Origin of the sequence: Larkinella sp. VNQ87 (assembly GCF_049445795.1) — a bacterium.
Classification (GTDB): domain Bacteria; phylum Bacteroidota; class Bacteroidia; order Cytophagales; family Spirosomataceae; genus Larkinella.
On sequence record NZ_JBMSDT010000001.1, the window covers coordinates 346,030 to 402,320 of the forward strand.

General features: G+C 54.1%; 55 protein-coding genes, 3 tRNA genes and 1 pseudogene (1 of these 59 running past the window's edge). 39 read left to right on the top strand and 20 right to left on the bottom strand.

Annotated elements, in window-relative coordinates; translation table 11 throughout:
- Positions 1-135, bottom strand: partial view of a tetratricopeptide repeat protein gene (locus ACO2Q8_RS01430; RefSeq protein ID WP_423342989.1) — the start only. The gene continues 573 nt to the left of window position 1, outside the view; 135 of the gene's 708 nt are visible here — the first part of the coding sequence; the start codon lies at positions 133-135; the stop codon falls past the left edge of the window.
- A 57-nt stretch (positions 136-192) separates the two neighbouring features.
- A complete protein-coding gene (locus ACO2Q8_RS01435) occupies positions 193-1,155 on the bottom strand; it encodes a VWA domain-containing protein (protein ID WP_423342990.1) in 963 nt (320 codons plus the stop codon).
- Positions 1,156-1,362: 207 nt separating this feature from the next.
- On the opposite strand from ACO2Q8_RS01435, the gene ACO2Q8_RS01440 reads away from it, so the two are divergent.
- Together ACO2Q8_RS01440 and ACO2Q8_RS01445 are read left to right on the top strand one after the other, a co-directional pair.
- A tRNA-Ser gene (locus ACO2Q8_RS01440) sits at positions 1,363-1,450 on the top strand.
- A gap of 69 nt (positions 1,451-1,519) precedes the next feature.
- Positions 1,520-1,593: transfer RNA gene (locus ACO2Q8_RS01445), tRNA-Pro, on the top strand.
- 179 nt (positions 1,594-1,772) lie between these two features.
- On the opposite strand, the gene ACO2Q8_RS01450 is transcribed toward ACO2Q8_RS01445, so the two are convergent.
- The 3 genes from ACO2Q8_RS01450 to ACO2Q8_RS01460 all read right to left on the bottom strand — a co-directional run bounded on the left by ACO2Q8_RS01450 (position 1,773) and on the right by ACO2Q8_RS01460 (position 3,665).
- The gene (locus tag ACO2Q8_RS01450; protein ID WP_423342991.1) at positions 1,773-2,339 is read right to left on the bottom strand and encodes a DUF4256 domain-containing protein; all 567 of its coding nucleotides are present in this window, start codon (positions 2,337-2,339) and stop codon (positions 1,773-1,775) included.
- An 81-nt stretch (positions 2,340-2,420) separates the two neighbouring features.
- On the bottom strand, positions 2,421-2,579 hold the full coding sequence (locus ACO2Q8_RS01455; RefSeq protein WP_423342992.1) for an NAD(P)-binding domain-containing protein: 159 nt from the start codon (positions 2,577-2,579) through the stop codon (positions 2,421-2,423).
- Between the two features lie 273 nt (positions 2,580-2,852).
- Positions 2,853-3,665 carry a DUF2490 domain-containing protein gene (locus ACO2Q8_RS01460; protein ID WP_423342993.1) on the bottom strand — a complete coding sequence of 271 codons (813 nt, stop codon included), beginning with the start codon at positions 3,663-3,665 and terminating at the stop codon, positions 2,853-2,855.
- A 150-nt stretch (positions 3,666-3,815) separates the two neighbouring features.
- Between ACO2Q8_RS01460 and ACO2Q8_RS01465 the strand changes: the two genes are divergently transcribed.
- Complete coding sequence (locus ACO2Q8_RS01465; RefSeq protein ID WP_423342994.1) at positions 3,816-4,184, top strand: hypothetical protein; 369 nt, start codon at positions 3,816-3,818, stop codon at positions 4,182-4,184.
- A 102-nt stretch (positions 4,185-4,286) separates the two neighbouring features.
- On the opposite strand, the gene ACO2Q8_RS01470 is transcribed toward ACO2Q8_RS01465, so the two are convergent.
- On the bottom strand, positions 4,287-4,664 hold the full coding sequence (locus ACO2Q8_RS01470; protein WP_423342995.1) for a hypothetical protein: 378 nt from the start codon (positions 4,662-4,664) through the stop codon (positions 4,287-4,289).
- 190 nt (positions 4,665-4,854) lie between these two features.
- Here ACO2Q8_RS01470 and ACO2Q8_RS01475 point away from each other — a divergent pair, with 190 nt between their 5' ends.
- From ACO2Q8_RS01475 to ACO2Q8_RS01515, 9 genes are all read left to right on the top strand, one after another.
- Positions 4,855-5,043 (top strand): hypothetical protein, encoded by a 189-nt coding sequence (locus tag ACO2Q8_RS01475; RefSeq protein WP_423342996.1) that lies wholly within the window; start codon positions 4,855-4,857, stop codon positions 5,041-5,043.
- A 215-nt stretch (positions 5,044-5,258) separates the two neighbouring features.
- Positions 5,259-6,266 carry an FHA domain-containing protein gene (locus ACO2Q8_RS01480; RefSeq protein ID WP_423342997.1) on the top strand — a complete coding sequence of 336 codons (1,008 nt, stop codon included), beginning with the start codon at positions 5,259-5,261 and terminating at the stop codon, positions 6,264-6,266.
- Between the two features lie 161 nt (positions 6,267-6,427).
- Positions 6,428-7,855, top strand: a complete 1,428-nt coding sequence (locus ACO2Q8_RS01485; protein WP_423342998.1) for a PP2C family protein-serine/threonine phosphatase — start codon at positions 6,428-6,430, stop codon at positions 7,853-7,855.
- Positions 7,855-9,438: a serine/threonine protein kinase gene (locus tag ACO2Q8_RS01490; protein WP_423342999.1), complete on the top strand. Its 1,584-nt coding sequence runs from the start codon at positions 7,855-7,857 to the stop codon at positions 9,436-9,438. The genes ACO2Q8_RS01485 and ACO2Q8_RS01490 overlap by 1 nt, the downstream gene beginning before the upstream one ends.
- 4 nt (positions 9,439-9,442) lie before the next feature.
- The gene (locus tag ACO2Q8_RS01495) at positions 9,443-10,735 is read left to right on the top strand and encodes a serine/threonine-protein kinase (protein ID WP_423343000.1); all 1,293 of its coding nucleotides are present in this window, start codon (positions 9,443-9,445) and stop codon (positions 10,733-10,735) included.
- A 150-nt stretch (positions 10,736-10,885) separates the two neighbouring features.
- Positions 10,886-14,863: an FtsW/RodA/SpoVE family cell cycle protein gene (locus tag ACO2Q8_RS01500; RefSeq protein ID WP_423343001.1), complete on the top strand. Its 3,978-nt coding sequence runs from the start codon at positions 10,886-10,888 to the stop codon at positions 14,861-14,863.
- A 20-nt stretch (positions 14,864-14,883) separates the two neighbouring features.
- Complete coding sequence (locus ACO2Q8_RS01505; protein ID WP_423343002.1) at positions 14,884-15,774, top strand: FHA domain-containing protein; 891 nt, start codon at positions 14,884-14,886, stop codon at positions 15,772-15,774.
- A gap of 186 nt (positions 15,775-15,960) precedes the next feature.
- Positions 15,961-17,337, top strand: a complete 1,377-nt coding sequence (locus tag ACO2Q8_RS01510; protein WP_423343003.1) for a lectin-like domain-containing protein — start codon at positions 15,961-15,963, stop codon at positions 17,335-17,337.
- Between the two features lie 360 nt (positions 17,338-17,697).
- A complete protein-coding gene (locus ACO2Q8_RS01515; protein WP_423343004.1) occupies positions 17,698-21,258 on the top strand; it encodes a carboxypeptidase-like regulatory domain-containing protein in 3,561 nt (1,186 codons plus the stop codon).
- 57 nt (positions 21,259-21,315) lie between these two features.
- On the opposite strand, the gene ACO2Q8_RS01520 is transcribed toward ACO2Q8_RS01515, so the two are convergent.
- A complete protein-coding gene (locus ACO2Q8_RS01520; protein WP_423343005.1) occupies positions 21,316-22,578 on the bottom strand; it encodes a sensor histidine kinase in 1,263 nt (420 codons plus the stop codon).
- Positions 22,579-22,810: 232 nt separating this feature from the next.
- On the opposite strand from ACO2Q8_RS01520, the gene ACO2Q8_RS01525 reads away from it, so the two are divergent.
- Together ACO2Q8_RS01525 and ACO2Q8_RS01530 are read left to right on the top strand one after the other, a co-directional pair.
- Positions 22,811-23,332, top strand: coding sequence for a hypothetical protein (locus tag ACO2Q8_RS01525; protein ID WP_423343006.1), 522 nt, complete (start codon positions 22,811-22,813; stop codon positions 23,330-23,332).
- Positions 23,333-23,558: 226 nt separating this feature from the next.
- Complete coding sequence (locus ACO2Q8_RS01530) at positions 23,559-23,948, top strand: hypothetical protein (RefSeq protein ID WP_423343007.1); 390 nt, start codon at positions 23,559-23,561, stop codon at positions 23,946-23,948.
- Between the two features lie 98 nt (positions 23,949-24,046).
- Here the strand turns inward: ACO2Q8_RS01530 and ACO2Q8_RS01535 are convergent, their stop codons facing one another.
- Complete coding sequence (locus ACO2Q8_RS01535) at positions 24,047-24,859, bottom strand: ferritin-like domain-containing protein (RefSeq protein ID WP_423343008.1); 813 nt, start codon at positions 24,857-24,859, stop codon at positions 24,047-24,049.
- 12 nt (positions 24,860-24,871) lie between these two features.
- Entirely contained in the window at positions 24,872-25,636 is a 765-nt protein-coding gene (locus tag ACO2Q8_RS01540; protein WP_423343009.1) for a ferritin-like domain-containing protein, read from the bottom strand.
- Between the two features lie 336 nt (positions 25,637-25,972).
- Between ACO2Q8_RS01540 and ACO2Q8_RS01545 the strand changes: the two genes are divergently transcribed.
- From ACO2Q8_RS01545 to ACO2Q8_RS01600, 12 genes are all read left to right on the top strand, one after another.
- Complete coding sequence (locus ACO2Q8_RS01545; protein ID WP_423343010.1) at positions 25,973-26,635, top strand: DUF6766 family protein; 663 nt, start codon at positions 25,973-25,975, stop codon at positions 26,633-26,635.
- Positions 26,636-26,893: 258 nt separating this feature from the next.
- Positions 26,894-29,026: a S9 family peptidase gene (locus ACO2Q8_RS01550; protein WP_423343011.1), complete on the top strand. Its 2,133-nt coding sequence runs from the start codon at positions 26,894-26,896 to the stop codon at positions 29,024-29,026.
- 81 nt (positions 29,027-29,107) lie between these two features.
- The gene (locus ACO2Q8_RS01555; RefSeq protein WP_423343012.1) at positions 29,108-29,434 is read left to right on the top strand and encodes a DUF4377 domain-containing protein; all 327 of its coding nucleotides are present in this window, start codon (positions 29,108-29,110) and stop codon (positions 29,432-29,434) included.
- A 25-nt stretch (positions 29,435-29,459) separates the two neighbouring features.
- Positions 29,460-29,822 (top strand): type II toxin-antitoxin system VapB family antitoxin, encoded by a 363-nt coding sequence (locus ACO2Q8_RS01560; protein ID WP_423343013.1) that lies wholly within the window; start codon positions 29,460-29,462, stop codon positions 29,820-29,822.
- On the top strand, positions 29,815-30,096 hold the full coding sequence (locus ACO2Q8_RS01565) for a PIN domain-containing protein (RefSeq protein WP_423343014.1): 282 nt from the start codon (positions 29,815-29,817) through the stop codon (positions 30,094-30,096). The genes ACO2Q8_RS01560 and ACO2Q8_RS01565 overlap by 8 nt, the downstream gene beginning before the upstream one ends.
- A gap of 69 nt (positions 30,097-30,165) precedes the next feature.
- Positions 30,166-31,248, top strand: a complete 1,083-nt coding sequence (locus ACO2Q8_RS01570; RefSeq protein ID WP_423343015.1) for a Gfo/Idh/MocA family protein — start codon at positions 30,166-30,168, stop codon at positions 31,246-31,248.
- A 66-nt stretch (positions 31,249-31,314) separates the two neighbouring features.
- On the top strand, positions 31,315-31,824 hold the full coding sequence (locus tag ACO2Q8_RS01575; RefSeq protein ID WP_423343016.1) for a thioredoxin family protein: 510 nt from the start codon (positions 31,315-31,317) through the stop codon (positions 31,822-31,824).
- A 110-nt stretch (positions 31,825-31,934) separates the two neighbouring features.
- Positions 31,935-32,453, top strand: coding sequence for an SgcJ/EcaC family oxidoreductase (locus ACO2Q8_RS01580; RefSeq protein WP_423343017.1), 519 nt, complete (start codon positions 31,935-31,937; stop codon positions 32,451-32,453).
- 84 nt (positions 32,454-32,537) lie between these two features.
- Complete coding sequence (locus ACO2Q8_RS01585; RefSeq protein WP_423343018.1) at positions 32,538-32,999, top strand: hypothetical protein; 462 nt, start codon at positions 32,538-32,540, stop codon at positions 32,997-32,999.
- A 164-nt stretch (positions 33,000-33,163) separates the two neighbouring features.
- Positions 33,164-35,029, top strand: a complete 1,866-nt coding sequence (locus ACO2Q8_RS01590; RefSeq protein ID WP_423343019.1) for a glycoside hydrolase family 97 N-terminal domain-containing protein — start codon at positions 33,164-33,166, stop codon at positions 35,027-35,029.
- Between the two features lie 143 nt (positions 35,030-35,172).
- Positions 35,173-35,514, top strand: a complete 342-nt coding sequence (locus tag ACO2Q8_RS01595; RefSeq protein WP_423343020.1) for a thioredoxin family protein — start codon at positions 35,173-35,175, stop codon at positions 35,512-35,514.
- 172 nt (positions 35,515-35,686) lie between these two features.
- Positions 35,687-36,466 (top strand): CPBP family intramembrane glutamic endopeptidase, encoded by a 780-nt coding sequence (locus tag ACO2Q8_RS01600; protein ID WP_423343021.1) that lies wholly within the window; start codon positions 35,687-35,689, stop codon positions 36,464-36,466.
- Here the strand turns inward: ACO2Q8_RS01600 and ACO2Q8_RS01605 are convergent.
- The 6 genes from ACO2Q8_RS01605 to ACO2Q8_RS01630 form a co-directional block, all read right to left on the bottom strand.
- Positions 36,452-37,426: a 1-phosphofructokinase family hexose kinase gene (locus ACO2Q8_RS01605; RefSeq protein WP_423343022.1), complete on the bottom strand. Its 975-nt coding sequence runs from the start codon at positions 37,424-37,426 to the stop codon at positions 36,452-36,454. The two genes, ACO2Q8_RS01600 and ACO2Q8_RS01605, sit on opposite strands and share 15 nt — an antisense overlap.
- 112 nt (positions 37,427-37,538) lie before the next feature.
- Entirely contained in the window at positions 37,539-38,294 is a 756-nt protein-coding gene (locus ACO2Q8_RS01610) for an SDR family NAD(P)-dependent oxidoreductase (RefSeq protein WP_423343023.1), read from the bottom strand.
- A gap of 35 nt (positions 38,295-38,329) precedes the next feature.
- Complete coding sequence (locus ACO2Q8_RS01615; protein ID WP_423343024.1) at positions 38,330-39,157, bottom strand: universal stress protein; 828 nt, start codon at positions 39,155-39,157, stop codon at positions 38,330-38,332.
- Positions 39,158-39,648: 491 nt separating this feature from the next.
- On the bottom strand, positions 39,649-40,053 hold the full coding sequence (locus tag ACO2Q8_RS01620; protein WP_423343025.1) for a hypothetical protein: 405 nt from the start codon (positions 40,051-40,053) through the stop codon (positions 39,649-39,651).
- Complete coding sequence (locus ACO2Q8_RS01625; RefSeq protein WP_423343026.1) at positions 40,050-40,871, bottom strand: universal stress protein; 822 nt, start codon at positions 40,869-40,871, stop codon at positions 40,050-40,052. The genes ACO2Q8_RS01620 and ACO2Q8_RS01625 overlap by 4 nt, the downstream gene beginning before the upstream one ends.
- Before the next feature lie 69 nt (positions 40,872-40,940).
- Positions 40,941-41,186: a hypothetical protein gene (locus tag ACO2Q8_RS01630; RefSeq protein WP_423343027.1), complete on the bottom strand. Its 246-nt coding sequence runs from the start codon at positions 41,184-41,186 to the stop codon at positions 40,941-40,943.
- A 185-nt stretch (positions 41,187-41,371) separates the two neighbouring features.
- Here ACO2Q8_RS01630 and ACO2Q8_RS01635 point away from each other — a divergent pair, with 185 nt between their 5' ends.
- From ACO2Q8_RS01635 to ACO2Q8_RS01650, 4 genes are read left to right on the top strand one after another with little or no spacing between them, the layout of a single operon-like run.
- The gene (locus tag ACO2Q8_RS01635) at positions 41,372-41,827 is read left to right on the top strand and encodes a pyridoxamine 5'-phosphate oxidase family protein (protein ID WP_423343028.1); all 456 of its coding nucleotides are present in this window, start codon (positions 41,372-41,374) and stop codon (positions 41,825-41,827) included.
- 38 nt (positions 41,828-41,865) lie between these two features.
- The gene (locus tag ACO2Q8_RS01640; RefSeq protein ID WP_423343029.1) at positions 41,866-42,555 is read left to right on the top strand and encodes a hypothetical protein; all 690 of its coding nucleotides are present in this window, start codon (positions 41,866-41,868) and stop codon (positions 42,553-42,555) included.
- Positions 42,556-42,567: 12 nt separating this feature from the next.
- Entirely contained in the window at positions 42,568-43,098 is a 531-nt protein-coding gene (locus tag ACO2Q8_RS01645) for a hypothetical protein (protein WP_423343030.1), read from the top strand.
- A gap of 11 nt (positions 43,099-43,109) precedes the next feature.
- Complete coding sequence (locus ACO2Q8_RS01650) at positions 43,110-43,343, top strand: hypothetical protein (protein ID WP_423343031.1); 234 nt, start codon at positions 43,110-43,112, stop codon at positions 43,341-43,343.
- Positions 43,344-43,352: 9 nt separating this feature from the next.
- On the opposite strand, the gene ACO2Q8_RS01655 is transcribed toward ACO2Q8_RS01650, so the two are convergent.
- Positions 43,353-43,736 carry a winged helix-turn-helix transcriptional regulator gene (locus ACO2Q8_RS01655; RefSeq protein WP_423343032.1) on the bottom strand — a complete coding sequence of 128 codons (384 nt, stop codon included), beginning with the start codon at positions 43,734-43,736 and terminating at the stop codon, positions 43,353-43,355.
- A gap of 98 nt (positions 43,737-43,834) precedes the next feature.
- Here ACO2Q8_RS01655 and ACO2Q8_RS01660 point away from each other — a divergent pair, with 98 nt between their 5' ends.
- From ACO2Q8_RS01660 to ACO2Q8_RS01670, 3 genes are all read left to right on the top strand, one after another.
- A complete protein-coding gene (locus tag ACO2Q8_RS01660; protein WP_423343033.1) occupies positions 43,835-44,728 on the top strand; it encodes an NAD(P)H-binding protein in 894 nt (297 codons plus the stop codon).
- Positions 44,729-44,891: 163 nt separating this feature from the next.
- Positions 44,892-45,944 (top strand): sulfatase-like hydrolase/transferase, encoded by a 1,053-nt coding sequence (locus tag ACO2Q8_RS01665; protein WP_423343034.1) that lies wholly within the window; start codon positions 44,892-44,894, stop codon positions 45,942-45,944.
- Between the two features lie 18 nt (positions 45,945-45,962).
- A complete protein-coding gene (locus tag ACO2Q8_RS01670) occupies positions 45,963-47,408 on the top strand; it encodes an arylsulfatase (RefSeq protein WP_423343035.1) in 1,446 nt (481 codons plus the stop codon).
- Between the two features lie 11 nt (positions 47,409-47,419).
- Here ACO2Q8_RS01670 and tnpA read toward each other — a convergent pair whose 3' ends face one another.
- The gene (gene tnpA / locus ACO2Q8_RS01675) at positions 47,420-47,872 is read right to left on the bottom strand and encodes an IS200/IS605 family transposase (protein ID WP_423343036.1); all 453 of its coding nucleotides are present in this window, start codon (positions 47,870-47,872) and stop codon (positions 47,420-47,422) included.
- A 31-nt stretch (positions 47,873-47,903) separates the two neighbouring features.
- Between tnpA and ACO2Q8_RS01680 the strand changes: the two genes are divergently transcribed.
- Together ACO2Q8_RS01680 and ACO2Q8_RS01685 are read left to right on the top strand one after the other, a co-directional pair.
- Positions 47,904-50,135, top strand: a complete 2,232-nt coding sequence (locus ACO2Q8_RS01680; RefSeq protein WP_423343037.1) for an alpha-amylase family protein — start codon at positions 47,904-47,906, stop codon at positions 50,133-50,135.
- Between the two features lie 86 nt (positions 50,136-50,221).
- The gene (locus ACO2Q8_RS01685; protein ID WP_423343038.1) at positions 50,222-50,722 is read left to right on the top strand and encodes a DinB family protein; all 501 of its coding nucleotides are present in this window, start codon (positions 50,222-50,224) and stop codon (positions 50,720-50,722) included.
- Between the two features lie 152 nt (positions 50,723-50,874).
- On the opposite strand, the gene ACO2Q8_RS01690 is transcribed toward ACO2Q8_RS01685, so the two are convergent.
- A complete protein-coding gene (locus ACO2Q8_RS01690; RefSeq protein ID WP_423343039.1) occupies positions 50,875-52,017 on the bottom strand; it encodes a DEAD/DEAH box helicase in 1,143 nt (380 codons plus the stop codon).
- Between the two features lie 312 nt (positions 52,018-52,329).
- Here ACO2Q8_RS01690 and ACO2Q8_RS01695 point away from each other — a divergent pair.
- A tRNA-Arg gene (locus ACO2Q8_RS01695) sits at positions 52,330-52,403 on the top strand.
- Positions 52,404-52,489: 86 nt separating this feature from the next.
- Here the strand turns inward: ACO2Q8_RS01695 and ACO2Q8_RS01700 are convergent.
- Positions 52,490-53,263: a hypothetical protein gene (locus ACO2Q8_RS01700; RefSeq protein ID WP_423343040.1), complete on the bottom strand. Its 774-nt coding sequence runs from the start codon at positions 53,261-53,263 to the stop codon at positions 52,490-52,492.
- 119 nt (positions 53,264-53,382) lie between these two features.
- Here ACO2Q8_RS01700 and ACO2Q8_RS01705 point away from each other — a divergent pair, with 119 nt between their 5' ends.
- The 3 genes from ACO2Q8_RS01705 to ACO2Q8_RS01715 all read left to right on the top strand — a co-directional run bounded on the left by ACO2Q8_RS01705 (position 53,383) and on the right by ACO2Q8_RS01715 (position 55,629).
- A complete protein-coding gene (locus ACO2Q8_RS01705) occupies positions 53,383-53,910 on the top strand; it encodes a recombinase family protein (RefSeq protein ID WP_423343230.1) in 528 nt (175 codons plus the stop codon).
- Positions 53,911-54,018: 108 nt separating this feature from the next.
- A complete protein-coding gene (locus ACO2Q8_RS01710) occupies positions 54,019-55,050 on the top strand; it encodes an SDR family oxidoreductase (protein WP_423343041.1) in 1,032 nt (343 codons plus the stop codon).
- Positions 55,051-55,629: a Crp/Fnr family transcriptional regulator gene (locus tag ACO2Q8_RS01715; RefSeq protein ID WP_423343042.1), complete on the top strand. Its 579-nt coding sequence runs from the start codon at positions 55,051-55,053 to the stop codon at positions 55,627-55,629.
- A gap of 309 nt (positions 55,630-55,938) precedes the next feature.
- Here ACO2Q8_RS01715 and ACO2Q8_RS01720 read toward each other — a convergent pair.
- Positions 55,939-56,133 (bottom strand): annotated as a pseudogene (locus tag ACO2Q8_RS01720) (helix-turn-helix domain-containing protein); the annotation flags it as partial.
- Between the last annotated feature and the right edge of the window lie 158 nt (positions 56,134-56,291).

A 56,291-nucleotide genomic window follows, 5' to 3' on the forward strand; every position in this document is an offset into this window, starting at 1 on the left:
TTCGGCCGCCTTTTTATAATTACCAGTCTCATACGCCCGCAACCCTTCAATCCGGGCAACGTTGTCGTGCGAAATCTTTTGAAACGAGCGATTATCGTACAACCAGAGCAATACCGAAAGAATCAGGTAGGTCATGTTCAGGCTTCAAACGTCCGTAAAAATACGAACACTTTCAAATAACTGGAACGTCGGTTAGAGCTTAAACGTTCGGACGGTTACCAGCAGGTCAATGGCGATCAGGACCAGCGCGGCCAGCAGAAAGTAATAGTATTTATTTGTCGTAACCTGTAGTTTTCGCTGATCGACCAGGCGGTTTTCCAGGTTTTGAATGGCCGCCGTCAGCGGAGTCAGATCGGCCGACGACGACGCCAGTTCGAGGTACGCACCCCGTGTTTCCTGCACAAACTGACGCAGGTAATTCCGGTTCAGGTGGGTATAAATCACGTTGCCATCCCGATCGCGCAGGTTGCCGCGAGCCGTCGGGATGGTCGAGCCGTCTTCCGTGCCGACACCCACCACAAACGTCGAAACGCCGTAGCGCCGAATCTGGGCCGCCAGCGACGGATCGCACTCGCCAAAGTCCTCCCCGTCGGTCAGCAACACCAGCACCTTGGTTTGGCTGATATCCACCGACTCGGCCAGTTGTTTACGCAGCGCCAGCTCGACAGCGGAACAGAGGTTTGTACCCGATTCGGGCACCAGCCGGGTGGTCAGCGACTGAATGAACATCGCCAGTGCGCCCTGGTCGGAGGTAAGCGGAGCGTGCACGAACGCTTCCGTCGAGAAGACCAGCAAGCCGAAGCGGTTACCGGGCAGGGCCTCGACAAGCCGTTTGAGTTCGAATTTAACCTTTTCCAGGCGGGTCGGTGGGATATCGGGGGCATCCATCGATTTCGAAAGGTCTACGGCGATGTAAATATCCTTCCCTTCCGACACCAGTTCTTTTTCCACTACCCCGAATGAAGGACCGAGTAAGGCGATGAGCAGCAGGCTCAGGTAGGCGGTTCGTAAAAAAAATTTGGGGATGGTGGCCCAGGCCGTCGTTCCCAATAACCGGGCGACCCGGAACGTGCGGAAAAAGAAGTAGCCATACAGCAGCCCGAAAACCGCAAGGAACAGATACTCAGTTTGGGTCAGGCTGTAATTCCAGTTCATGCCAACCAATACGGCCACCGTTCGGCCCTGTACCGACGGACGCGGCCCTCGTTCATTTTGCTGCGAAAATAGAGGAAATGATCGGATACCGGACGGGAATCGCGAAAATGCGACGAAAGATTTTTAGAAAAAACCTTGGCGAAACGAACGGAATACCCCTATATTTGTGACCCCAACGACGAGAAGACCGTTCGGTGGGGTTCCTTTGGAGAGGTGCCTGAGTGGCCGAAAGGAGCAGTTTGCTAAACTGTCGTACCCCTAAAGGGTACCGCGGGTTCGAATCCCGCCCTCTCCGCAAAGGAGTTAAGAATTAAGAGTTGGCTGACGCATTCCACTGCGGAGTTTTTTAACTCTTAATTCTCTTCGGGGTGTAGCGTAGCCCGGTATCGCGCCTGGTTTGGGACCAGGAGGTCGTAGGTTCGAATCCTGCCACCCCGACTGCAAAAACCGCCTAAATCACCTGATTTGGGCGGTTTTTTTGTGCCCACCGGTATTTTTGGCAGTATTCAGTATTGGCGACAGATTTGCCCGCGAGTAGTCAGATTCAGGCTACAAGCGGGCGTAGTCAAGGTGGGTGCCGGAAGCATCACCAAACGATTGGCTTCCAGGTACGGTTTTCAAACCCGGAGCACTCCCCGAAATCCCCGGGCCGCGTAGTACGACTCGGCCCCGTTGTGATACACGAAGACATGGCCGTAGCGATAATCCCCAAAAAGAGCACCGCCGAGCTTTCGGATGTCGGCCGGGGTTTGGATCCAACTCGACGTTTTCGTGTCGAAAGTTCCGAGGGTCTGAATCGCCCGGTATTGCGCTTCCGTCAGCATCTCAATGCCCATGTCCCCGGCCATCTGCATGGCGCTATTAGCCGGTTTATTTTCTTTCCGGGCCTCCAGCGCTTCATGATCGTAACAAATGCTTCGGCGGCCCTTCGGGCTCTCCGCCGAACAATCATAAAAAAGAAATTCCCCCGTCCCGGTATCCAGGCCCACCACATCCGGTTCTCCGCCCGTTCGTTCCATTTCCTGCAGCGACCACAGCTTTTCAGCATTAGCTTCCAGCCGGACTTGCACGTCGGCCCATTCCAGACCGGGATGGCGGTTTCGGTTTTTCTCAAACCGGATTTCCAATGTGTAGAGTAGTTCGGCTCGTTGTTCGGTCGGCAACGTCTGCTGGGTTGGTTTCATGGTATTTCTCATTGATGCCTGATTGCTGCGGAACAAAGATGGCCAAAGTAACGGGATGAGTGCTTATTCGATTGTTTATTTTTATCCTGGCCCAAAGTCTTTGCCTATTTTGCCAGCCAGCTTAACCGACTTCTCCGAGAGCGGAAACCGGGCACCCACCAAAACTGTATGCCCGGCCTGAATGAACCGTTGGGCTAAGGCACCGCCCACATTTCCGGAGCCAATGACTGCAATGATCATGGATTGATTTTTGACGCTGTACGTTTGGGTTAAAATGAAGCAATACGATAACGCTCCCAGGACTACTAACCGGGTTTTTGGCAGCCTGAACCAAGGCCGAACGGGTGATCATTCCCCGAGGGCTTCGATAATTGCCCGGGCGGTTTCGGCCCCGCTAAAGTTCTGTTGTCCCGTAATCAGGTTGCCGTCCCGGATGGCAAACCCCCGCCAGAGTCCGGCCTGCACGTAGTTGGCTCCCAGCTTCCGAGGAAAAACCGCCTGAGCAGCCGATTTTCATTTTCCGGTAAAATCCAGATCCCAGCTTACATTCAGTCGAAAACCGTTATTGATTTCAAAAACCGGTTTTCCCGAGCGCGGTTCCGCTTCGGGGTGCTGGCTGATCTGGTTCAGGTAATTCAGTTCCAGCTTCAGATTATCCTGAATCTGGTAGCCCAGCCCGCCCGACAGCCGGTTTTGATTAAAAACGTTCAACCCCACATTACGTCCGAAGCTAATAAAAAGTTCATCGAAAAACGTCAGGTACACCTCGCCATCGTCAATGGTAGCACCGTTGAGCGGCACCTCCCCCGCCAACTGATACCGAACCCGGTTTTGGAACTCCCAGTCGACAATCCGGCGCGGGTTGTCCTCCGCCCCGACGCTCAGCCACCGCTGTTCGAGCCGAAACCGGTGGGTCAGGCCGACCCGCCCCACCTGATCACTGAGCTGGACATCTTCATACGCCCGGTGTTCGGAGGTCGGCACGCCCGCATCCGCCACCGGATACTCGCCGTAGGGAAAGGTAACAAAGTAGGTGTAGCCTGCGCTGACCGCCAGTTGGGCATTTCGTTCGTAAGTTACGCCCACCCGCGCCAGGGACTGCTGCCAGGTCCGGATGAAATTGATTCGGCGCCATTGATACTCGGTATGAATCGCCCAATGCTGGCTAATTTTGTGGTCGCCGTTATACACAAACCAGCCAATCCGATGGTGTTCCAGCACCCGATTCGACTGGGTCATGCCGGTATGCGCCACCAATAGGCTTACTAAAATCGACCAGCCGACTTTCCTCAGGCTGCTGCTGATTGGGGTTGCTTGTTTCTGCATTCCTGCCAGATTAAGAAAGGCTCTAAGGTTCAACCATTCGTTTCCCAATCGGGTTTTGGACCGTACCCTATTTTTTAGCGACTCAAGGCCGGTTTTTCGGGTTAATCCGGTACCGCTTCGGGTTTGGCAGGCGATTAAATGGGAACAACAATGAGGAGAATTGAATTTGGAGTGGCTATGCTTCTGATGGGAATAATGGGTTGCCAAACCGGCCTGCGTGATTTTGATCTGGCCAGCAAACAGTTTGAAGTTAGCTACAACGTCGATTCAACGCAGGGTCTGGACAGCGCCCGGCTGGCGGTTTTGGTTAACACAAAGGCGATCTACAGTTTTACGAAAGGCGGTGAGGGGATAGTTCATACCCAGTTGGGTATGGTTTCACGGGATACAATTTTTCAGTGGAAAGTTCAGGGTGATAGCCTGCTGATCAACCAGGATAAATATGCCGTTGAAAAGCAGGTCAAGGGATTTAAGCTCAAGTCGAACTCGGCAATGCTCATCCTCCGGCAGCAGCCCTGATGTGAGTGTATCAATGAGCTAATGGCTTTAGCGATACCGATTTTGTCCAACTACATGCCCTTCTTTTCCCGAAAAAACCCGGCCGTCAGGCCGGGTTGAAAGTTAACGATGGGTAAAAAAGTTTTCTGAGGAGCGCATCCGATGACCTGGATTTATGTCCGATGCTGCGTTCCGATTGATCTTCAGGGATAAGTTGAGGTCAAAATGTTCTTCAAACAAGTCCTGCAATTCGTGTACATACCGCAGATACCGGCGGGTTTCCACGCAGAGCCAGCAGTTGGTACCCGGAATCAGCCGAACATCGTTCAGCACCCAGGAATGCCCCAGCGAATCGGGTCGAAAGCCGAAAGCACTCAACCAGGTTTTAGACAATCGAATGGGAGCCGGACGAACCGAGGCCATGTCAAGATGTGAATCAGTCAGTAAAACCGGTTCCGTTTGCACATAATAATACCGGTTAGGCTGAGGGTGACGGGGCATAGTGACGGTTAAAGTGGGGTTTTTAAACAAAATTGAGCAGAAATCAGGCCAAACGACGCAGGCTCGGGACAGAGTTAGTAAGTGGTTTCGGAATACTCACCCAAACGGGAACAAATCCTCTTTTTTTCAAACCATCCCACCAACCGGCCGGTTACAACATTCAATCATTAGTACTTTAAACACCACGGTTATGGCAGACAAGGATTTGAAGGAGTATGAAGAAATGCTCGGAGGAGGAGCCGCCGGTGACAAACAAAGCAACGGTCCGCAACACGGTTCGACGGGCGGACGCCGGGGTACGTCCAAAACCAACAGCAGCAAAAGCAGCAAGAGCGGGGGCGGTAATTCGAGCGGCTCAAAAGGCGGGCACAGCAGTTAGACTACATCCGCCGACAAGAATAGTCATAAATCTCTAATACTGATAGTCAGCTGATTAACAAACTTTTCTTGCTTGTTATCCAAGTCCGCCGACGCGTGAAGTTGGCGGACTTGCTGTTTTCCGTGCTTCCTCATCGAACAAGTTTTCCGTCGTCAAACGAAATTGCGGTTTTTAATCGTTACAGTAGGCAGAACCACCCCCAATAGCGCGCTCAGATGGCAGATCAACCCTCCGGCTGGCTTGGCAAACTAGGCAGTCTCTTAGTACCTTCCAGTCAGGCCCAGAACCCGCCGAAAACCACCGTCAGCAACACCCGGATCTTAAACGAGTTGGTCGCTTCGTTCGAAGATTCCATCCAGCGGGAATCCGTCGGCAGCAGTCTGCTGTTCAACGCCCACTTTTTGATCATTCTCCACCCGGAGACTTACGAGGAACGCCAAAACGCCTTTCCGGTCATCGTGAATGAAGCAGTGAATGCTTTCACGGCGATCATTCAAGCGCAGAAATCACACTATGAGCGCATCGCACCGGTAGCGGCAAGCTGGTTTTTCAAATTCGGCGGTGGCCGGGAGTTTGGAGGGGAAGCCATCACGCCGGGGGATCTGAAAGTGGTGGGTGCCCTGACGGGCATTCTGCCGGGCAATTCACCGGCTCCGTCGGTCGACAGCCTGCGCGTGACACGCCGGGTGAAGCAGACAAACCGCTACGAAAAAGTCGATATTGACCCGCATACCTTTCAACACATCGATTTCCGCGAACCGGGCGCGTTTGTCGTCAAGTTTAGCTTTGACACAACTGCCAAAACCGCCCGGCAGCCGCCGACCGTTCCGGACAACGCCACCCGCAACGCTCCGGCACCACTCCGAAACCCCGGCTCCGGTCTGGCCCGGATTGAGTACTACATGGCCGAGCTCAACAAAGAAGACGTTTACACAATGCGTGACCGCGAGATCGTGGTGGCCCGCAAGGAAACCGACAACCAGCATTTCCCGAACTACCTGCTGGTCGAATCCGCCTATGTATCTAACCCGCACGCCCGGATTCGTTTCAACGACGACACCCAGTCGTTTCAGATCACCTCGTTCAGCCGCAACGAAACACGGGTCAACGAGCAGCTTATTCCGCGCAGCGAACCCGCCAGTCCGCAGTGGTTTAACTTGCCCGACAAAGCCCAGATTTTGCTGAACAGCATGGTTACGTTACATTTTCAACGCATTCCCTAAGCCGATGTTCGACGCCCTGCTAGTCATCCTGTTACTGCTGTTTGTGGGTTTTCTCGTCATCAGCCATTTTCGGGATTTACCCCGTTGAGGAAACAACCGCCGGTTTTTCGGGTTGAATTTCCAAGCGGTTTTTAATACCCTGTTCTCCGTTCCCTATCCGAATGAATTCGATGTTAATAGCCGGAAAAACCGACGTGGGTCAACGTCGCAAAGACAACCAGGATACGTTTATCAGCGCTCCGATCTGGTCAGAAACCTGCGCCCTGCTGGCTGCCATCGACGGCGTTGGCGGGTATGCCGGGGGCGACCGGGCGGCTGCCATTGCGAAGGAGTCCATCGAACAGTATATGGCGACGCCCACCGGTGATCCGCTGTCGATGCTGCGTGAAGCGGTGGTGTTTGCCAACAACCAGATCAACACCCAGCGGCAGCAAAACCCGCAACTGGGCCAGATGGCGTGTGTTCTGACCGCCGTGGTGGCCGACGCTCAGGCTAATAGAGCATACTATGTCCATGTGGGCGATACGCGCCTGTACCGGTTTCGGCAGGGAGCGCTCGAAAAACTGACCCACGACCACTCACTCGTCGGCATTCGGGAAGATGCCAACGAGCTGACCGAAGCCGAAGCCATGCAGCACCCGCGCCGGAACGAGATTCTGCGCGACCTCGGCTCACTGACCCACCGGGTCGATGATCCGGATTTTCTGGAGTCGGGCGAAACCGGTTTCGAACCCGGCGACCAACTCCTGCTTTGCAGCGATGGCCTGACCGATATGATTACGCAAGCCCAAATCACAGCGGTTTTCAACCAAAAGCTCTCGCTCGAAGCCCAGGCGACCGAACTGATCCGACTGGCCAATCAGCAGGGCGGCAACGATAACATTACGGTGGTGCTGGCGAAAAACCATTCCAAACCGGCGAACGCGCAGAGTCGAACGGCCCCAAAAATCGTTGCGAGCCAGGTTCCGGCCGAACCGCCGGTTTCTCCGGAAAAAACCGCCAACTCGACGCAACTGCGCAAATCCGGTTCAAACGGTATTTGGGTACTACTCGGCCTGCTATTCCTGGCGGCAATCGGTGGATTGGTGTGGTACCAGTATCAACCCGCCAGCCTGCAGAACGAGGAAAGTCTTGACGAGTTGACCACGGGAACGGCCGGTCAGGTTGTTCCTATCCAAACCTCCCGGCTGGATTCGCTGCTGCGACTCGCTTACGGAACCCCAACGCGGCAACTCGCGCTGCCCGCCGACACCTTCCGGCTGGACAAACCGCTGTTGTTGACCGATTCATTGCTGCGCATTGTGGGCGGACCTGGCCTGACGGTATTGCTTCCTGCCGACACCGCACAGGCTTCCGTCGCCCTGAAAATCACCCGTTCGGGTCCGGTACACCTGGAGAACCTGCTGATCAGCGGTTTTAAAATCGGCATTGAAACCCGCCCGACCACGCCGATTCAACTTTCAAATGTGTATTTTCGTGACGTGGACCAGCCCATCCAAGCCGTGGTTCGGCAGGACACGTTTCGCAATGTTCTTTTTGAGGTTTCGGTACAAAACCGGCCTGAAACGCCCCAACCCACTCGTCCCTGATGGCTACCATTCGATTTGATACCCGATTTCCCGGCTACGAAGTACTGAGCGAACTGGGGCGTAGCAACGCCCGCATCCTCAAAGCGCGTCACCTGGCTACGGGCGATCTGGTGGCGATCAAGCACTTTGCGCTCAATACCGACGACGAAACGCTCCGGCGGTTTCAGCGGGAATCGGCCATCATGACCAGCATCGCCCACCCCAACATCGTCAAGGTTCGCGAAGTGCAACTGGAGGCCGAGCTTCCGTACATCGTCATGGAACTCATCGAGGGCGGAAGCGTTAAGCAACTGATAACGAGCCAAAACCGCATCTCGATTCCGACTACCATCCGGCTGGGACTGCAAATGGCCGAGGCATTCCGGGCCATTCATGCCCAGGGCATCATTCACCGCGACATCAAACCGGAAAACATTCTGTTTCGTCCGTTACCCAGCGGGGAACTGCACTTTCTGCTGACCGACTTCGGTGTTGCCCGCTTGCACGAGCAGTCGACTACGCTCACGGGGCAGTCGCTGATGACCTACGAATACGCGTCGCCCGAACAGTTCAACGACCCGAAAGGACTGACCACCGCAACGGATTATTATTCGCTGGGCGTGGTGCTGTACGAATGCCTGCATGGAAGCGTCCCGTTTGCGCTGGCCGACCACGCGGGCATTGTCACCTTCATGAACAAAGTCCTGAATGATCCCCCACCCGCCCTTACCGTGTCTAGTCAGGATTCGTTGCTCGGTCCATTTGTCGATCTGCTGAAGGCGTTGTTGCAAAAAAAAGCCACCGATCGACTCAGCGATCCCGACGAATTGACGTGGCAATTAAAACAAGCCGAACTGAACTACTTAAAAGCCAGCCGAACCGGTGGCAAGCCAACGGCACCGTCGCCGGTGGTTCAGGTACCGACCGCGTCCCAAACCGCCCAGCCCACCGACCGGCTTCCCGAACCGATTTCGGATTCACCAAAACCGTCTTCTTCATCCGCCCAAAAACCGGCAGGAAATCCCTTAAAGTGGGCAGTTCTGGTCCTGGCTCTGCTACTTGGTGGCGCTGGACTGTATTACGTTTTCCAAAAACCGGGAGCCAAACCATTGTTTCAGCAACCGAGTCCTACCGATACCACCACCGGACAAATCAGCGGGCAGGCCGTGGATGACCAGCAAGCGAATGAAGAATCTGCTTCGGAAGATGAAGACTCGTTGCAGCGGCAAGCTGAAGAAGCTCAACGGCGGGAGCAACTGCGGCAGCAAGCACTGGCCGCCGGAAAATCCCTGAGCGCCGAAGTGATCGACTTTCAGGTAGGGTTTCTGGGTGGCATCAAAAACATTCAGGTAGAACTGACCAACCCAAGCGACCTGAAATTTCCTTCCGTGGCGGTTCAGGTGAGTTATTTCAAAGACAATGGCGGGTTATTCAAAACCGAAAAGGTGTTTTTCAACAACGTAGAACCCAATTCGTCCCGCAGCAAGAAGGCGCCGAACAGCGAGCGGGGCACCCGAGTTTCCTGCAAAGTTCTGAAGTACGATTTTCCCAAAGAGTTGGATTCCCTGATCCGCGTGGTCCCCACTGACTCGTTAAACGACTGAACGGATGCCAACCGAAAGCATCAATACGCATTTTCCTGGTTATGAGATCATCGGCGAAATCGGCCGCTCGAACGCCCGGGTCCTGAAAGCACGACACCTGGCGACGGGCGATCTGGTCGCCATCAAGCATTTTGCCCTCAATACCGATGCTGAAACGCTCCGGCGGTTCCGGCTCGAATCGCAACTGATGACCGACATCCGGCACCCGAACGTGGTCCGGGTTCGGGAAGTAGCACTGGATCTGGCCATGCCTTTTATTGTCATGGAGTGGATCGAAGGAGGCAGTCTTCGTACGCTCTTAACGACGCAGCAACAGCTTGATACGTCGGCCACCATTCGACTGGGGCTGCAAATGGCCGAGGCCTTCAAGGCTATTCACCCGCGCGGGATTATCCACCGGGACATCAAGCCGGAAAACATTCTGTACCGGTTGCTGCCCAGTGGCGAATACCATTTTCTGCTGACGGATTTCGGCGTCGCCCGCTTGCGCGAACAGTCGCAGACCATGACGGGCCAGTCGCTGATGACCTACGAATATGCCTCTCCGGAACAGTTCGACAACCCGCGTGGGGTCGATGTGGCGACGGATTATTATTCGCTGGGCGTCGTGCTGTACGAGTGCATCGCCGGTCGGGTTCCTTTTTCATTAGCCGATAGCGCCGGGATTGCTTCCTTCATGAGTCAGGTGATGAAAACCGATCCGCCGACGCTGTTGCCGCCGGAACAGCCGCTACCGCCCAGTCTGGAAGCTCTGATTAGCTGGCTGCTTACCAAAGATCCTGCCCAGCGCCTGAGCGAAGTCAACGAGTTACGGGTTCTTCTGGGGCAGGCCAATGTGGAACAATGGAAGGTTAACCACCCAGCAGCCGATCGTCCAGCCCCGATCCCGAAACGAACCCTGGCAGCTCCGGCGCCCCTGGCTCCGCCCACCCCATCGGAGGCCCCCATTCCTGAGTACGATGAAGAACCCGTTTCGGGCATGAACTGGACCTGGGTGACGCTGGGCGTAATTGTGGTGGCGATCCTGATTGGCTTTTTCGTTTTTTACCGGAGCCAACCGACCAGCAGCGGTTTTGAAACTGCGTCGGATTCCACCAGCATAGTCACCGATTCGTTGAACGCCGAACCGATGGAGGCAGATACAGCAGCTTCATCGGAGGATTTTTCGGTAGAAGAAACCCCGACGGACTCCACCAAAACCGACACGGAATCCAGCGCAGCAACCGATTCAACAAATCGGAATCCGCCACCGGTGGTTCCGGATTCCATCCGAACCAGCCCGGATTCAACCAATTGATTGTTTACGGTTTTCGGTATACGGTTTACAGTTGCGCTGCGTTTTTCCGTTATCGCTCCGTTGTCACTCGCCTGTGGCGAGTGACAACGGAAAAGCTGAAAACTGTATACTGAAAACCGTAAAATCGTAAACGCCCTCATTCCCCAACGCATGAAACCCCTTCCTGGCCCGTCCGGACGTTTGTACTTGCTGGGAGCAACGCTCCTACTGCTGCTGCTGTTTACCCGGCTGTTCATCAACCTGTTGCCCACGTTAAACCAGGTCGGGCAGTCACTCGCGGATGGACGGGCTTTAACGCTGACAGCGGGGTTAAAACCGGCTGTGATCCAGCGGCTTCTTAACAGCGGCAATTACTACACCGACGCCAAAGACCGGGCGCTGGTGGCCGATTCACTGGCCGTCAAACTGGTCAAAGAAGGGTCACCGGAAAACCTCGGAGCGATCAACAAGCGGGCGTTTTCGGTCCGGGCTCCGCTGGCCTGGCGGAGCCCCGTTGGTGGTGCGGACTTTCAAAACCGGCTGCAATTGTCCCGTCAGCAGATGGGTTTCGACTCGGCGCTGTACGTCCGCGAACTAACCCGTCCCAAACCTTACATGCCCACGTTGACAGTCGGCAGCGGAAACCGCTCCATCACGGGCCGGGTTACGCAGGACGAGCAACCGATCGCGGGCGTGCTGGTGCAACTCAAACGCCATCCGCCCACCGCCCAGCCCGACACCCTACCGGATCGGTATTTTTATACCCGCACCGATGCCGACGGGCAATTTGCCTTCACGGGCCTGAAAACTGATTCCGCCTACAGTGTGGTGCCGCTGAAACCCGGTTTTGAGTTCGGCAGCCGACGCGGTACGAGCCGGTTATCAAGCGATCAGTCGTATTCGTTTGCCACCCGCCCGCACCAGCTCCGGCTCATCGGCTCGGTTGCTTACGGGGCTTTGAAAGCCGATCAGGCCTTCGTCGTCCGGACGCCCACCGCCTTCATGGTTCAGTTCTGGGCCATCGCGGTCTTGTTTTTGCTGGCGTTCTGGCTGGTGCAGGGCTTCTGGACGCTCCGCCGGTTTCAGCCCGACGCGCTATTGCTCCCCATCGTCATGCTGCTCACCGGTATTTCCACGCTAACGCTGCTGGCGATTCAGGACCCGTTGCAGGACACCCTTTACGCCTGGCAGACGTTGCAGGGCGTCGCCCTGGGCCTGCTGGGCCTGACGGTGTTGTCGCAATTGAACATTGGCCGGTTTTACGCCGACTGGCGGTTCGACGGGCTGGTGACCTTCCGAAACCGGTCGTCGGTCCGGCTGGTGGGCTGGACCTGGCTGGTGATTGCCATCGGGCTGGCCGTGCTGACGCTGCTCGTCGGAACGGGGCCGGAAGGCAGTGGCGTCCGGGTCAACCTATCGCTGCCGGGCCTGACGTTTCAGCCGAGCGAAATCACGAAATACCTGCTGCTGCTGTTTTTTGCCGGTTTTTTTGCGGCCAACGAGCAATCCATCCGCGAACTACCCGATTTGCGCTGGCGGTTTTCGGTCAGTTTCGGCGCGCTGGCGGGGGCTGGTTTGATCATGCTGCTGTACCTTCTGCTGGGCGACATGGGCCCGGCGCTGGTCGTTTGCTTCACGTTTTTACTGTTTTACAGCATCGCCCGGGGCAATCTGGCGCTGACCTTAGCCACGGGTATCGGCTACAGCGTGGCGTTGTGGCTATTGCCCGGCTGGCTGGCACTCCTCCTCAGTTTTGGCGCTCTGATCGGTTACCTGTTCTGGCGGGGCGACGCCCGCTCGACGACGGGGCTGGGCTGGGCCGCTTTGTTTACCGAAGCGCCGGTTTTGCTGCTGCTCGTGCTGGCGATGTTTTCCTTCGGGGATTTATTGCCTTACGTGGGAAGCCGCCTGGCCGACCGGAAAGCGATGTGGCTCAGTCCCTGGAACAACGATGTCTACGGGGGCGACCACCTGGCCCACGCCTTCTGGGCCTTGTCGTCCGGCGGCTGGACCGGTCAGGGACTGGGAAAGGGGTTTGCGGCCGCCATGCCAGCCGCCCATACCGACATGATTTTGCCGAGTATCGGCGAAGAACTGGGCGGTATGGGACTGGTGGCGGTTTTTCTGCTGTTCGGCATTCTGCTACACCGGATTTTCCTGCAAGCCCGGCGCGCGGGTCAGCCGTTCAGCTTTTTTCTGGTGGCCGGCATTGCCATCGCCACCGGGGTGCAGTTTCTGATCATTGCGGGCGGTTCCATTGGTCTGCTGCCGCTCACGGGCATCAGCGTACCGTTTTTGAGTTATGGGAAAATATCGCTCATTTTCAACCTGACGGCCCTGGGGGCGGTTTTCAGCGTGGCGCACCGACCCGGCCAACTCAGCCAGCGGCAATACCTCGAAAAACACTACGATGCGGTTTTAATGGCCGGAATCGCCGGTTTTCTGATTGGCGTGCTGGTGCTGATCGGCCGTTTGTTGCCGGTGATTGGCTGGCGGGGCAATGAGTACATCGTGCGGCCGGTGCGGGTCGTGACGCGCACCGGCGATCCGGTGTACAGTTACAATCCACGCATTGAACGGCTGACCCGCGAACTGGCTTCGGGCACGCTGTACGACCGCAACGGACTGGTGCTGGCGAGCAGTTCGCCGGACGTGGTGACGAAACAGGCCAACCGTCTGCGAAAAACCGGTCTCGACGCCGACGCCCTGAACAAACTCACCCAGAAGCGGTTACGGCGCTATTATCCGTTCGGCGAACACCTGTTCTTTTGGGTCGGTGATCTGAATACGCAACTGTTTTGGGGACAAAGCAACGGTTATTTTGCCGAAGCCACCCACTTCAGCGAACTACGCGGGTTTAACAGCCGACCCCGCAAAACGAACCTGGTCACAACCGATTACCGCGCCGACCGCTTCAGCCCTTCGGTGCAACAAAGCCGGACGTTGACGGTTTATGATTACAGTGAACTGGCTCCCGCGCTGCGGGCCGGGATCGACAGCCGCGAGGTTGAACGGCGCAAGGCCCAAAACCGGGATCTGCACCTGAGCCTGAACGCCGAATTGCAGGTGGCCTTGCAAAAAGCGCTGGCCACGTCCGACTACCGCGACTACCGGCTGTCGGTGGTGGTGCTCGACGCGGCTTCGGGCGACGTGCTGGCTTCGGCCCTGCACCCGCTGCCGAACCTGAAAACCCCCGAGCCGATGTTGCTAGCCGATCGCGACCGGATGAAGCTCCCTTACCGCGTCACAGAGCGGGATTTGGGCATGACCTACCCGACCGCGCCGGGTTCGACGGCCAAAATTCTGACCGCGATGGCCGCCTTTAACAAACTGGGCGCATCGGCTTCGGCGGTTAGCTACCCGGTTTCGTGTCAGGAGATCATCCGCCGGGGCACCTACGAGTCGGAGCCCTGCGGGGAATCGGTGGATATGCAGAAAGCCATCGTTCGGTCGAGCAACGTGTACTTTATCCGGCTGGCCAACGACAACGCCCTGGACAACCAACTGGCGGACCTGTACCTGAAAACCGGCATGAACGTCGATTTAATTGGCGGTTATTCGTACACCGATACGCATACGGAAGCCGAACAAACGCAGATTCGTCAACACTGGCGCGACTCGTCGTTTGTGGTGCGCCGGAAGTTGTACCTGAGTAACCGGTATCCCCGGCGCTACCGGGGCGAGTTTTCGGGACTGGCCTGGGGGCAGGGCCAACTAACTTCTACCCCGGCGTCGATGGCCCGTATGGCGTCGGCCATTGCCAACGGGGGCGTGTTGCAACCCTCGCGCTACGTGTTGAACCGGGCCGGAAAACCGCAGCCCATCCCGGCGGGGCAGGCGATCGGCAGACCAGAGTACGCAGAACAGTTGACGGACTTCATGATCCGGCAGTCAAATCCGGCGGGGGGCAACGCCAAAATCAGCGCGGTTCGGGTGGCGGGAAAAACCGGCACTCCCGAACGCATGGTGCTGGGTGAACGGGTGAACGATGGCTGGTACGTGTTTTTTGCCCCCACGCCCAAGGGACGTTCGCACACGGTCGTTTGCGTGCGGATCGAGTTGGGCGATTCGTCGGCCGATGCCGTCCGGTTGGCGAATACCGTGGTAGCCCCTATTTTGCAAAAACGGGGGTATTTAGGTAGTTTTTAATTTAAAACCGCAACCCAATTATGGGCTTTCTGGAAACGCTAAAAAATGCCTTCGGCTTCGGGTCAACGCCTTCGTCGCCGTCGACCCATCTTCCGGTTGAAAACGAGGTCACCCCCATTCCCCCCAAACCGAAACCAGCCGGACCGCCCCCCGCAGCCCAGCGACGGAATCAGGTGATCGGGTTTGTGGTCGAGAAACTGCGGGCGTACCAGAACGAACCGGATACCGCGCCGATGGGCGTCCGGTTGTTGGTGCAGTGCCGGGATGCCGAAGAAGAGCAGGTCTACCGCGTGGCTCTGTGGGCCAGCCAGCCCGGCAAGTTCCGGGACGAACTGAACCGTCAGTTGGCCGACAACTACATTTCATTGCCAAAAGACTGGCGGTTTGAAGTCGACTTTTTTCGCGATGAATTACCTCCCTGCTCCTACCGAGAAGGCAACCTGGGCCTGGCCGTGCAGGATACCAACCGCTCGGACGGGCCGGTTCGCCAGGCCAGCGTCCGGACGTTGGTTGGCCAGACCGAGCAGGCCGAATACCTTCTTGATCCGGCACAAAAGACGCTTTTTACCATCGGGCGCGGGCCGACGACCCAGACGGCTTCGGGCCGGGTGCGGATCAATGATATTGTGGTTCTGGACGACGACGCCCCCGGTTTTGACCCGCAGAAAGGAGCCGGAAACGGGGCCGTCAGCCGGGCTCATGCAACGATCCGGTACAATCCGGGGCAACAGAACTACACGCTTTTGGTCGATCCGGGCGGGCTTCCGGCCAGCGGCAACAAAACGAAGATTTTTCACCCCGACGAAACCGTGGACCGGGCCGACATTGCCGGCATGACCTACCCGCTTCAGCACGGCGACCAGATTGAATTGGGGGGTGCGGTCACGTTATTGTTTGAACTCCTTCCCTGATCAAAAAAATCTACAGGAGTCGAGGATTCGCCCAAACCGGGTCATGTAATTACTGCACCGGTATTATTCCTCCTCACAGAAAACAATGCACTAATTAAAGAACAACTAACACAATTATAATAACCAGCAATAAAGCACCCTTTTGTCTGTTAATTCGACAGTGACAGGTGTATATCAGGCTGGAACATGCGGTGGCTAGGGCTTTTACTGGGGCTTACTTTTTTCATTTCGCACAGATTGTTGGGGCAGTTTCAACTTGTAGGAAGCACCGTGCAGGCAGGCACTCCAGGCTGTTATCAGATTACAGATAACATTCCCAATCAGGCAGGCGCAATTTGGAGTCAGTATCAAATCGATCTCTCTCAATCAGCTAGTTGGGAATTTACATTCAATTTGGGGAATCAACAAGAGGGAGGTGATGGTCTTGTTTTTGTATTACAAGCCCAGCGATCTGACGCACTTGGTGGCTTTGATAACCAACTGGGTTATATGGGAATATCCCCATCTATAGGTGTTGAATTTGATACAGGTAATACCTCCTTTGACCACATAGCCGTTAATAAAGATGGTAACATAGATAACGCTTCGAGTTTGAATCTGACGGGACCAGTCCCGGCCTTACCTTCTAATACATCCTTAAAAGATGGCAAAGATCACTTGGTTCATATCAATTGGAAGGCTCGAACAAACCAATTGGAGATTTTTCTTGATTGCCTACTAAGGATTTCGTTGAAGGTTGATTTAATAAAGGATGTATTTAGCGACTCTTCAACGGTCTGGTGGGGAATAACCGGGTCAACTGGCCCTGGAATGAATGTGAGCCGACAAACAGTTTGTTTGCAATCCATGACTCGCTCATGGACCACCTGCCCCTTTGAACGAGTTCAGCTCAGTGCTCACCAGTCACGGGATGGCGTTTACACATGGACTCCTGGCACACTTCTGGATAACGCTACTATTCGAAGCCCGACCGTCACACTGGGTACTAGCCAGCTATTTACTGTTTCGTATCAGAATGCATGCGGGCTTCCCGTTCAGGATAGTATCTATATCGATGTGAGACCTTTGCCTAACTTAGTGGCAACCCCTTCACCCTGTCTTAAAAATGGCAAGACACACCTGGAGGTTAAAACGCAGGATTTAAATTCTACCTATCGCTGGTTTCACTCTGGTGAAACGACAGCCAATGTAGAGGTTTCGCAACCTGGTAGCTATACCGTTCAAGTAGCAAGTTCTGCGACCTGCACCATCAACCATGTTTTTGAGGTAGACCTATGCCCTCCTCAGATTTATGTACCGGATGTGTTTTCACCAAACGCTGATGGTATCAATGACTATCTTCAATTATTCAGTGAAGATAGCCTGGCAACTGAATTAACGATCTTTAACCGTTGGGGAGAAGTTGTTTTTCATTCCAATGTAAGTGAGCAATCTTGGGATGGCACGTCCCGAACCATTGCCTGTCCACAAGGCTTATATACATACGTATTAAGTTACTGTCGTTGGAATAGCCCAATAGAATTGACTTATAAGAAAAAAGGCAATATTCTACTGGTAAGGTAACCAACCCTTTGAAAGAATGATGGAAGGGCTTCCGTTGATTTACGAATTGCAGGGCATTCAATGCCGGAAGCTGGGCATCGAACTGATCTTGGCCCAAATTGTCAACACGCCCTAGTAGGTCGACCCATTTTTCACTACGTTTGTAGAGACGCAGTTGGGGCAAGTATGTTGTTGAAACATAACGATAGCAACCCATCCTTCCGGCGTAATGCCCATTCTTTCAGTGGCAACCCCCAGCGTTTGGTAAGTATCAAAGAATGCCATCCGGGCAATGGGGTGGTCAACTTCGCTCATGATTCCATACCCTTGTGTTAGTATAAATTCTTCGTGGCGTTCTTTTTGAAGAATATTGTCCTAATCATGCGTTCTTCGTTCTTCACTCGCTGGATTACTGCCCTTCTCATTCTGGTTCTGGGATTGACCTGGTTGGCCCATGGACAAACAACAGCCATCCTGACGGGTTACGTGACGGATGCAGCGACCGGAAAACCCCTGCCTTTTGCCAACGTCTACGTCAATGGCTCAATGCGGGGGGCGACCACCGATGAAAAAGGGTATTATACACTGGCAGGGCTGCCACTGGGGACGGTCGAAATAGCCGTTTCCTTTGTTGGTTACCAGTCTATTGCGCAAAAAATCCGGTTTGAAAATGTGTCTCCGCAAAAAGCCAATTTTCGGCTGGAACCCAGCGTCCACCTGTTGGATGCCGTCACCGTGCGGGGCAATCCGAAGGGCTGGGAGCGGCACCTGCGGCAGTTTAAAAAGCAACTCCTCGGTGAGCCGTTTGGCGGACAGTGCCTGCTGGTAAACAGCGAAGTGCTCCAGTTTAAAGAACAAAAAGGGCATCTGTATGCAACAGCCAACGAACCCTTGATTATTGATAATCAGGCCCTGGGTTATCGACTGACGTATGCATTGCAACATTTCAATGCCACGCCTTCAGGAAATGTTTTTTCGGCCGGTACGGCCCGGTTCGAAGAACTAAAACCTGAGAATGAACGCCAGGCCAACCGGTTTCGGCGGAACCGGCTGATTGCCTACCAGGGGTCCATCCGACACCTGATGACCAGCCTGATTGACAACACGTTCGAGCAGGCCGGTTTTCTGGTTTATCAGGAAGATGTCACCAGACCGATCCCCCCCGAACGGCGGATCATTACACTGGCCGCTGCGGTCAGCGATTTCAAGCGACTGGTTCCCGTTAAGGCTTCCACCCTCATTCAACCCGGTCGGTTATCCACCGAACGCCGATTGGTTTCGCCCCTGAAACTGATCATTTTCTATAAACATGCGTCCTCCAATTTCTCGCCCTATCCCGACGCTCATTATGCCTATACGGAAATGAAACTACCTGGCGGTCAACTGCAAATGACCGTCAATGGGGTGATTACGATGCCGGAGGGGATGGAAGCGAAAGGTTCAATGGGGAATGACCGGCTCTCGACGATGTTACCCGCCGACTGGCAACCCGACGGGAATGAGCCAGAGTCCCTTCCAAACAGTCCGTTGGCTACCCAGGGAAAACTCGCGCCACCTGACACCTGCCTGGGGCAAATCACGGCGGCTTTCAACGAGCGATTCAGGTTGCTGGCTCCCACCGTATTTGTGCACATCGATAAACCCTTTTACGCCACCGGCGATCGGCTCTGGATGAGTACATACTTGCTCGACGCGGCTAGTCACCAGCGAGCCGGTGGCGAAACCGCCCTACAGGTTGATCTGCTTACCCCCACAGGAAAACGTGTGCAACACCAGTGGGTCCGGATCGTGGACGGACGTGGCCAGGGTCATTTCCGCCTGTCGGATACGCTCACGACGGGAACCTATCGGCTACGCGCCTATACCGATGAAGATGATGCCCAGCGAGGCCCGGCTTTTGAGCGGTCGTTGGCGATTTATAATCTGGTTCGGAATAATGGCTCATCCGAAAGTAGTGATTCGGTTTCTCAACCGTTGGACGTTCAGATCCTGCCGGAAGGAGGTCGCTGGATTGCGGGATTACCCGCCCGTCTTGGTGTAAAAATTGTCCAGCCCAATGCTCAGGGTCTGCCCATCGCGGGTCGAATCATGGATGATTTAGGCACCGAAGTCGCTCGTTTTAAGACGAATCAGTACGGGATGACCAGCGTATCGCTGGAGCCAAAGACACAGCGGACCTACTACGCCGAGGTATCGCCTACCAACCAGCCGCAACGCATCCCGCTGCCCAAACCCGATTCGGATGGAGTCTTACTTTCGGCCGATGCGATCAGCGATACCACCCGGCTGGCATTGACCATTAGGAGCACGAACCAGGCCGGTATCGACTCGGCGTATATCCTGGTTCAGCAACGCGGTCGGGTGGTCGAAGGGCGAAAAATTCTCCTGCAAAATGGGATGGCGGAGGTGAGCCTGCCCATGCTGAGCTGGTTGCCGGGTCTGGCGCAAATTACCCTTTTCGATGCTCTCGCCCGGCCACAAGCCGAGCGATTGGTCGCTGTGCCCGAATTCATCGCACCGGTACAGGTGCGGATGGGTTTGAATAAAAACCGGTATCAACCCCGCGAGTTGGTTAGTCTGAGCGTTAAGCTGACCGATAACGGATCACCGACTGTGGCGGCTTTATCGGCGTCGATAACCGATGCGGGCAAAGTACCGGAGGATTCCACCGATGCGACCATCCTAACCCACCTGTTGTTAACGGGCGAGCTGCGGGGCCGGATCGAAAACCCCAACTACTATGTCGTGCATCGTTCGGCCGAAACCCGGCGGGCGCTGGACGACCTGTTGCTGACCCAGGGCTGGCGACGGGTCCGTGGCACGCCCGAAACGGATTCGCTGGGCGGAATATCGCTTAAGGGCCGCATTTTGACTGCAAAAAATCAACCCATACCCGGCGCACAGATTACCGTAGCTTCGACAGTCACCGGGCAATTGCTTGTAAAATCAGCCGACGCCGACGAACAGGGGCGGTTTCGGTTGGCGGGGCTGGACCTTGCCGACACCACGCAATTGATGGTCCAACTCGCTGATCGCAGGAAAAGGCTTATTTCTCCCAAAGAAGCCTTTCTGGTTCAGGAAAAGCCCGGCCAGCGATGGGAAGCAAGTCCATTACCGAGTGCGCCCAACTGGTCGGCATGGCGTACTCAACTGGAAGCGGTCCGGATTCGGCAGGAAGCAAACGCCGATTTGTACCGCGATAAATCGGCGAAAGTGCTGGAAGAAGTCACGGTTCGGGCGCGGAAAACCGAGGAAAGGCCCGAGGATATTCAACGGCGTAGTTTGCATAACCAGGCTGATGCGGTTTTGGTAATCGATGACAAAATGCCCACTTATCCGAATCTCTACGAAATAATTCATGGACGATTGCCGGGCGTGACGGTTACCCGGGAAGGAGCCGCGCAAGCGCGTAGCTACAAGGTCTTTGTACGGGGTGTGGGTAGTTTTAAAAGTGGTATGCAGCCTTTGTATTTGATCGATGGTATACCTATTCAGGACCCGTATGGAGACGCTTTAATGCAGTTCAACGCTGGGGATATTGAACGGGTAGAAGTGCTGAAAAGTGCGGGGACGGCCGGTATGTATGGGGCACGGGGAGGCAATGGTGTGATTGCCTTTTACACCCGAAGCAAACGTTCGATGCAGGGAAGCAACAAGGCCCAGTCGGAAATGAGGCCGATACAATTCGTAGGTTACCCGTCGGTGCAGCGTGAATTTTACGTGCCTCGCTACGATGCGGACGCATCGACCAGCTCTATAGCTGGTCCCGTCGATGACCGGGACGTCTTGTACTGGAAGCCCATGATGCAAACCGACGGCCAAGGGAATAGCCAGCTAGGGTTTCCGATCTCGGACGTCGTGCGGACGCTGCGCGTGGTGATCCAGGGCGTTACGGTCGATGGGCGTCCGGTGGTGGGCGTTCAGTTCATTCGGGTTCAATGAGGGTGCAGACGGCACCCGACAGGTATTATCAAACAGCGATCGTTTTTAGAAACGCCATTACCTTTTCCATTGCCTGGCCAACCGAATTCGGAACAATGTCCCCTCCTCTGCCTTCGACTCGATTTCCAGGCTGGCCCGCAACAATTCGCACAGTCCTTTGACAATTGACAGGCCAATGCCCTCGCCCGGACCGGATGCGGTTTTCGACTTCCGGATGATAGCTGCTTCCCGGGCATCTTCTTCAGGATTGGGAATGCCAAAAGCCGAGGTCGATTCAGAAGATGGTCCTAGTACCTCGGGCAGTATACTCTCCGGGCGGTGTGCCAGCCCCGGTCCGGAATCCTGGATGCTGATGAGCCAGCGGACGTCCCCTTCCGGTGCCCACGAAACCGACACCCAGCCCGAACCGGTATGCTTCAGAGCGTTCAGAACCAGATTCTGGACAATGCGCTGGATGTGTATCGGATCACTCTCCACCTGAAGTTCGGCCGGGCCATCGGCTTTCAGCAATAGCCCCGCTTCTTTCGCCACTCCCTGATAGCTTTCCACCAGTTCATACAACAATTGCCCGGCATTGAATTCTCTGATATTGAGCGTCTCTTCCCCAGCCTCCAGCCGGGCAAGATCCATGAGTTGAAGCACCAGATGCCGAACCGTCTTGAGGTTTCGGTTGATCATTTCGACCATTTGCCGACGCTCAGCTTCGGGTGCATCTACCAAGTTCAGGAACGAAGCAGCCCCCTGAATGATGCCGAAACTACCCCGCAGGTCGTGCGAAGCCGTACGCAGCAAATCGCCCCGCTGTCGGGTGAGTCCGTTCAGTTTGTCGAGAGCCGCCTGCAACGTCTGCACGCGACCGCCAGCCGCCAGACGTTGCAACTCGACATATTGCTCGACGCTGCCGTTGGTGTTGAGCTGGTTGAACCAGGACACCCATTCGTAGGATTCGACCATCACCTCAAGATCGTCTGGACGATTCTCCATCCAGAATTGCCGAAGCTCTCTAAGCACAACCTGGGTTAAATGGTGAACTTCTCGCAGCAGTTCCGTCAGACTGTAGCCTTTTTGCCAGCGGTGCAACCCGTGTTCGGAGGCCAGCAGTTCGATTTCTGCGGTCAGGCGTTGCTTCCGGAGTTGATTTTCCAGCTCATTCAGCATAAAAGGCACTTTGTTGTTGAACTCCTCGCGACTGAGGCTGGAAGCTGCGTGACAGGTCGGATCCTGTTCGCAGGCGGTGCGCCAGTTATTTAGCAACGTATCCCGCCGGGCAGCCAGGTAGGTTGCCAGCGAGGTCAAGGGAGAATCATTCAAGGTATCCATAGGTAACCGTCAAAGCAGACATATTGCTTCGCGATAGGTTAACTACCTAATGAATGGAATGGTTATCAAGTCCAGGCCCACTTACGGAACGGTGTATACCCAACTTCGTATAAGGTAGACCGTTCCCGCACTTTTGGCTTCGTTGAATTACATTTTACTTCAGAGTCGGTTAATCTGAACTAAAACCCGATGGTTAAATTCTTCTGTAATTGAATTAATCAGTATCTCAGCTATGGTTCTGATCATCGATGGCGTATGGAAAGGCCTGGAATGGAATAATTTCATGGCATCTGTTCCGGACGAGTTGGCGGCTATTGATCTGATTGCCGACTACCGTAACAAAGGGTTGAACCTGCACCGGGTTCAGTTCATTGCTCAGAGAGTTCGAACCGAGATACCGGTAGACATGTTTAACGAACATTCTCTATGCATTCGTTTTGATCAGTTGCAGCAGCAATGGGAAAAAATCTTTCAGGAAAGTCCCCTCCCAAATAAACTTATGGACAGACAGCGTTTCATCAATTGGAACCGGCGATTGGTGCACTATTATGACCAGCAAATTGCCTATACCAACCGACTGAAAGAGCGACTGAATCGCAAACAGCACCGGCTTTCCTGTCAGAAACCCACTACCGTTCGACATCGTACCGCTCAGTTTTATCAATCCCTCCTGGTATCCTACGAAAACCGGGTGTTGACACTGGAATTGTCGCGCCAGCGGGTTCAGGAATTACTCTTCCAATGGGGCGGCTGATGAGGTGTCTGACGGATCCCCATTGTTTACCCAAGTATTGATCTGTGTTTTGCAACGGATAACACCCTACCGACAGCCATAAATATTCGGTCAGGACATTAAACCCGCCGGTTGGGTTCTGGAATGGTCCGTTCGATAACTCTTTACTGAGTTTCTAAAAAAAACAAAACCATTCTTTGACTGTTCGGTTAAGCCGCTACTGACTCAATCTGAACGAATAAATACCGTGTCTTCCTCTGTTGAAAAATCGACTGGTTACCTGGCCATCGTTGGCCCAACCACCGACCACCGGCTGCTCGTCGTACCGGGCCTGGAAACCTATTTTGCCTCCTATCCGGTCGTGATTTACGATTCGGCTAATCGATTGCTTGAAAAACTCCTGCGTCCGACAACGGTCTCACTTCCGGAACTGATTGTGATCGATCTCTCGCGGTCTACCGATGCCGGACTGGGTTTTCTGCGCGAGCTAAAAGCCCGCGAGCGGCTACGGAACATTCCGGTGCTGATGCGCCGGATCACGACCGAATCCAAAAAAGGGCTTGTGGTTTCGGTCCGGAAAAGCGAGGTTTCGCGGCCCCGGTTTTTGTCAAGTCAGCCGCTTTCGCTGGCGTCCTGAATTTAACCCCAGGCGAGTACATCAAAAAGCCCTTTCTGTTTGGAAAGGGCTTTTTGATGTACTCGCCTGGAAATGAGTAAATTTCGCAGCTTCCGGATTTATGATTTAACAAATGGACTGGCAATCGCCAACACCTGCTCTTTAGTCAATGGCTCGTCAAACGATTCCCGGACGATCCGTTCGGCGGGCATCTGGCTTCCGTCCATCATTTCAAGCAATTTCTTGTCGGTCAGCGAAATAAGGTCAATACCATCGTGTTGATAAATATTGTTTTCGCCTGCGTAGACGGCGGCCGGTACGCCCCCAGTTTCCTGCTCCGACGCCCACACCCGCAGCCCGCGAACCAGCCGGATTTCGGCCGCGTGCCGGGCTTCCACCGAATGGATTTTCAGGGCCGCCAGCAGTATGTCGCGGTTGCTGGCCAGTTTGGGAGCCTGCCCTTTGTAAGCCCGGACACCCAGGTCTTCAAACGCCTGTGACAACGTCAGGAATACGTCGTAGTTCATAAACGGGTCCGGAAACATGCCCCCCGCCGTGAAATCGAACATCGGCTTACCGATCGCTGTACCCCCGAGCGAGCCAATGGCGGCATGCAGAAACGCGACGTGTTCCTTTTCATGTTTGGCAATTTCCTCGAACAAACCGCGACGATCATTGAAGGGCAGGCCCGACATGACGCCTTTTTCGTAAAATTCGGCCTCCAGGTGCTCCAGCAGCAACGCGAAATTGAGCACACTGACAATCTCGCTGTTGTCGGCATAGGCCTTGTTCAACACCGAAGCGACAAAAACCGGCGTGGCCGCAGCCGCTACCGACGTCGTTTTGAGGAGTTTCCGACGGGAGAACAGAAAACGTTCTTCGGCCTGTGGATCGACTTTTTCGATTTCGGAAAATAGATTGAATAAGTTCATAGAGCGTTCGATTTACAGGGGAGCTGGTAACTTGGAGATGGTCAGTTTCTGCTTAATGTACGGCTGTGCTTTCATGAGCACTTCCGGCGGGAAGTAAGCCACATCCAGGCCGTTCGAATCGATCAGTTCGTGTGCAATGGCAAACTTCGACTCGGGCAGAATCATGTGCCGGGCCAGGGTGGCATGCCGGGCTTCAACCGACACCAGTTTTCCGGCCAACTTGATCAGTTCCAGGTCCATCACGAATTTACTCGAGCCGTTGAACGCCCCGACGCCCACGGTTTCGAACTTCTGAGCCGCATCGAATACCGCGTTGCGGTTGTTGAAGTCGATCCCATTGAAGACAAACTCCAGTTCCGGAATGGCATTCGGACCCAGGAGCGCCTTGAAAAACTCCCGGTGGACCAGTTCGTGATCCCGGAGCTCGCGCAGCACCTTGCGATCGGCTTCGGCCCAGCCCACCGATTTCTCGTACGCCGTACTGTAAAAAGCAACTTCCAGTTGATCCAGCGTATAGGCCAGGTTGGAAATAGCAATATCGCCCTCACCCAGATCGATCGTACCGTCGGGCAGGACACTGGCTCCTACCCGGGCACCGGAACGGCCAATACCGTCTTTGGGGGGGGTCAATTCCTCCCGCGAACAGGAGCTTAGAATGGCCAGGGCCGATGCCGACGCGAGCCCCAGGCTGCGCAGAAACATCCGCCGTTCAACCGAGGGAATTGCCGGGATCGTCGGTCCTTTTGATGGCTGTGGAATGTTGTTGAGTTTTTCCATAAAGTTTAGTAGAACTACTTGTTTTATTGTACTTGCTTGATCGGTGCAAGACCGCTTGAAGAACCCGGAAGACAGTCCAATGGGTTACTAAATCCTTATGAATAATCAAAAAGTGAGGAAAAGGCCCGATGGGTATTTACGACCAGTACTCAACGAAAATCGTTGGCATTTCCGGAAAAATCTCTGAACGGAAATCGGTACAAAACGTCCATGGTTTGCGACCGGCAGGCCCCATCTCCACACCGATCCGGTCGGAGGTCACATAAACAATGCGGTAATGAAACGAGTTAGTAGCTCGGCTGATCCTTAGTCTCCCGGTGAGGCAATTGCTTCGGTATGAAAAACAAATTCCGTGATAATGGCCTGTCATTGATACTTCTGGTCCTGACAGGGCTTACCCTGGCGGGTAATCTGTACACCGGCTGGCACGATTTCAATGATCAATTAACAGATTACGGCCGGTCGCCCATCTCATTCGGTGCTTACTTAACGAGCGGACACTGCATCGAGTCGGTTTTTGAAAACTGGGAGAGCGAATTTCTGCAAATGGGGCTATATGTGCTTTTTACGGTTTTTCTGTACCAGAAAGGCTCCTCCGAATCCAAAGATCCCGACCAACCGGAAGAAGTAGACCGTGAACCGTCGCCAAACCGACCGGGCGCACCCTGGCCGGTTCGTCGGGGAGGATTTATCCTCAAACTCTACAGCCATTCGCTCAGTCTGGCGTTCTTTCTGCTCTTCCTGCTTTCTTTTATTCTCCACGCCTACGGCGGCATGAAAGAATACAATACCGAGCAGCTTCTGAAAGGCAAAAGTGAGCTGGTAACCTTCTGGCAATTTATGGGCACCAATGAGTTCTGGTTTCAGTCGATGCAAAACTGGCAGAGCGAATTTCTGTCGGTGTTTTCCATCGTTGTCCTCTCAATCTATCTGCGGCAGAAAGGATCGCCCGAATCGAAACCCGTCGATGCCCCGAACGACGAAACCGGCGGCTCATGAATTTTATTTCCGGACATTTGCCCGTCTTTCTTTTTCTTGCCAGCAGATTTTTTGTAAAAAGACCCCACTTAGCGAGCGGGGTCTTTCCAAATACCAATCGTCATAAGCAATAGCTGTTGTCTGGCACAAAAACCGGGAAACCGGTCTAAACCGGTGATTGGCAATCCAATAGTGAGGCAACGGAACCAATTCGCGGCTGCCTTCTTCCGATATTTTCTGAGCCGGATTTTGTAGCTTTAGGCGTGTGAATACATCCCTATGAAAAAATATACGCTTTTAGGCCTCCTTATCGGGCTTTTCCTGCTCCGTCCGCTGGCGGGCTATTCCCAATCCTTTACGCTTGAAGCCGTCCGCAGCTACCCGTTTCCCTCCGAATTGACGGCTTCGGCAAAGGGTTCCCGCCTTGCCTGGGTGTTTAACGAACAGGGACGCCGAAATGTCTATGTCGCCGAAGGACCGACGTTTACCCCCCGAAAACTCACCAGTTATACCGAAGATGATGGTCAGGAGATCACGAGCCTGTCGATTTCGGCCGATGGTAACTGGGTCGTTTACGTGCGCGGGGGCGATCACGGTTCCAATTGGGACGAGGCCCTGCCGGTCAACACCTCGGCGACTGCCCAACCCCTCAACGTGCGCATCTGGAGCGTTCCGTTCACGGGCGGAGAGCCCAAACTGCTGTCGGAAGGCGATGAGCCGGTGATTTCTCCGAAAAGCGATCAGGTGGTCTTCATCAAAAACCATCAGGTCTGGACGGCGGCTCTGGACGGCTCCCAGGCCCGAAACCTGTTTACGGTTCGGGGCGAAACCGGTTCACTGCAATGGTCGCCCGACGGCGCGCGGCTGGCGTTTGTCTGCAACCGGAGCGACCACGCGTTTATCGGTGTTTTTACCAATGCCAATACCCCGATTCAATGGCTGGCTCCCTCGTTCGCCCGCGACCGCTCCCCGCGCTGGTCGCCCGATGGCACCAAACTGGCTTTTGTTCGCACCACCGGCCTGGGCGGTGCGCCCGATTCGCTGCTGACCCGCAAACACCAGCCCTGGAGCATCTGGACGGTCGATCTAGCGTCGGGAAAAACGGCTCCGGTCTGGCAGGCTCCCAAAACCCTGGCCGGTTCGATTCCGACAACCCACGGCGGTTTTAATCTGCACTGGGCCGCCAACGACCGCCTGGTTTTTCTGTCGTATCAGGATGGCTGGCCCCATCTGTATTCCATGCCTGCTTCGGGCGGTTCGCCGTTGCTGCTGACACCGGGGCCGTTCATGGCCGAACACATTCAGTTGAGCGCCGATCGGAAATGGTTACTTTTCAGTGGCAATACCGGCCCCGACAAACTTGACATCGACCGGCGGCACGTCGTGCGGGTTCCGGTTGACAAAGCCGCGATGGAAGTACTGACACCGGGCGACGGGCTGGAATGGACCCCGGTGCTGACGGGCGATGGTTCGACCGTTGCCTGCCTGAGCGCCACGGCCCAGCGCCCGCCCTTGCCCGCCGTGATGCCCTTCCCGAAAGGAACGCCCAAGCTGTTGGCCCAAAACCTGATTCCGGCCGATTTTCCGACGCCTAAGCTCGTGGTTCCCAAGCAAGTCGTTTTCAAATCGCCCGACGGCATGACGGTTCACGCCCAGCTTTTCGAGCCCACGAATAGCACCGGACAAAAACCGGACAATCGACTCCCCGCCATCATTTACGTTCACGGCGGTCCGTCGCGGCAGATGCAATTGGGCTGGAATTATTCGGATTATTACTCGAATGCTTATGCTTATAATCAATACCTGACGAGTCTCGGTTTTGCGGTTTTGTCGGTCAACTACCGGCTGGGCATTGGATACGGCCACGCCTTTCAGCACCCGGCCGGGGGTGGTGCTACCGGGGCTTCCGAATACCAGGACATCCGGGCGGCTGCCGAGTGGCTCGCCCGTCAGCCCCAGATCGACGCCAGCCGGATCGGGGTTTACGGGGGTTCGTATGGAGGCTACCTGACAGCGCTGGCCCTGGCCCGCGACTCGAAGCTGTTTGCAGCCGGGGTTGACATTCACGGTGTTCATAATTTCCTGACCAGTCGGACAACTCCCGCTTCCAACCCGGCCGAGCCCATTCCGGATGCGGAGGCTGCCGCCAAAGTGGCCTGGGAATCCTCGCCGGTTTCGGCAGTTGGCACCTGGACCTCGCCGGTTTTGATCATCCACGGCGACGACGACCGCAATGTCCGCTTCAGCCAGAGCACCGACCTCGTTCGTCGACTGGAAGCGAAAGGAGTGCCGATGGAAACGCTGGTCATTCCCGACGATACGCACCACTGGATGCGCCACGCCAACGCCCTGACCGTCGGTCAGGCCACCGCCGACTTTTTTAAACGGAAGTTGCTAAAACCGGTAAAATAACGGCCTAAAAACTCGTCGGTTACAACGTTTGCCGGAAAAACCGGGTCATTTGAGCAGCTTTATCCATCCGATTTTATCCGTATGAACCGCCTGGTATACATTTGCTTTCTCAGGTTGTCCTTGCTGTTGCTGGCCTGCGACGAGAACATTAAACCCGAAATCATCATCCTTCAGGTGGCCGATCACCAGGTCGACTGCACGGGCGTTGGTCCGCAGAAATGCTTGTTGATCAAAGAGGGAGACGCCACCAACTGGGCCTATTTTTACCAGCAAATCGAAGGGTTCGAGTATACAGCCGGTTTTGAGTACAAACTCAGGGTCCGGCGCGAAAACGTGAAAAACCCACCCGCCGACGGTTCCAGTGCCCGTTATGTGCTGGTCGAGGTACTGGAAAAAAACAAAACCTAGCGATGCGGAATCTTATTTCAATTCTTTGGGTCATTTTTTCGATCACGACCGTTCAGGCGCAACGCTGGCAAGGGCAAATTGGCACCAATTTAGCTATTTTGAATTACCGGCTGGGGCGGTTGTGAACGTGCAGCAAATGAATTGTGTTGGTTGTTTATCTTTGATGACTAAATCCGTTACTGACAGCATGAAAGCAACCATTGAATTAAATGATGAGATTCTACAGGAAACCATGCAACTCAGCCATATCCATACCCCCGAAGATGTGATCCGAACGGCTTTGTATGAGTTTTTACGCAAACTAAAAAAGCAGGAATTAGCCGCAATGCGCGGGGTCATTCAATGGGAAGGCGATTTAGACCAAATGCGCACGACGCCCAATGAATGATCTGCTTTTCGACAGTTCTGTTTGGATTAATTTCTTCAGAAATAGTAAGAATCCACAATTAGAAGCTGATCCTTACCGAATGGCGGATAAAGCGGCCGGATTATATCGCTCGCTCCGCCAATCCGGGACTACGGTTCGTAAACCTAATGATTGCCTTATTGCGGCTTATGCGATCCATTTTAACCTGAAATTGGTCCATAACGACATCGATTTTGATAGAATCGTGACCCATTTACCCGTTCCTGAAGGCGTTTTACGGGTTTGGTTTCCTTAACAAGTTATCCTGGACTCTTTTTTTATTCCTGATCAAGTCCCAACTTGCTGCTTTTAACCCAATTTCTTCATGTCAACTCCAAATTCCCCGGTGCGGGTGCTCGTTGTCGGTTGCGGCAACATGGGCGCTTCGCACGCCATAGCGTATTCCACCACCGACGGTTTTGAAATCTGCGGCATCGTGTCGACCGGCAAAAGTAAAGAAGTACTCAATGAGCGGCTCGGCGGTGGCTATCCCCTGTTCAGCGATCTGACGACCGCTTTGCAGGAAACCAAGCCTGATGCGGTTTGCATTTCCACCTATCCCGACACCCACGAAGCCTTCGCCATCCAGTCGCTCGAAAGCGGCTGCCATGTGTTCATCGAAAAACCGCTGGCCGATACCGTCGAGGGCGCCGAGCGCGTGGTGGCGGCTGCCGAAAAAGCCGGGAAGAAAGTGGTGGTGGGCTACATTCTGCGGCACCATCCGTCCTGGGAAAAATTTGTGGAAGTGGCGCAGGGGCTGGGCCGGCCGCTCGTGATGCGCATGAACCTGAACCAGCAAAGCCACGGCTACATGTGGACGGTCCACCGGAACCTGATGAAAAGCCTCAGCCCGATTGTCGATTGCGGGGTGCATTACATCGATGTGATGTGCCAGATGACACGCTCGAAACCGCTGCAGGTCAACGCCATCGGTGCCCGGCTGACCGAGGAAATTCCGGCGGGCAACTACAATTACGGCCAATTGCAGATCCGGTTTGAAGACGGTTCGGTGGGTTGGTACGAAGCCGGTTGGGGACCGATGATGAGCGAAACCGCCTTTTTCGTAAAGGATGTAATCGGCCCGAAAGGCTGCGTGTCGATTGTGGCCAAGAACGCGGGCGGGGCCGGAAAGTCCGACAACGTCGACGCCCACACCAAGACCGAATCGCTGCGGGTTCACCACGCGCCCCTGGACGCCAACGACCAGTTCGTGCAGGAAGACACCTGGATCGACATGCAGGACGAGCCCGACCACCAGGAACTGTGCAACCGCGAACAACGGTTTTTCCTGAACGCCATCCGCGAGAACGTCGACCTGACCGACCACTTGCAGGACGCCGTCAACAGCCTGCGCATCGCCTTCGCCTGTGATGAATCCGTCCGGACGGGGCAGCCGGTGATGTTGTAACTTCATTTCGTTACTCCGTTTTCGCTGGCGTGTTGTCAGTGAAAACGGACTTTCCCTTCATCAGCCATGAAAACTTTCTTCTTCTCACTCCTGCTACTCACTACACTTACGTCGGCAACTTTCGCCCAGCAAACCGCCAAGCCGACCATTTACAACCCGAAAGCCGACGCGCAGCAGGACATCCGGAACGCCGTGGCCAAAGCCGGACGCGAAGGCAAGCACGTGCTGCTGCAAATCGGCGGCAACTGGTGCTCCTGGTGCATCCGGTTTCATAACCTGGTCCATGCCGACACGGCGCTGAACCGCCTGCTCAACCAAAATTATGAACTGCTGCTGGTCAATTACAGCCCGGAAAACAAAAATGAGGCTACGCTGGCGCAGTTGGGCTATCCGCAACGATTCGGCTTCCCGGTTTTTTTGATTCTCGATGGGAAGGGAAACCGGCTGCATACCCAGAATTCGGCCTATCTGGAAGAAGGCAAGGGCCACAGCCCGAAGCTGGTGGCCGAGTTTTTGCAGCAGTGGTCGCCCAAAGCCCTCGATCCCAACTCGTATCGCCCGAAGTCCGGCAACTAACGCAGGGGCCTGTAACCAACCAGGGTGCGCTAAGATCAGCCGTTCACTCAATAAATTGCGGCTCAACGGGTTGACGGTCTATCTTTAATGTGCCACAAACGACGACTTTCATGAGAAACCGGTTTATCCCGAAAACGGCGCTGTTACTGGGTAGCTTCATGCTTTATGCTTCCCGACTCGTTGCCCAAACCCCGACGGATTCGGTCGCCATTCAAACGATTCTCCAGCAGGAAAACACGGCCTGGAACCGGGGCGATGCGGTTGCCTACGCCCAGCCGTTTGCCGAAAACGGCACGTTCACCAATATTGTAGGCCTCTTTTTTATCGGACGCAAAGGCTTCATCGAACGGCATGAACAGATTTTCAACACAGTTTTCAAGAAAACGACCCTCGATCAAAAACTGGTCTCGCTCCGGTTTATCCGCCCCGATGCCGCCGTGGTGGAAACGTTGACGTGGATCACGGGCATTTCACCAGCGGGCCCACCGCCCGGAACGAAACTCCACACCGACGGACGGCTCTACACCCGGCTCCAGCAAATCATGGTCAAAACCGGTCAGAAGTGGGAAATTGTGTCTTATCACAATGTGGACGTAAAGCCCGGTATTCCGCTTCCCGAACTTCGGTAAGCAATTTTCTTTTGGGACCAGTGGAGCGGAAACAAAAACTCAGCACAATCCGTTGGAGTGGTAAATCGTAAACCTTGTACGCCAATGGCACGACCGAATCCCGACTTGATCGACGCAATGCGCCGAACCGCCCGTAAACTTCAGGAGGGGGCCCCGTATCAGTGGGGGCACATGGGCGGCTGCAACTGCGGTAACCTCGCTCAGGAACTCACCAAACTTACGAAAGACCAGATTCACGCCTACGCCATGCAACGCTACGGCGACTGGAACGAGCAGGTGGCCGACTACTGCCCGACCAGCTTTATGCCTATCGATTTGGTCATCAGCGAAATGGTACAGGCCGGTTTGTCGCTCGAAGACCTGAAGAACCTGGAAAAACTGTCGGACCGGCGGGTGCTGGCCCGGTTTCCACTCGAAAAACGCTTCCTGCGTCATAACCAGCGCGACGACGTGGTAGCTTACCTGACGGAATGGGCTGCCCTGCTCGAAGAGGAACTGCTGGCCCAGATTAAACTACCCGAACTCGAAACCGAAGCGGTTTTATAACCCTTCCAACACGGAAAAGCGCAGGGAACCGGATTTCGGTTCCCTGTTTTGTTTACAGGCCGAAAGCCACTCCGGCACCTGAAGCCGTAGGAATGACGCCTGACCCAGTCAGCCTGAGTTCAACTAAGGGTATTATAAACGGCGGGATTTCAGCTTTTAGAGGTATGATCCTTCCGAAACGCACTTGTCTCCTGCTTTTTTTCCTGCTGTTCCACGCCGGTTTGGTCGCCCAGACGCCCGATTCGCTGGAGGTCCGTTCGCCCAACGGTCGTCTTCGGTTCGTCTTTTCGATTCGGGCGGAGGGCGTGCCGACTTACGAAATTCAGGATCAGAACCGGCCTGTCATCTTGCCTTCTGCCCTGGGTCTGAGTGCCAATCCGAACGGACGGAACACGGGCTGGGACCGGGGGCTGCGGATTCTGTCGGTGAGCCGAATCCGGCGGGATACGGTCTGGAAACCGGTTTGGGGAGAACGCTCCCTCATTCTCGACCGCTACAACGAACTGGTGATCACGCTCCGGCACGAAGCCGCCGACCGGGGCACTCTGCAACTCGTGGCCCGGGCCTATGATGAAGGCATCGCGTTCCGGTATTCGTTTCCCGAAAACATCCGGACCCAGATTCTGGATTTCGGGCAGGAGCAGACGCATTTTACGTTGCCCGCTGACACCAAAGCCTATTTTACCGACCACGCCCAGGGCAGTTACGAAGAACGCGCCCCCAGTGGCTGGAAACAACCTGCCGAATTGCCGCTTACGCTGAAACTGGCCAACGGCACCTGGGCCTGCATTGCCCAGGCCGAACAGACCAACTACCCCCGCATCCGGCTGCAAACGACCAGCAACGGCCAACTGGTCAGCCGCCTGTTTGGAGACGTGACCGAGACCTCGCCCTATGCCCTGCCCTGGCGGGTAGTGCTGGTGGCCAATCGGCCGGGCGAATTGCTGGAACACAACTACCTGATTCAGAACCTGAACCCGCCGACCCAACTAAAAGACGTAAGCTGGATTCAGCCGGGGAAAGTGATGCGGGAGGTCACGCTTTCGACTGCGGGGGCCAAGAAGCTGGTCGATTTTGCCGTGGAACAGAACATCGAATACATCCACTTCGACGCGGGCTGGTACGGGCACGAATACGAAGTCGGTTCGGATGCCACCACCGTGACGGTCGATCCCCGGCGGAATCCGAAGGGGGACCTTAATTTGCCGGAAGCCATCCGCTACGCCCGCTCGAAGGGCAAAAAGGTCATTCTGTACGTCAACCATCGGGCGCTCGAACGCCAGCTCGACTCCCTGTTTCCGCTGTATCAGCGATGGGGCGTCAGCGGGATCAAATTCGGTTTTGTACACACCGGCTCACACCGCTGGACGGTCTGGCTGCATGAGGCCGTCCGGAAAGCCGCCCAACACCAGTTGGTTATCGACATTCACGACGAGTACAGCCCGACCGGTTTCAGCCGGACATTTCCGAACCTGCTGACGCAGGAAGGCATCCGGGGCAACGAGGAATTTCCGGATGCAACCCATAACACCGTCCTGCCGTTTACCCGCTTCATTGCGGGAGCCGCCGATTACACCTTTTGTTTCAACGAACCCCGGCTCAAAAACACGAAAGGGCACCAACTGGCGCTGCCGGTGATTTACTTCAGCCCGCTGCAATACCTGTATTGGTACGGAAAACCTGAACATTACCCGGACCGGACTGAAATTTCGTTCTGGAAAAACCTGCCGACGGTTTGGGACGATACGAAAGTAATTGAAGGCGCGCCCGGGCAGTGGGTCTCGGTTGCCCGGCGGAAGGGCAACGACTGGTACCTGGGCACTATCACCAGCACGGAACCCCGTACGGTGGCCCTTCCCCTGAACTTTCTGGAACCCGGAAAAACCTACACGGCGGAGTGCCATGAGGACGACGGCACGGGCAAGGTTCGGAAAACCGTTCGGACCGTAACCGCCAAAGACAAGCTCCCGGCTTCCTTGCTGGCGTCGGGTGGGCAGGCGGTTTTACTAAAACTTAATTCCGGGAAGTAAAGCAGCTTTAGCCCGGAATAGTTCAATTGTAAAGCTGCGTATGGCAGCAACAATCAGTGCGGTATCTAACGAGGGTCAGTTTAATTGGCTGGGCAAACTGCCAATTTTGTATCATTCCTTGTCGACTAGATACCGTGCTGACCATGATGAATCTTCGCCACACAAACTACCTGAAACCGCTTCCCCTTTCCATCACGGCGGCCTCCTCTGTGCTGCTGTTTTTTATCCCCTCAGACCAACCGTTTGATCAACAAAATGACTGGTTACGGCGAATGGCCGACACCGTGCAGCAACAATTCGGCGATCAGGTTCGGGTATTGAAAATTGACGCCGACGCCCAGGCCGACGTCCTGCGAAGTTTCCGGCTGGCCCAATTACCTGCCTTTGTGTTGGTCCGGCAGGGACAGGAAGTCTGGCGACAGGAAGGCCTCCCCGAAGCCCCCCTGTTCACGGTTTTATCCAAACGGCTTCAACGGACGGACTGATTCAACAACCCGTCTGTTTTGTACGTCGTTTCCGTTGATCGTTCGATGAAACCTTCTTCTGCCATACCTTTCTTCCTGTTTTATGGAAAATAACCGCTCTCCCCAACTAAAGCGTCCCCTGCAGGCTGACGTTTCCTCTGCTTCTCTTAAAAGCCTATTCCGTTTCTTTCTGATGGCCTATGCGTTCTCATGGCTGTGCTGGTCACCCTACCTCCTGCCAGGCTTTCCGGTCTCGTGGCAAACCTCTTCGTTTTTACACTACCTGGGTCTGCTCGGACCGCTCGTGGCTGCGCTCTTCTGGACCGGGCGGGCCGAAAAAACCGGCTTAGGAGCTCTTTTGCGAAGCATGTTGATTCCCCGGGGATCGGCACTTTACTGGCTGGTGGTTCCGCTGCTGCCTTTCCTACTTCTCACCGGTTGCGCCTGGATCGCCACGCAAGGGCAACTTTCCACCCTCGACTGGAGCGGAATCTGGCGCTCGCACGAATTGCAGACCATTCGCCCACTGGCATTTGTCGCCCTGAATGTTTTCGTGGTCGGGTTTGGAGAAGAAACCGGTTGGCGGGGGTATGCGTTGCCGCGTCTGCAAAGCCGGTATTCAGCGCTCACCTCCACCCTGCTCCTGACCATCGGTTGGGCTATCTGGCACTGGCCGCTGTTTTTCTATGTCAATTCCGGGTATCACACGATGAATATGGCGGGGCTGTTCGGCTGGCTGATCAGTCTCGTAACCGGCGCGATTCTGTTTACCTGGCTTTTCAACAGCAGCCGGGGTAGTGTGCTGGCCTGCGCGCTTTTTCACGCCAGCATGGACATGGCATTCATGGCCGATCTGGGCAAACCGGAATTGATGAATTACATCGGTATGGCCGTCACAGTTGGCGGAATCGCCATTGTTGTGTTTTGCAAACCGACCCATTTATCCCGCCGGACCCGCTTAACAAAACGCTGATCCGGCCTGTTGATTGATCCAGTTCAGCAGCCGTTCCACATCGTCTTTATGAAAAAGTTCGGTACCTGGATTCATGGTGGCGGCCGTTCCGCAGGCCACGCCGAGCCGGAGCATGTCTTCATACGACCAGCCCTGCTGAAGCGCATATACCATCCCGCCGACCATACTGTCGCCCGCACCCACCGTACTTTGCTTTTTCACGGTCGGGGCCGAAACATGCAAAATGCCGCGTCGGGTTGCGGTTTTCGATTCAGCGGCTTCTTTGGTGACCAGCAACGCCCCCGCCGGACCGAGCGAAATGGCCATCACTTCACAGCCGCCTTTCTCCAGAATGGTCAGAGCCGCATCGTCCACCTCATCCAGTTCCAGTTTATCGACACCCACCAGCGCAGCCAGTTCGCCCACATTCGGTTTCAGGAGAAAAACGCCCTCATTGACAGCCTGCTTCAACGGTTCGCCGGAGGTATCGAGCACCAGCCGGGCCCCCAAATCTTTGACAATCCGGGCGATACGGGCGCAGAAATCCGTCGGTAAACCGGGCGGCAGGCTACCACTGACGACAACATATTCGACTGGGCCAGCCTGGCTGCGCAATTCCGCGAGAATGGACTCTCCCTCGGCTTCTGTCCAGGTGGGGCCTGGCAATCCGAAACGGAACTGCTGATGCGAGCTGGTTTCGGTCACAACGAAGCTCTGCCGCGTCCAGCCACTCATGGGCAGCGTACGGTATTCAATCTGCCGTTCGGCCAGCAGTTGTTCCAACAATGCTCCCATTGCTCCACCCGACGGAAACAGGCATAACGAGCTTCCGCCCAACCGACGGAGTGCTTTTGAAACGTTGATTCCGCCCCCTCCGGCATCGTAACGGGGAGCGGCACAGCGCAGCTTATGTTCAGGCATCAGTCGGTCAACGGTGGTGCTGACATCGACAGCGGGGTTTAGCGTCAGGGTAATAATCATGGATAGGAGAATCGGTTGCGGGTAAAATAAACGACAAAAAAACAGTTGGACAAACCAAAGGGGGTAATTCCCGCCAGTTTGCCCAACTTCTGTGCAAATTCCTGAAACCGCTTTACCGAGCCAGGTAACCGCCATCTACCGGATAATACGAACCGGTGACAAACGACGCTTTTTCGGACGACAGCCAGATCACGAGTTCAGCCACTTCCTCGGCCTTGCCAAGCCGCCCAATTGGATGCAAACCAATCAGCATGGTTTTGACTTCCTCCGGCAAGCTGCCCAGCAGGGGCGTGTCAATGTAGGCCGGACCCACGGCATTGATCCGGATGCCGCGGGCCGCATACTCGATGGCGGCCGTTTGCGTCAGCCCTACCACACCGTGCTTGGCGGCTACATACCCCGGCGACTGTACCGTACCGACCTGTCCCAGAATCGACGCCATGTTGATGATCGAGCCAGGGCGGTTTTGCGACAGCATCACTTCCAGTTCGTATTTCAGGCAATAAAAAACACTATTGAGATTGATGTTAATGATTCTTTGCCAACCTTCCAGCGAATAATCCCCCGTCAGGTTCAATTCTCCACCGATTCCGGCGTTGTTGCAGGCCATATCGAGCCCACCAAAGGCCGCGACGGTTTCGGCCACCAGTTGTTGGCATTGGGCTGGATCGCCCACATTGGCTTTGAAAAACCGGGCCGAACCACCGGCACCGGTTATGTCCGCAACGACTTGCTGTCCGAGGGTTTCGTTGACATCCGAAACCATGACACTAGCCCCTTGCTGCGCATATAAAACCGCAATGGCTTTGCCAATTCCGGAAGCCGCTCCGGTCACCAGGGCTACTTTCCCCGCTAAGTCCTTTTCCATCGTATGAATCACTATTACTTATTTTACCTGAATACCTAAGCACGCATGATCAAAACCGGGATACTCGAATGGTTCAGCACGTCCTCGGCGACACTCCCCCGGATCCAGTGTTGCAGACCCTTATGTCCGTGTGTGTAGAGCACAATCAGGTCCGCTTTTACCTCGTCGGCGTAACGCAGAATACCGGCGGGAACGCTCCGATCCAGCCAGATTTTCAGCGTATACTGACCGATTCCTTTCGCCAGCGCAAACTCGTCCATCCATTCCCGGATGCCATCGGGTTGCCGCGCATCGGTTGGCGTTAGCACGTAGACAAAGTGTTGCAGCCCCTGGTCGGTCAACCGGAACGGGGAAGGGTGAAATTTCTTAAGCCGTTCGTCGATATCAATTCCGCAAATAACCGTTTCAGGTTGAAAATGTTCAATTGGTTGCTTGATCACCAGCACCGGGCAATGGGCATACCGAACGATGAGTTCCGCCGTGGAACCTTCCACCCACTCAGCCAGCCCTGAGGCTCCTTTCGAAGCCAGTACGATCAGGTCGGCGGGTTGTTCGTTGATACACCGAATCAGGCCATCGAGGCTGCTGCCCAGCGTTGTTTTGATCGTTACGCCGGTGTAGGCGGGATTGTTCGCCAGTTTCTCGATAGCTTCCCGGGCCTTCTGGTACGTGTCCTCATAGTGCTCGGCCATGACCATCGAGTATTCGGGCGTAAAGTCCCCGGCGGGTTGTGGAATCAATGGGTAGACAACCGTATGGAGTAAAATAATTTCAGCTCCATAGGTACGGGCCAGCCCAACGGCTACAGCTAGCGCGTTGGTTGTCATTGGGCTAAGGTCAGTCGGTACCAGAATCGTTTTCATGCGTAACATGCGTTTGGTTAGACAGAACAAATCAACTCAAAACCGTCTTTTTCGGCCATGACGGCCCACAGGCAGCCACCTGAGTGTTATCAGCAAACCGAAGCGGTTTCTGCTTTTCTGACAAAAATCAAAGACGTATATGACTTTCGTCATAGTGGGTCGGCTGCTCAATGGTTAGCTTGCTGTCGTTTTCCGCCCCCGGCTGCTGATTTACGCCTTCATTGCCCGGCACCGATCCAGAAGTTAAACCCCTTCGGCCTTACTGGCCCTACGACGATAAAGTGTGCGTAAACGTGTGATGGCTGAAGCGCCCGTTGGGAACCTCGGTTCTCAACGGGTTAATTTTTGATCCAATGCATAATCATTGTCGAATAGTGAAGAACCTCCTTTTTTCCACCCCCGCTTCTTTTATTCTGGCTAGCAGACACAAGTAGAGAGAAGTAAAAGTCTCTCTCTTATTTTTCGTTATGAGGACCTTCTTTCATACTCATTCAATTGATTAAGTTATTTCCGGAATCGTTTGTGTGCATCATCGCGATTTGCTCCCCTTTACGATTCTGTTGCCGCAACGACCAGTGTTTGGTATGTTCCAGATCATCCCAGGTATAACCGGTTTTGCGCAACACCTCGACCCGCAGTCCGAAAAGGTAATGAAACGTCGTTTCGAACGAACTCACCGACATATCCGGATCGATGGCCAACCAGCGAAGTTCGCCCAGGGGCCGTCCAAGGGTGTTCATCATCAATTCCTTTTCGGCTCCTTCGAGTGGGCGGCCATACGGGCTGTACAACTGTAATTTCAGAAAAGGAAAATGCCGCTGAAACGTCAGATTCAGGTGGTTGGCCGTTAGCAGGGACGAGATCACGAAGGGTTTCATCGCCGGTGGAAAGGTCATGATACCAGCGCTAACACCGGAACATCCGATTGGCGGGCAATCTGCTGGGTATTGCTTTCCAGAATGGAAAACAGGAAGCGATTATGCTCTTTCGGTAACATGATTACCAGATCGGCCCGGTTCTCTGCCGTAAAAAGCCGAATGGTTTCGGCCAGGTCGTCGCCCTCAATCACTGATAGTGTATGCGCCCGGTATCTCAGCAAATTACGAACGCTCCGGGCAGTCTGTTGGATGACCAGATCATCGCCTTTCGAACTAACACACAAGAAGTTCAGAACCGCATTGAAACGGTCGGCAAAGCGCAACACCCCATCCAGCGCCGTAGCCTCCAGGGGCTGGCTCAAATCAAGGGCAACCACTACATTTTTGAACGCGACAAACCGGGCTGCGGGCGGAATGAGCAGCAATGGAACCGGTGTCCGTACGATCATCTCTGTCGCCTGGCTCCCAAAATACTGCACACTGGACGAATTAGCCCCGGCAGTTCCCATCACCAGCAGATCCGCTTTTTGTTCTACCGCCACGGCTGCGATGGTTTGCTGGGTGCTACCCTGCCGGGCCATGACCGTGATGGTCACCTGTCCACCGGACGCCTGCTTCATCCGGTCGCGCAACCGGTAAAGCCGACGTCGGGCGTTCACCTTATTTTTTTCTTCCATCGGCGTAAAAACCGCCTGCAGAGGAGCTAGACGAAGCGGATGCTGGTAGACATGGAGCAACACCAGTCGGGCCTGGAGCAACTCGGCCAGTTGAAGCGCAAAGTCGGAAGCGGGTTTTGCATTCCGCGAAAAATCGGTTGCTAACAAAATGGTTTTCATCGAAAACTGGATTAAATCGTGTAGAAAGAATTCGTGTGTTGAAGGGTTCGTGCCGGTTAAAAACCGGGTTTACAGAACGTTAATATCTTTTTCGGTCCAGTAATGGCTCTTTCCATCCCACCAGTTCAACATGACCTTCCAAAGACCCTGGCTCAACTGACGGGTCGAGACCACCTGCCGGGCGCGTTGGTTCGGCCGAACGACCAGGTGGATTTCCGATTCAGGTGCCGATCGTTTCTGAAAGGTCAATTCTGCCTTCATAAAAGACTCGGGCAAGACAAAGGCCAGTTGCTGGCAGGTAGGTTCGAAAGTCATAGCGGTATGGGTTACAAGGAGAACGGAAACAAAAGTACGCCTGCCCAAGCGTTCCGACACTGACAACACTTCGTTAACAACCTGATATAGATCACTTTTCACCGAAACAAATCGCATTCTACCAGAGTCTGCCAGGCCATAATTTTGGCAAGCGGTTTTATCACACCTGACCGCTTTCCGAAACCATGTTAACCGAACTCTCTACCGAAATCATCGATTCCATGCTGGTCAATCAGCGCTACGGACGCCTGGCCTGTGCCGCCGACGACCGGATTCTGGTTGAGCCGATGATGTATTATTACGACGGGAACGCCATCTGGGGACTCACCCGGGAAGGCACCAAAACCCAGCTCCTGCGGAAGAATCCCCGCGTTGCGTTTGAGATCGACGAGATCCTGCGTCCGGGTGTCTGGCGGAGTGTGGTAATCGAGGGCATCTTTGAAGAATTACACGACGATGACCGGGATTATGCCCTGTATTTGCTGAAGCACCATAAAATTCCGGTCTTCGCCGACGAAAAACTGGGCTATCCGGGCGAAATAGCCCCTCCCGATTTTAAGGTGGTTTACCCGGTGGTGTACCGCATTCAGATTAAGCAAAAAACTGGTCGAGCCTATACGCATCAGCTCTTTGACAATTAACCTGGGTTGCGCAGGACATATATAAAAACCGAAAAACCATGAGACGAGTCGCCCAATTCATTTTACTGGCTGGAGGCCTGTTTTTTTTCGGCTCTTTGACGTGGGCTCAATCGGTCCGGGGCAGCCTCGGTATCTTTCAGTTAGGCTACCTGAATGCGCCCCAGGCGGGGATGGCGGCTCAGTCGTTCGCTCCCGACTGGTTTCCCCGCCTAAACGATCATTTCGTCTACAGTGGTGCCGAAGGGTGGTTTCGGATGAACCGGATCATGCTGGGTGTTTCGGCCTCGGCCCTGAACGCCCGGACGGTTTCGGCCCGGCAAACCCGGTTGCAACGCGTCGGCGGTCTGGGCCAGATTAAAGCCGGTTATGTGCTGTTTGACAACCGCCGTTGGCTGCTCTATTCAGCCATCGGACAAGGGTTTTCGTCGGCGATGGTAACCCTTCAGCAACCGGATAATGACCCCATCACCTGGATGCTGTCCAGCCACACTACCGATTTTTCCATTCAAATCCAGAAGCGGTTTGCGGCCAAAAATTCGCCGAAAACCAACAAAATCCGGGGCCTGTGGATGGGGTTGCGGCTCGGTTATCTGGCGAGTGCCAAATCCGCCCTCTGGCAAACCATCCCGGATGCGAGCCCTCCCGTTATTAAACCCGCCTACGCCCTGAATGGCTTTTATGCCACGCTCACCCTTGGCGGTGGACGATTTCAGTACAAAACCCCTTAACGCCTTTCAGCCATGTTTTTCTCCCTGACGTTTTTCTGGACTGCGTACGCCATCGCTAATGCAGTGTTTCTGTTCAGCATTTGGAGCAGCGGCCGTTGGCCCCGGCTCACCCGGCTGTTTTTCCTGCTGCTGTTTGCCTGGGCCGCCTGGTTCAATGCGTCGACGGCCCTCGACTCGCCCTGGGTTTATCAGGACTATGCCGATACGGCGGTTCCGCTCTATCAACGGTTTATTTTGGGTCCTTTTGCCTCCATCATCAAACCGATGATTCTGACTATTGCGGCCGGGCAGGCCCTGATTGCCCTTTCGATGCTGCTAAAGGGCGACCTCTTCCGGCTGGGCTGCTGGGACGGGGCGGTTTTTGGCCTGGCGATTGCTCCCCTGGGCTGGTATGCGGCTTTTCCGGCTACCGTGCTGATGGCCATTGCCTTTTACCGGCTTCAGAAAAATCACGACAATACGTATCTGTGGCAACCTAAGCCCGGAAAACCGTCCCGTTTGCAACCGGCAAAACCCACCACGGCCGAATCGATTCAACCCTAGTCCTTGGCGGAGTGTATCCTCCCGATGACGCTTTTGGCCCCAATGCCAGGGCAGTCGTCGATGCTGACAATCGGACAAATTACGGCGCTCCTGCCAATCCAGACATCCTCACCAAACCGGATGGGTCTGGCTTATTCCAATCCACTGACTCCGTTGCCACTCAATGCCTGTTTCTGGCTTCCGACGAGGCTGCTACCCTGACCGGCGCTGCGCTGTCCATCGACGGCGGTCGGTTGGCTCAGTAGGCTGTTTAGTTACTTGATCCCAAAGCTTCTGGCTACTTCCTGTCCCCAAAGCACCATCGCTTCCAGCACCGGCAAAGCCGACTCTCCCCGCTCCGTCAGGCTGTATTCGACCCGGGGCGGGATTTCGGCGTAAATCTTCCGGTTCAGAATGCCGTTTCGTTCCAGATCGCGCAACTCCTGCGTCAGCATTTTCTTGCTCACGCCCGGAATCGCCCGCTGCATTTCGCCGAACCTACGGATTCCCCGCGAGATATTATAAATGATGACCGGTTTCCATTTGCCCCCAATAATTAGGTTCGTCAGCGTTACCGGACATTTCGTCAAGGTAAAATCCGAAAATTCTTCTGAAAAAGCCCTTCCATCAATGTCTTGATTATCAGCTAAAGTCTCCATATAGATACTAGGTAACAATAAAGTAATTACTTGACAAATGTAAACCATTGAGCCTAGCTTTGTCAAGTACCTATTACGAACCTTAAACAAAAATCACCATGTATGTCATCACAGGAGCCAGTGGCAATACGGGAAAACGAATCGCCCATCAGTTACTAGCGGCCGGAAAACCCGTCACTGTTGTCGGTCGCACGGCCGAACACCTGACAGAATTTACGGACAAAGGCGCGACGGCCGCCGTCGGCAGTCTGGAAGATGCCGATTTTTTAACTACAATTTATACAGGAGCGACGGCGGTTTATGCCCTCGTTCCGCCCAACTTCGTCACTGATGATTTTAGGGCGTATCAGACGCGTGTCGTGGATGCCCATACAGCGGCCTTGCGGGCCAGTGGCGTTTCCTTCGTCGTAACGCTGAGCAGCCTTGGTGCGCATTTGTCCGAGAAAAACGGGGTTATCCAGGGGATGACGTATCTCGAGAACGAGCTGGACGCCATCGATGGTTTGAACACCCTCCACCTGCGCGCCGGTTTTTTTTATCAGAATTTTTTTAGCAGCATCGGATTACTGAAACAGGCCGGGATTTTAGCCGGGTTCCCGATTGAAGGCGATAAACCGCTGGTCTTTGTCCACACCAACGATATCGCCGACGCGGCTGTTCGCCGGTTGCTGGCCCTGGATTTTTCGGGCAAAAATGTGCAGTTCGTTGCGGGTCCCCGCAATCTGACCTTCAACGAAGCCGCCATAATCCTGGGTCAGGCTATCGGAAACCCGGAGTTGGCCTGGACCTTCTTTCCGTACGATCAGGCCCGCGCCGGGATGCTTCAGGTAGGCTTCAAACCCAGTCTGGCCGACAATTACATCGAATTCTGCCAACGCGTCAACGACGGTAGCTTACTCGGCGGTTTTGTGCGCAATGCCGAAAACACCACCCCGACAACGCTGGAAGATTTTGCGCAGAACGAGTTTGCTCCGGCGTATCAGCAAAGTTAGTGATTGAGACATCAATAAAGCCCCGGCGATGCTCCTCCGATTCTGGTCTGGACGTATGGCCGGGGCTTCTTACTGTCGGTTTGCGGTTTTCGGTCAATCCGTAACTCCTGTTGACAACGCCCGGACCTTGAGTAGGATTGAACGGAAACCGTTTTTAGTAAGTATGAACGCACGCATCCGATTCGTCTTTTTGGCTCCCGCCCTGCTGAGTCTCTTTTGGGGACTTATACCGGTCTTTCAGAAACCGCCGAACCGGCCGAATGTGCTGTTTATTTTTGTCGACGATTTACGCCCGGACTTACGTTGTTATGGCAATCCGGTTGTCCACTCGCCGAATCTGGACCAGTTGGCCCGAAGCGCCACGCTTTTTACCCGTCAGTATGTCACCCAACCCACCTGCGGGGCTTCACGTTATAGCCTGCTGACCGGAAGACTACCCCGAAAACCGCTTGATTTACAAAACGAAGCGATTGAAAAGCAACTGGCCGGAAAACCGCGTCCCGAACTTCCCGAAACGTTCATCGACAACCTCCGCCGGAACGGTTATCATACGGTCGGAATCGGCAAAATCAGCCACTCGCCTGATGGCTATGTGTATGGGTATACCGAACCGAAAAGCAATCAGCCGGAGCTTCCGCACAGTTGGGACGAGTTGTTGTTCGATGCGGGCAAATGGGGAACGGGCTGGAACGCCTTCTTTGGCTATGCCGACGGTTCGAACCGGCAAAGTCGGAAAGGGCAGGTCAGGCCGTATGAAGGCCCGGCGGTCGATGATGACGGATATCCCGATGGCCTGACGGCGAATCTGGCCATTGCCAAATTGAGGGCGTTATCGGCTAAAAACCAACCGTTTTTTCTCGGTGTCGGCTTTTTCAAACCCCATTTGCCCTTCAACGCGCCCAAACAATACTGGGATTTATACGATGAATCAAAAATTCCGTTAACTCCGTCTCCGACGGTTCCGGCCCATGTCAATCCCGCCAGTTTGCACGGCAGCGACGAATTCAATCAGTATGCGCTGGGCGAGGAACGGGCTTTGCTGGACAAACCGGTTTCGGACGCCTACGCCCGCAAGCTGCGCCATGTGCCCACCGTTGAACTCTACGATCACCAGACCGACCCGAACGAAAACCAGAATATGGCCGACACCCATCCGGAGTTGATTGAGCAACTCATGCCGGTTTGGGAGAAAGGCAACACCCAGCTATTCCATTAATTCGAAACCAACTGACTCATGCGCCTTTTTTTTCATTTTCTGTGGTTACTGCTTGTTCTGCAACCTTTTGCCAGGGCACAAAACCGCCAGAACGCACCAACGCAACGTCCCAACATTATCTTCATTCTGGCCGACGACCTGGGCTATGGCGACATCGGCGTCAACGGTCAGAAGCTGATCAAAACCCCGAATATCGACCGACTGGCGGCTGAGGGGATGCGGTTTACGCAGTTTTACGCGGGTACCTCGGTCTGCGCACCTTCGCGGTCGGCGCTGCTGACTGGTCAACATACCGGCCATACTTACGTCCGGGGCAATAAGAGCGTGGAACCGGAAGGCCAGCAACCGATTGCCGATTCGGTCGTGACGGTAGCCGAGCTGCTGCAAAAAGCTGGTTATACCACCGCAGCTTTCGGCAAGTGGGGACTAGGACCGGTGGACTCCGAAGGGGATCCAAACCGGCAGGGCTTCGACCGGTTTTACGGTTACAACTGCCAAAGCCTGGCACACCGGGCTTACCCAAACCACCTCTGGAGCAACGCCGAAAAGATTGTTCTGAAGGAAAACGAAAACCTAACGCAGACGAAACAATACGCCCCCGACCTGATTCAGCAACAGGCGATGGATTTTGTCCGGTCGAGCGACCCCACCAAACCGTTTTTCCTGTTTCTGCCGTACATCCTGCCCCATGCCGAGCTTCTGGTGCCGGATGATAGCCTTTTTCAGTATTACAAAAGCAAATTTACCGAAAAACCGTATAAGGGAGCTGATTATGGACCCAATGCCAAAAGCGGTGGGTATGGATCGCAGGAATATCCCCGGGCAACGTTTGCCGCCATGGTCACCCGGCTTGACCGATATGTTGGCCAGTTGATGGCTACGTTGAAAGCGAAAGGGCTGGACCAGAATACACTGGTTATTTTTTCGAGCGACAATGGGCCGCACCTCGAAGGAGGTGCCGACCCGGCCTTCTTCAACAGCGGGGGCGGTTTTCGCGGTTTCAAACGTGATCTGTACGAAGGCGGTATTCGCGAGCCGATGATTGCGCGCTGGCCCGGTGTCGTCAAACCCGGCACGACCAGTGACTACGTGGGTGCGTTCTGGGACTTGCTGCCCACCTTTGCCGAACTGGCGGACACGAAAGTTCCGGCGCATATCGACGGCATTTCATTTGTACCGGCTTTAACGGGCAAAGGCATTCAGAAAAACCATGATTACCTGTACTGGGAATTTCACGAGCAGGGCGGTAAGCAGGCGGTACGCCGAGGCAACTGGAAAGCCGTGCGGCTGAACGCGGCCACTGCGCCCAACGGCCCGGTTGAACTCTACGACCTATCGAAGGACCCGGCCGAAAGCACCAACCTGGCGGCCCGGCATGCCGACATAGCCCGCGAACTGGGGCAGTTGATGAACCGTTCACACGTTCCGTCTGCGCTGTTTCCGTTTGGTACCGAAGGGCGCTGATTGCTCCTTACCTAATCCGCTTCAAACAGCGTTTTTTCATCGTACCGGATGCCGTGTTCATCTAGCAGGGCTTTAAATTCATCGGGAAACGATCGTTTTCGATGGTGTTCTTTCTGGTTCCGGATGTACCGGATGATTTTGTCGCGCTCCCGGATCGAGTAGGTAAACGCGCCGTAGCCATCGGCCCAGCCTTCAAACTCAGGGAATAAACCGCTTTGTTTCATCCACAGGGAACTCCCGGCTTTGATGTCTTTGACCAGCGTGGCCAGGGCTACCGTTGGGTGCAGATCACACAGGATGTGGAGGTGATCTTCAACCCCGTTGATGCGGAATAAGCAGCAGTTTCGGCTTTTAATGATGCCCCAGATGTAGCAATACAAGTCAGTACAATGCGCTTCGTTGCTGGTTGGCCGACGGTATTTGGTACCGAAAACGATCTGGTAGAGGATTTGTCGGTAGCTCATCGGCAGGCGGTTTTTAGCTTTGACGTAGAGAGTGGGGACAGCCCCCGCTCTGCCTCGCCTGGCCCCGTTGGTTCGCGACGACTTTCTGACTACTTTTAGCGTATTCAAGCGCCATCAGACTCCTGCTCCGCCCGTGAAAAAGCCGTCGTTCCTGCTTCTTTTCTGTCTGCTTTCTTTCGTTGTTCCCGGTTTCGCTCAGAAAACCGCCGTTCTAAACTGGCCGGATAACCTGCCGTGGTGGAAACCCAACAACCTCCGTGTCATCCAGACCAACCTGCCTGCTTACGAAGCCGCGACGCTCAACCCGGATTCCCTGCTGAAAGACTTGCAGGACTGTTCGGCCAACACGCTGTTGATCAACGCGGGCGGCATCATGGCCTTCTACCCCACCCAGCTCGATTTTCATTACACCAACCCCCACATGAAGCCCAATACGCTGGCCGACGTAATTCGGAAATGTCACCAGCACGGCATCCGGGTCATAGTGCGGTTCGATTTCAGCCGGGTTCACGAAAGCATCTTCAAAGCCCATCCCGACTGGTGTTACATCTCGCCCAAAGGTGAGCGTATCATCAACACCGACATGTACGTGGTGTCGATCAACGCACCGTACGTTCAGGACCGGGCGTTCAAAATCATCGCCGAAGTGATCGACCAATTTCCGATTGACGGCATTTTCCTGAACATGCCGGGCTATCAGGTCAACAACCCCTACGAAGGCAAATACCACGGCATCGACCAGAACGACTACGATAAAAAAGCCTTCGCTCAGTTCAGCAACGGCCTGACACTGCCGACCGTTGAGGACAAAGCCGACCCGGTTTTTCAAAAGTATCTGACGTTTAAAAAAGCGACCGTCGAGGACTGGTCGAAGCGGCTACACGAGTTGGTAAAATCTAAAAACCAGCAAATTGCGATCTGTACGTACCTGGACAAATACGTCGATATCATCCGGCACGAGTCGCAGTCGAACACCAGCCTGCCCTATTGGCCCTACACAGCTTCCGACAACGTAGGCAACGCCGTTAATTCGTTTCCGGATCACGTCATTAGCAACGCCAGCATCCAGCAGATTTCGTTTCAGTCGCGCTACAACGCCGTCGAGCCCGAGGAAGTCGGGATTCGGTTATACGAAAACATCGCCAACGGCTCGGGCCTGGATATCAGCCTGATGGGCGATATGCGGGGCTACGAAGACGAACGCAATTTTGCGGTGGTCCGAAAAATCTACGCCCACCACAAAAAGTACGAACCGTATTTCGGGAAATACCAGTCGGTCGCCAAGATTGCCGTCGTGGCACCGGGCGCGTGGCCGAGTGGTGAACCCATGCAGGAATACCGGGGCATTCTGCTGATGCTCAAGGAAGCCCACATTCCGTTCGACATCATCGAGGACGCGCAGTTGGCCCACCGGGCTGAAAAAGTAAAAACGTACAAATTGCTCATTCTGCCGGAAATTACGTACCTGAGCGCCGAAGCCATCCGGGTGTTGAAAGAAGCCAGTCAGCAGGGAACCCACCTCATTGCCACCAACCGGACGCTGTTCGACAATCCCGAAACCTTGCAGGAACTGTTTGGCGCGAAAATTGAAAAGAAAGACCACGATGGCGCCGGTTTTTACCTGCAACCGGATAACAGGGCAGTTTTCAAGCGGTTTCAGCAACAGAAAATGCTCTTCTGGAAATTCAATCTGGGCCTCTACGACCTGAAGGGAACGGATCAGCGGTTTTTACCCATCCTGGCGAAAGGCCGCCCGGGTCCGCCCGAAATCATCGGCGGTCATGATCTTACGGGGTATTACGCAATGGGCATCAAAAATCATCCGAAAAGCAAAGCGGCCATCCTGCCCGTCAATCTGGGCAAACTTTACTACATGCACGGCTACGAACAGCATAAGAATCTGCTGCTGGACGCTATTGACTATCTCTACCCGGAAGCCACCCAGCTTGTCAAAACCAACGCTCCCGAACGGGTGGAAGTTATCGTCCAGCAATACACCAAAAATAGTCCGGCCAAGCTGAACACAAAAACTGCTGACGGCCTGATTCTGCATCTAGTCAACCTGACCGGTTTTAGCGGCAACACCTACTTTGCGCCCCTGCCGGTGTACGATCTCACGTTCCGGATTCAGGTGCCCTTCAAACCGTCAAAAGTCTTTTCAATGGTCACCGAAAAACCGGTTCCGTTTGCCTGGAAAAACGGTTTTGTTGAATTGGAAGTCGGAAAACTGGGGGATTTCGACGGGGTCGTGATCGACCGGTAACTTTATTCTTTTCCGGGCAAAAGCTACTGACATAGGGCTGTCACAGGGCGACGTTTACTTTGTAGCGTAAACAAACCCCAACAATTATGTCACAGTTCACTGAAATGCTGTTGAAGGAAATGGATCAGGAAGCCAACACCACCCGGAAGATGCTGAGCCGCATACCTGACGACCAATTCGACTGGCAACCGCACCCCAAAAGCATGACCCTCCGGGCGCTAGCGACGCACATTGCCGAATTACCGAGCTGGGTGTCATTGGCCCTGACCACCGATGAACTGGATTTTGCCACCACACCCTATCAGCCCAAGGAGATCAACAACACCAGACAATTGCTAGACTATTTCGAACAGTCGCTGGCGGAGGGCCATGCCGAACTGGCTAAAGCGAACGACGAGGATTTTGAGGGCCGCTGGGTGCTGCGCGACGGCGAACAAATTCTCAGCGACACGTCAAAAGGCGAGATGGTCCGGATTGCGTATAGCCAGACGGTTCACCACCGTGCCCAGCTCGGCGTTTACCTCCGCTTGCTGAACATTCCGATCCCGGGCAGCTACGGCCCCAGCGCCGACGAACCCGGCTTTTAAGCAGTAAACAACCGATTGGCAACAAGAGAACAACCCCAAATGAACAACGTGATGAAACAAGCGAAAAAAACGATCAGCCTGGGCGAAATGATTGTCGCTTCTTTTTCCGGTTTTCCCGCGCTTTGCTCTCTTGTTGCCATTCTGGTATCGCGTCAATACCCGCTCAGGCTCCAATCCTCCGTTTCGATCAGTTCGACCCGTTTGCGCATTTTTTTCTGGATGATCCGGAAGTGGTGTTCATCATCGGGCGTAATGAGCGAGATGGCTTCGCCTTCGGCTTCAGCCCGACCCGTGCGGCCAATGCGGTGTACGTAATCTTTCGGCGACCGGGGGAGTTCGTAGTTGACCACGTACGGCAGCCGTTCAATGTCGATGCCCCGGGAAATCAGATCTGTCGCGACCATAACCGGCAGCGTTCCGGCTTTGAATTTCCGCAGCGTCTCGGTCCGGGCGCCCTGGCTCTTGTCGCCGTGGATGGCTTCGACCTGAATGCCGTTTTTCCGGAGCTTGACCACCAGATTGTCCGCCGTCCGGGTTGAGGAAACAAATACGAGTACCTGCCGCATTTTCTTTTCCCTGATCAGATACCGCAGCAATGGCCCCTTGCGCTCCGGGTCAATTCGGTACGCCACCTGCTTGATCAGATCCAGGTTCTGCAGTTCGTCGGCAATTTCAATCTTGATCGGATTGTGCAACAGATGTTCCCGAATATCCTGAATCGAGTCTTTCAGGGTGGCCGAAAACAACAACGTCTGTCGCTTTTTAGGAACCATTTCGAAAATCTGGTTCATCTCGTCGGCAAAACCGAGTTCCAGCATTTTGTCGGCTTCGTCCAGTACCAGCACGTCCAGGTTGAAGAGACTCAGCGCATTAGACGCCACCAAATCGAGTAAACGACCCGGCGTCGCTACCACAATCTCAACTCCGCGCAGCGCGATCATCTGCGGATTGATCGACACCCCGCCGAAAACCGCCAGCGTTTTCACTTTCCGGGGCAAATAGGCTCCCAGAGCCTGAAACACTTCGGCGACCTGCACGGCCAGTTCGCGGGTCGGCACCAGCACCAGGACGCTTACCCGACCGTTATCAGCGGTTTTCCGACGCTGAAGCCGCTCCAGGATCGGCAGCACAAACCCGGCGGTTTTGCCCGACCCGGTTTTGGCAATGCCCAGTAGATCATGCCCTTTCAGAATGGCTGGAATAGCTTCCTCCTGAATGGGATAGGGATTGGTATACTTTTGCTCCGCGACGGCTTTCAGCAGCGGTTCGGACAACCCAAGAGAAACAAACGACATAAAGTTTGGTAAAATGCAGCGTAACATACAAACGACACCGGGACGCAAAGATACGAACAAAGGTGGGTAAGGCGGGGTTGTCTGGGCTTATTCAGGAGAGTGGGAGTTGAAAACCGCCCCAGCACCGGAATACGACAGAACCAGCGATCTAAATTTGCCAAGTTGGGCTATTCTGCGTAGTTTTGCGGTGGCTTCCATTGTCTGGAATGAGTGCGAAATTCGTACCACGGCTTTCTCAAGGGAACAGTCAACCGACAGAAGTTAGGCGTTATAATCCCTGGTTTCCCACGGATATATAATTCCCCACTTTTTGGTCCCGTAGCTCAGTTGGATAGAGCATCTGCCTTCTAAGCAGACGGTCTTTGGTTCGAATCCAAACGGGATCACTTGATTATCAACGAATTAGCTACTCATATAATCGGGGTGGCTTTTTCTTTGATACACCATTTGATACACAATTTGCTGAGTTAACTTAGAACAAGGGGCTTTCATTTAGAGATGATTGATGAATAGGAAAGCTATGTCCGTACTTTTCATTCACATCGGAAACCAAAGGTCTTAACCAGGATGGGCTTGTTGGTGAAACGTAAACAATCTCAATTAGCTTTTCAAGATCAACCGGAACGAGCTTGCCAGTTAAAGGATTAGGTTGACCAATTGCTAAGCCTGTTTCATTTTCTGAATCTTTTGGAAGCTCGTCCTTAAAAATCGCTCGAAGCTCTCTTTCATGAGCAAAAGAAAGGCGCTTGTGCATGAACCTGTGCAAACTATCATCTGCCCTTATCGGCGTTTCTTCTGCCGAGTAATCAATGTAGTCTACAATCCCAATACGGATGTTGTCTGGGAGTGATTCGTTCAATAGTGAGTACGTCGATTGTATGGCGATTGCTTCGTTAGTCTGCCCATAGAGTTGCCACATGGCGGCAGATTCGTTTTCGTTCATATGCCAGCAGTTGATATAGACGTATTCCCTCTGCCATTTCATATTAACTGAAAATCTTTCGAGGGCATAATCAGGTATCCATATCTCCTTGAAATTAACTTTCCGATTTAAAAGGTTCTGCTTTGTATATGCGCCTTCATATGGATCTCCGAATAAGTCAGCTCTGGAAAAGAATAGGGAACGAGATTGCAGTATAGAAACATATTTAGTAAAACTCATATACCGCCATATCTTTATGCTTTTATCCCTTGGAGGGCGATATGCATAACTGACTTGATTTTTACGGGAATATGCTTTTTCCATTATAAATGTAGAATTACCATTTTGCTCCCAATGATACAGGGTAATTAATTGTCAGGTCTTGTTTTCCCTCTGCTAATCTTATAATTTCTCACACTTTTTGCAATTAAATCGCGCAGGATATCGGACTCGATGCTCAGAAGGCAGCTGTTCAAAGCTTCGTAAAAGATGCCCCAATCGTTGCGGAGTTCTTACAGGTTGAGTCGGGCAAGAAGATCCAACGGGCGCAACTGGCCGCAGCCATCGACGCAGCCAAAAAGCAAAACGCTATCCTGGTAATCGCCAAACTCGACCGCCTGAGCCGGAACGCGGGCTTTATCTTTGCGCTAAGGGATTCTGGGGTAGACTTTCAATGTGTGGATCTGCCGGAAGCCAATACGCTTACCATCGGCATCTTTGCGACGCTGGGCCAACACGAACGGGAGCTAATCAGCGGACGAACGAAGGCGGCACTGGCTCAGAAGAAAGCACAGGGAAAGGTCCTCGGTAAACCTGAGAACCTGACACACGAAGCCCAGGTAAAGGGAGCCGCAGCAACCCGGCAACGTGCGGTTGAAAACAGGAACAACCGCAGGGCTTCGGCAATGGTGGCCCACCTGCGCAGCCAGGGTAAGACCTACGCCGAGATTGCCCAACATAGGTGTTCTTAACGTCTGTCAACTTTCGTCCGTAGCATACGGTTGCCGTTTTTTTACCAAATGTTAATAGTGGACCGTCTGAGTTTGAAGACCTTTGACCAAACAAACAGGCATCATGTCATGGACAGCAAGCGAGTACTACTAACCGGTGTAACGGGCTTTTTAGGCTCACACACCGCCATTCAGCTCTTGAACAAAGGCTACAAAGTGATCGGAACACTACGAAGTAAAAAAAGAATTGATGAGATCAGGGCCGTCATTGCCAAACATACGGATCACATTGAAAACCTTACGTTCGCCGAGGCTGACTTAAGCGATCAAGATCGTTGGTACGAACTCACCCGCAAGGTTGACTACGTTCAACACGTGGCCTCGCCTTTTCCCCGAGAATCACCCAAACATGAGGATGAGCTAATTAATCCGGCCAAAAACGGAACGCTAACCATCATGAAAGCTGCCCTAAAAAATAACGTGAAGCGCGTGGTGATAACTTCCTCATTAGCCGCCATCGCTTACGGAAAAACACCGGAAGAACGCAGGAAGGTATTCACGGAAAGCGATTGGAGCGATGTGACCAGAAACGAGGATATTACTCCCTACTACAAAAGCAAGACGATAGCCGAAAAGGCGGCTTGGGATTTTATCCAGCAAAACCATACTGATCATGACCTGGAGTTGACAACGGTCTGTCCGGGGGTGATGTTAGGGCCCGTTATTGACCAGGATTTTGGCACCTCCGCCAACATGATCATCATACTTATGAACGGTAGTTTTCCGGCCTTGCCCAAGATTGAGTTTGACATTGTGGATGTTCGGTCGGTGGCTGACCTGTTGATTAGAGCGATGGAAGCGCCACAAGCAGCCGGGAATCGGTACATTGCCACCGCGCAGCATTTGACGTTAAAGGAAATTGCCCAGGTACTAAAGCGGCACTACCCGGAACGGAAAATCCCCACCGCTCAACTTCCCAACGTTATCACCAAGATGCTCTCCTACGTTCAGCCCGTACTTAAACCAACGTTACTGGAAGTCGTAAAGCGGAAAATTGACGGAAGTAAAGCCCACAAAGAACTGGGCTGGCAACCTATACCAGCCGAAGAAGCGGTACTGGCTTGCGCGGAAAGTATAGTAGCGAATAAACTGGTTAAGTAAATGCAGAAGCTAAAAGCGGCCTTGTCTTTCGGTGGTATCCTGGCAAAAGACGATATTGATACGTTGACCGCGCATTTTACGTATCGCACACTTAAAGCGGGTGAATCCATACAGGATCTGGATAAAGTAGCTACCGAGGTTATTTTCGTTGATACTGGTATTTTGCGTATCTACAGCCTGGATGCGGATGGGACGGAGGTGACTAAATATTTTGTCCGGGAGCATCAGTTTTTTGCCAATTTGGAGAGTTATTATTCCCGGCAGGCAGCGACGGATGCTATCGAAACGGTAGTTCAGAGCGAAGTGTACACCGTTAAGCTTGCGGTTTTTGAAAGCTATTTTTTGAGGGTTCCTAACTTATTTATTTTTTTTAAGAGCATCGTCGAAGCCACCTTACTGAATAAAATCAAAGACAATGATTTTCTGAATTTCGGTACGGCGAAAACAAAGTACCTTGAGTTTGTTAGTCGCTATCCGACATTGGCGCAACAAGTGCCCCAACAATACATTGCATCCTATCTGAAAATTACTCCTCAATCGTTGAGTCGTATTCGAAAGGAGCTTGCTAAACATGGATAGTTACGGAAGCTAGGCCGACATTGAATCAGCAAGCTGATTCAATGTCGGCCTAGCTCCTCGAAAGTTGGCTGGTCCGACGCGAAATCCGGCCGGACCGGAAAGCTTCAGTATCTACGGCTAGCCGCTGCGTGTAAACCACAATAGCATCTGGCCGGGTACCGGAGCCAATTTTGCTGGTCGGTGGCGGCTTCATACACCACCTCAGCAATAGCTTCGGCGGTTGAAAACTGCGTAGAGATGATGTGGGGCTACATAATCGGCCATCACTGGGTTAGGTGGGGTGTGGCGCGATCAGTCAATCGGAACGGATCAGTTAAATGAAGCCCTGAATTCCAGCGGACTCTGGTTCGTTTTTGCTTTGAACAGTTTGCTGAACGGGGGCAAATGCTCAAAACCCAGCTCGTAAGCAATTTCACTAACCGATAAGCCCGTTGTTGATAGTTTTTCTTTGGCCCGCTCGATCAGTTTGTCATGGATGTGTTGCTGGGTAGTTTGTCCAGTTAGGCCTGTAGTGCAAAACGGGGCCAAAATAAAAATAGGAGTTTTCAACTCGCTTTTTTTATTTTGGCCCCGTTTTGCACTACAGACCAAGCTAATGCGGTCGGGTAGGCTGTAATTCGTGCCGGCATAACTACCGGAGCCATTACCGCAAAATTTGGTAT

What these genes read in the sequence shown, in the direction of transcription:
- ACO2Q8_RS01485 (WP_423342998.1), top strand. Translation starts at nt 6,428, where the DNA reads ATGAATTCGATGTTAATAGCCGGAAAAACCGACGTGGGTCAACGTCGC.
- ACO2Q8_RS01630 (WP_423343027.1), bottom strand. Translation starts at nt 41,186, where the DNA reads ATGACTTTCGAACCTACCTGCCAGCAACTGGCCTTTGTCTTGCCCGAG.
- ACO2Q8_RS01640 (WP_423343029.1), top strand. Translation starts at nt 41,866, where the DNA reads ATGAGACGAGTCGCCCAATTCATTTTACTGGCTGGAGGCCTGTTTTTT.
- ACO2Q8_RS01625 (WP_423343026.1), bottom strand. Translation starts at nt 40,871, where the DNA reads ATGAAAACCATTTTGTTAGCAACCGATTTTTCGCGGAATGCAAAACCC.
- ACO2Q8_RS01480 (WP_423342997.1), top strand. Translation starts at nt 5,259, where the DNA reads ATGGCAGATCAACCCTCCGGCTGGCTTGGCAAACTAGGCAGTCTCTTA.
- ACO2Q8_RS01670 (WP_423343035.1), top strand. Translation starts at nt 45,963, where the DNA reads ATGCGCCTTTTTTTTCATTTTCTGTGGTTACTGCTTGTTCTGCAACCT.
- ACO2Q8_RS01660 (WP_423343033.1), top strand. Translation starts at nt 43,835, where the DNA reads ATGTATGTCATCACAGGAGCCAGTGGCAATACGGGAAAACGAATCGCC.
- ACO2Q8_RS01665 (WP_423343034.1), top strand. Translation starts at nt 44,892, where the DNA reads ATGAACGCACGCATCCGATTCGTCTTTTTGGCTCCCGCCCTGCTGAGT.
- ACO2Q8_RS01505 (WP_423343002.1), top strand. Translation starts at nt 14,884, where the DNA reads ATGGGCTTTCTGGAAACGCTAAAAAATGCCTTCGGCTTCGGGTCAACG.
- ACO2Q8_RS01715 (WP_423343042.1), top strand. Translation starts at nt 55,051, where the DNA reads ATGCAGAAGCTAAAAGCGGCCTTGTCTTTCGGTGGTATCCTGGCAAAA.
- ACO2Q8_RS01550 (WP_423343011.1), top strand. Translation starts at nt 26,894, where the DNA reads ATGAAAAAATATACGCTTTTAGGCCTCCTTATCGGGCTTTTCCTGCTC.
- ACO2Q8_RS01515 (WP_423343004.1), top strand. Translation starts at nt 17,698, where the DNA reads ATGCGTTCTTCGTTCTTCACTCGCTGGATTACTGCCCTTCTCATTCTG.
- tnpA (WP_423343036.1), bottom strand. Translation starts at nt 47,872, where the DNA reads ATGAGCTACCGACAAATCCTCTACCAGATCGTTTTCGGTACCAAATAC.
- ACO2Q8_RS01455 (WP_423342992.1), bottom strand. Translation starts at nt 2,579, where the DNA reads ATGATCATTGCAGTCATTGGCTCCGGAAATGTGGGCGGTGCCTTAGCC.
- ACO2Q8_RS01700 (WP_423343040.1), bottom strand. Translation starts at nt 53,263, where the DNA reads ATGGAAAAAGCATATTCCCGTAAAAATCAAGTCAGTTATGCATATCGC.
- ACO2Q8_RS01470 (WP_423342995.1), bottom strand. Translation starts at nt 4,664, where the DNA reads ATGCCCCGTCACCCTCAGCCTAACCGGTATTATTATGTGCAAACGGAA.
- ACO2Q8_RS01460 (WP_423342993.1), bottom strand. Translation starts at nt 3,665, where the DNA reads ATGCAGAAACAAGCAACCCCAATCAGCAGCAGCCTGAGGAAAGTCGGC.
- ACO2Q8_RS01565 (WP_423343014.1), top strand. Translation starts at nt 29,815, where the DNA reads ATGAATGATCTGCTTTTCGACAGTTCTGTTTGGATTAATTTCTTCAGA.
- ACO2Q8_RS01585 (WP_423343018.1), top strand. Translation starts at nt 32,538, where the DNA reads ATGGCACGACCGAATCCCGACTTGATCGACGCAATGCGCCGAACCGCC.
- ACO2Q8_RS01600 (WP_423343021.1), top strand. Translation starts at nt 35,687, where the DNA reads ATGGCCTATGCGTTCTCATGGCTGTGCTGGTCACCCTACCTCCTGCCA.
- ACO2Q8_RS01525 (WP_423343006.1), top strand. Translation starts at nt 22,811, where the DNA reads ATGGTTCTGATCATCGATGGCGTATGGAAAGGCCTGGAATGGAATAAT.
- ACO2Q8_RS01595 (WP_423343020.1), top strand. Translation starts at nt 35,173, where the DNA reads ATGATGAATCTTCGCCACACAAACTACCTGAAACCGCTTCCCCTTTCC.
- ACO2Q8_RS01520 (WP_423343005.1), bottom strand. Translation starts at nt 22,578, where the DNA reads ATGGATACCTTGAATGATTCTCCCTTGACCTCGCTGGCAACCTACCTG.
- ACO2Q8_RS01575 (WP_423343016.1), top strand. Translation starts at nt 31,315, where the DNA reads ATGAAAACTTTCTTCTTCTCACTCCTGCTACTCACTACACTTACGTCG.
- ACO2Q8_RS01685 (WP_423343038.1), top strand. Translation starts at nt 50,222, where the DNA reads ATGTCACAGTTCACTGAAATGCTGTTGAAGGAAATGGATCAGGAAGCC.
- ACO2Q8_RS01450 (WP_423342991.1), bottom strand. Translation starts at nt 2,339, where the DNA reads ATGAAACCAACCCAGCAGACGTTGCCGACCGAACAACGAGCCGAACTA.
- ACO2Q8_RS01500 (WP_423343001.1), top strand. Translation starts at nt 10,886, where the DNA reads ATGAAACCCCTTCCTGGCCCGTCCGGACGTTTGTACTTGCTGGGAGCA.
- ACO2Q8_RS01620 (WP_423343025.1), bottom strand. Translation starts at nt 40,053, where the DNA reads ATGACCTTTCCACCGGCGATGAAACCCTTCGTGATCTCGTCCCTGCTA.
- ACO2Q8_RS01555 (WP_423343012.1), top strand. Translation starts at nt 29,108, where the DNA reads ATGAACCGCCTGGTATACATTTGCTTTCTCAGGTTGTCCTTGCTGTTG.
- ACO2Q8_RS01615 (WP_423343024.1), bottom strand. Translation starts at nt 39,157, where the DNA reads ATGAAAACGATTCTGGTACCGACTGACCTTAGCCCAATGACAACCAAC.
- ACO2Q8_RS01635 (WP_423343028.1), top strand. Translation starts at nt 41,372, where the DNA reads ATGTTAACCGAACTCTCTACCGAAATCATCGATTCCATGCTGGTCAAT.
- ACO2Q8_RS01590 (WP_423343019.1), top strand. Translation starts at nt 33,164, where the DNA reads ATGATCCTTCCGAAACGCACTTGTCTCCTGCTTTTTTTCCTGCTGTTC.
- ACO2Q8_RS01570 (WP_423343015.1), top strand. Translation starts at nt 30,166, where the DNA reads ATGTCAACTCCAAATTCCCCGGTGCGGGTGCTCGTTGTCGGTTGCGGC.
- ACO2Q8_RS01475 (WP_423342996.1), top strand. Translation starts at nt 4,855, where the DNA reads ATGGCAGACAAGGATTTGAAGGAGTATGAAGAAATGCTCGGAGGAGGA.
- ACO2Q8_RS01655 (WP_423343032.1), bottom strand. Translation starts at nt 43,736, where the DNA reads ATGGAGACTTTAGCTGATAATCAAGACATTGATGGAAGGGCTTTTTCA.
- ACO2Q8_RS01605 (WP_423343022.1), bottom strand. Translation starts at nt 37,426, where the DNA reads ATGATTATTACCCTGACGCTAAACCCCGCTGTCGATGTCAGCACCACC.
- ACO2Q8_RS01490 (WP_423342999.1), top strand. Translation starts at nt 7,855, where the DNA reads ATGGCTACCATTCGATTTGATACCCGATTTCCCGGCTACGAAGTACTG.
- ACO2Q8_RS01435 (WP_423342990.1), bottom strand. Translation starts at nt 1,155, where the DNA reads ATGAACTGGAATTACAGCCTGACCCAAACTGAGTATCTGTTCCTTGCG.
- ACO2Q8_RS01545 (WP_423343010.1), top strand. Translation starts at nt 25,973, where the DNA reads ATGAAAAACAAATTCCGTGATAATGGCCTGTCATTGATACTTCTGGTC.
- ACO2Q8_RS01535 (WP_423343008.1), bottom strand. Translation starts at nt 24,859, where the DNA reads ATGAACTTATTCAATCTATTTTCCGAAATCGAAAAAGTCGATCCACAG.
- ACO2Q8_RS01510 (WP_423343003.1), top strand. Translation starts at nt 15,961, where the DNA reads ATGCGGTGGCTAGGGCTTTTACTGGGGCTTACTTTTTTCATTTCGCAC.
- ACO2Q8_RS01495 (WP_423343000.1), top strand. Translation starts at nt 9,443, where the DNA reads ATGCCAACCGAAAGCATCAATACGCATTTTCCTGGTTATGAGATCATC.
- ACO2Q8_RS01690 (WP_423343039.1), bottom strand. Translation starts at nt 52,017, where the DNA reads ATGTCGTTTGTTTCTCTTGGGTTGTCCGAACCGCTGCTGAAAGCCGTC.
- ACO2Q8_RS01580 (WP_423343017.1), top strand. Translation starts at nt 31,935, where the DNA reads ATGAGAAACCGGTTTATCCCGAAAACGGCGCTGTTACTGGGTAGCTTC.
- ACO2Q8_RS01465 (WP_423342994.1), top strand. Translation starts at nt 3,816, where the DNA reads ATGAGGAGAATTGAATTTGGAGTGGCTATGCTTCTGATGGGAATAATG.
- ACO2Q8_RS01540 (WP_423343009.1), bottom strand. Translation starts at nt 25,636, where the DNA reads ATGGAAAAACTCAACAACATTCCACAGCCATCAAAAGGACCGACGATC.
- ACO2Q8_RS01610 (WP_423343023.1), bottom strand. Translation starts at nt 38,294, where the DNA reads ATGGAAAAGGACTTAGCGGGGAAAGTAGCCCTGGTGACCGGAGCGGCT.
- ACO2Q8_RS01710 (WP_423343041.1), top strand. Translation starts at nt 54,019, where the DNA reads ATGGACAGCAAGCGAGTACTACTAACCGGTGTAACGGGCTTTTTAGGC.
- ACO2Q8_RS01645 (WP_423343030.1), top strand. Translation starts at nt 42,568, where the DNA reads ATGTTTTTCTCCCTGACGTTTTTCTGGACTGCGTACGCCATCGCTAAT.